The organism is Streptosporangium sp. NPDC002524 (assembly GCF_040295985.1).
In the GTDB taxonomy this organism is placed as follows: Bacteria; Actinomycetota; Actinomycetes; order Streptosporangiales; family Streptosporangiaceae; genus Streptosporangium.
In genome coordinates this window covers 57,672-114,498 of the sequence record NZ_JBEOWK010000024.1, presented here as the reverse complement: position 1 = coordinate 114,498, position 56,827 = coordinate 57,672, and the positions used below count along the sequence as shown (strand labels likewise).

Here is a 56,827-nt window from a genome sequence, read left to right as displayed (position 1 = left end):
CGGGGAGATTCAGGGGAGTCGCGAAGGGAGTTTCGGGGTGAGTTCCGGGGGCTTCCGGGAGAGGCCCGGGGTTGCGAGGAGCGTTCCGGAGGCTTCCGGGTCAGGTGCGGGGGAGTTCCGGAGGGCTTCCCGGGGGGCGGGGGTGTTCCGGGGAGGTGCGGGAGGAGGGGGGCGCCGCCCGCCGGTGGGGGGAGTCCGGAGGGCGGCGACCCCGGGAGGGGAGTTAGCAGCCGATCTTCCCGACACCGGCGCCGGCGGACACTTTCGCCGGAACGGTCGCGGGGTCGTCGACGGTGTACGCGTAGTACGTGCGCGGCTCGACGACGGTGCCGGCCGTCTGGGGGGTGCCGGAGCCGACGTAGCGGTTGTTCCGCTCGACCACCCGGCCGGGACCGCTCTTGTCGTAGCCCACGTAGATCGGGTGGGCGACGTTCTCGAAGTAGTTGCCCTCGACGAGCACCCCGGCGTTCTCGGTGGACGCGACGCCGTACAGCGCGTTGTTCCGGTAGTAGTTGTTGAGGACGTGGACCGGGTCGGCGAAGCGCACCCGGGGGTGGCGCTGGTCGGTGCCGTCGAAGAAGTTGTGGTGGTAGGTGACGCGCAGCTTCCCGATGTCGGCGGTGTAGCCGTCCGAGTGGCCCAGCAGCGCCGACTTGCTGTGGTTGTGGAAGTGGTTCCACGAGACCGTGACGAAGTCCGACTCCCGCTTGATGTCGAGCAGGCCGTCGTAGCCGTCCGAGAGGTCGTTGTGGTCGATCCACACGTGGTGCGCCTTGTTCGTGACGCTGATGGAGTCGTCCTCGGCGCCGGTGAACCGGATGTTCCTGATGATCACGTTGTTGCCCGGCCGGGTCGTCGAGCCGAGCTGGAGCCCGCCGCCGGTGATCTCGGCGGTCGTGCCCACGCCCAGGATGCTCTTGTTCGCGACCACGGTGAGCATGCCGGACACCTGGATGCGGCCGGACACCTGGATCACGTACGGCCCGGCCCGGCCGACGTAGTCCTTCAGGGCCGCGGCCGTGGTCACGGTGACGACGGGGCCTCCGGCGCCGCCGGTGGTGCCGTTCTGGCCGAGGGCGTTGACGGTGGCGAAGCCGACCGGCGTGCCGGTGCAGGCCGCGGCGAGCTTCCCCGCGGTGGCCGTACCCGGCAGGGGGGCCGTACCCGAGGCGGCGCCGGCTGCGCCGCCCGCGCCTGCGAGCGCGGCGACCAGGAGCATCGCGGTGACGGCCGAGCGGTGGCGGGGGCGGGGGGCGGTGTTCATCGTCGTCTCCATCAGATCTTCCCGACGCCCGCACCGGCGGGCACGATGGTCGGCACCGCGGAGGCCGGGTCCGCGCTGTAGGAGTAGTAGGTGCGCGGCTCGGTCACGGTGCCCCGCGTCTCGATGGCGTGGTTGCAGTCGACCAGGATGTTGCCGCGCTCGACCAGGCGCCCGAGGTCCCCGCTGAACTCCACCCGTCCGGGGTTGTTGACGCTGTAGAAGTAGTTGTTCTCGACCAGCACCCCGGCGTCGTACGTGGACGCGATGCCGTAGCTGTTGTCCCGGTAGTAGTTGTTGTAGACGTGCACGACGTTCGCGAAGCGCACCCGGGGGTGGCGCTGGTCGGAGGCGTCGAAGAAGTTGTGGTGGTAGGTGACGCGCAGCCGGCCGATGTCCTGCGGGCCGGCGTCCTCGTCGTGGGAGAGCAGCAGCGTCTTGTCGTGGTCGTGGAACCTGTTCCAGGAGACGGTCACGTAGTCCGAGCCGCGCTTGATGTCGACCGCGCCGTCGTCCCCGTTGGAGAAGTCGTTGTGGTCGATCCAGACGTGGTGGCTGAACATCTGCACGTTGATCATGTCGTCGGTGGCGCCGGAGAACGCGATGTTGCGGATGATGATGTTGTGCACGGCGTTCGCGGGCGGCGAGGTGACGGAGTCGCTCACCGGCAGGCCGATGTTCAGCCCGCCGCCGACCAGCGCGGCGTTCGCGCCGACCCCGATGATCGTCTTGTCCGACGTGACGTTGTGCATGCCGTCGCTGGAGCCGGTGGGCAGGGTGATCCGGCCGGTGACCTGGATGACGTACGGCCCGGGGCGGGCGATGTAGTCGAGGAACTGCGCGGTCGTGGCCGCGGTGACCGTGGGGCCTCCGGCGCCGCCGGTGGTCCCGTTCTGGCCGAGGGCGTTGACGGTTGAGAAGCCGATCTGGGCGTTGACCGGGTCCGCGTACCGCGCGGTCCCGGTCCCGGCCACGGCCGGGCCGATCAGGGCGGAGATCAGGAGCGTGACGGCCGTGAGAATGAGTGCCGTACGCGGGCCGGTTCCGGGGGCGGAACGCGGCTTCGCGGCCTCCGGGGACTTCGGGGGCTCCGGGGGCTCCGGGAACTTCGAGAGCTCCGGGGGCTCCGGGGGGAGGGGCCGTGGCGGCGGAGGGGGAGTGGATCTGGGGGACACGTGTTCTCTGCTCTCTGCGCGCGGTCGCGGTCGCGGCGGCGTGCGGTCAGGCGGCAGCGTTAGGCCGGGAGAGGAGTACGGGATGTCCGCGGTGCGCGGCTCGTCGGCGCGCCGGCCCGGTCTCCGGTACGGATCTCCAATACGGATTTCCGGCACGGAAACGGTGCGCGGGTCGCGTGGGGAGGTGCTGCGTTCCCACCGCGCGGCGGTCGTCGTCTCGCCGGGCCGGTCCGCCCGTGGGGTGAGGCCGCGCGGCGCGCCGTGGGAGGTGAGGCGGGAGTGGTCACCGCACTCGGGAGAAGGGAGGGCTCGGGTCAGTGCGCGGCTATGGCATCGCCACCTTCCAGCGGGTGGGGCGCTTCCCTGCCGAGGCGCTAGGAAAGCGCTTTCCAGACGGGCCCGAGTTTATGTTTCCAACAAGTTTCTGTCAATGCTCCCGAGGCGGCGCCGGGAGTGTGCGGAGGGACGGGGTGCGTGCTCGGCCGTACGGGGGCTGGAGGCGGGATCGGGCCGGGGTGCGGGGACCTGGGCGGGAAGCCGTGCCGATGGGCTCGCGTGTCGACGGGTCGGTGGGTCGGTGGGTCGGTGGGTCGGTGGGTCGGTGGGTCGGTGGGTCGGTGGGTCGGTGGGCTCGCGTGTCGGGGGGCCGGTGTGCTCGCGTACCGACGGGCTGACGGGCCTATGGGCCGACGGGCTCGCGTGCCGACGGGTCGGTGGGCGGGCGCGGGGACGTTCGCCCCGGGCCTCGTCGTGCGGGTGAGGCCCGGGGGCGCGCCCGGTGGTTCATGATCGGTTCGTGAGGTGCCGGGATCCCCGGAGGGGGTTCTCAGGTGTCGCGATACTCGATGTCGGGCTCGATGTGGACGGCACGCTCCTCGGCGGACAGGTCCCCGTCGTCGGGGCCCACCTCGGAGGCGTACTCCTCGGAGGTCTCGTCGGGGCTCAGCCCCTCGTCCGGCGCCACCAGGCGGGTCCCGTCGCGCGGGACCCGCTCGCGGTCGGGTGCCTCGCGCCGGAGACGCTCGTCGAGGGTGTCCTGGTGCTCGTCGTCGTGTTCGACGATCTCGTGGTTGAGACCGAGGTCGTCGGTCCACTCCTCGACCTCGATCGCCTGCTCGTCGCTCAGACCCTCGCGGTCTGGGGGTGTTTCGGTCATATCGCGGCCCTACCCGTTTTACCGCCTTAAATCCCCAGGTCAGATCTCCGTGGAGCCCGTGACCGGGTTTCTCAGCCGTCGGCGCCGGTGGGGTCGCCCGGCAGGTAGACGGGGCACTGGCTCTCGCGGGCCAGGCGCCCGGCGGCGAGGCGGGGCGCGATGAGCGTGGGAAGGAGGGGAGCCGCGGTGTCCCAGGGCAGGAACGCCACCTCGTCCAGCTCCTCGGCCTGCAGCCGTATGCGGGCGGGATCCTCCACGACACCGCCGTCGAACATGAAGTTGATCAGCCCGCGAGGGCGGTCCTTCGCCGGTGGCGTCCAGTGGACCACGAGCAGCTCGCCCGCCTTGACGGATATGCCGAGTTCTTCGACCACCTCGCGCATCGCGCCGTCGTGGGGTGCCTCGCCCTCCTCGACGATCCCGCCGGGGAAGTTCCAGCCGGGCCGGTAGTTGGGCTTGACCAGCAGGACACGGTCTTCGGCGTCGGTGAGCAGCATGCAGGCCGAGACGAACACGCTGGGCAGGGTGGCGTACCAGGCGACGGGGTCGGGATAGGGATCGCTCATCTCCATCACGCTACCTCCGCGACGGGCCGGTCACGGGCGCACTCGCCGATCCGTCCGCCGCGAGGGAGCGCGAGGGGGTGTGGGGAAGCTCTTTTCGCCGGGTGCGTGAGACGATCCCGGCGAAGGGGAGGAGCGGCTTGGACACGGCTGAGATGTACCGGAGATTCGCGGTCCGGGAGGTACGGGGGCATTCCCCGGCGTACGAGGACCTGGCGTGGGAGATCGCCGCCGACGCGCGGCTGCTGGCCCTGATCGACGGCCTGCCGCCGATCAAGCGGCAGCCGAACCTGCTGCTGGCCTCGGTGAGGTTCCTCGGCGGCCCGCACGCCGACTTCGGCCGGTTCCGGGCGTGGGTCCTGCGGCACTGGGCGGAGTTGCGGGAGACGGTGCTCGCTCGCAGGACGCAGACCAACGAGGCCGGGCGGTGCGCGAGCCTGCTGCCGGTGCTCGCGGGCCTCGCCGGGCCGCTGGCCCTGGTCGAGGTGGGGGCCTCGGCGGGGCTGTGCCTCTATCCCGACCGCTACCGGTACCGCTACGACGACCGGCCGCCCTTCGGCCCCGAGGACAGTCCCGTCGTGCTGCCCTGCCGCACGAACGGCCGGGTCCCGGTGCCCGCGCGGGTGCCGGAGGTGGTGTGGCGGGCCGGTCTCGACCTCAACCCGCTGGACGTGCGCGAGGAGGAGACGGCACGCTGGCTGGAGTGCCTGGTCTGGCCCGGCCAGCACGAGCGGCTGGCGCGGCTCCGCGGCGCCGTCCGGATCGTCGGGGAGGACCCGCCGCACCTGGTCAGGGGCGATCTCAACGAGTCCCTCCGCGACCTGGTCGCGTCGGCGCCGCGGGAGGCCACGGTGGTCGTGTTCCACAGCGCGGTCCTGCCGTACCTGGAGGCGGAGGAGCGGGACCGGTTCGTGGCGACCGTACGGGGCCTGCCGGTGCGGTGGATCTCGAACGAGGGCTCGCCCCGGCTGCCCTCGGTGCTCGCCGGGCTCGGGCGCGACCTTCCCGAGGACCGCCTGGCGTTCCTTCCCGCGCTGGACGGCAGGCCGGTCGCCATGGCCGGGCCGCACGGGGAGTGGCTGGACTGGCTCGGCACCTGACCGGCCCCGGCCCTTCCCCGGCCGTTCTCCGTCCGGGGGCCGCCTCTCGCTCAGCCGAGTTTCTTGACCAGGAGTTCCATCTCCAGGTCGTCCCGGTTGGGCATGCCGACGGTCTCGTCGTCGTAGGGGAAGGGGATCATCTCGCCGGTGCGGGTGTAGCCGCGGCGCACGTACCAGGCCAGGAGCTCCTCGCGCGCCGAGATCACCGTCATGCGCATCTCGCCCACGCCCCAGGTGTCGCGGGCGAAGCGCTCGGCCTCGGCGAGGACCGCCCTGCCGAAGCCGCCGCCCTGCAGGGTGGGGCGTACGGCGAACATCCCGAAGTAGGCGTACTCGCCCCGGTGCTCCACCTGGCAGCAGGCGACGATCTCGTCCTCCACCTCCATGACGATCATGTGGCTTTCCCGCTTCTCCAGCTCGGCGGTGACGTTCTCGGCGTTCGTCCGCCGCCCGCTCAGCAGGTCCGCCTCGGTCGTCCACCCGGCGCGGCTCGACTCCCCCCGGTACGCCGAGTCGACCAGGAGGACCAGGGCGGGCACGTCCGCGACGGTGGCCACGCGGAAGTCCGGCCGCGCGGTCCGGGAGGGGCTGTTCATGCGGGTGATCCTCTCAGCAGATGGTGAGACGTACGCGAACCTCGGGTCGCCTGATCTCGCGAATCATACCTACATAGGCTTTTTGCCCTGATTCTTTGTGTCGAGAGGGGGGCGCGGCCGTCAAGGAGGAACGCGTGCTCGCCGGAGCCTCGCGACGGCCCGGTTCGCCGCTCGAACGGCTTGAACGGCCTGAACGGCCCGGGTTCTCCGAGGCTCAGGTCGGCGCGGACGGCTCACCGGGCGGGGCCGGGCGCGGTTCCGGGCGCGGTTCCGTCCGCTCGCCGGGATCCGGGTCGGTGGCCGGGAAGGGGGCGGAAAAGGGTCCGGCCCGCGCGAGACAGGACTCGCGCGGGCCGGACCGCTGGGAGGCCGCGGACCCATGCCCGGGTCCTTGGCGATGATCTAGATCACTCGGCGGCCTGGAAGGCGCGGCCCGCCGGGGTGGCGACGCCGTTGCTCCGGAACAGGCCGCTGTTGGGCTCGGTGTCCGAGGAGGGCAGGCCGAACCAGGCGTAACGCTGGACGTACGGCAGGGAGGCCAGCATCTTGGTGGACTCGGTGACGAAGGCGGCCTGCTGCGCGTCCGTGGGGAAGCGGACGCCGTTCGAGAAGTCGATCAGGGCGTACTCGGTGAGCCAGATCGGCTTGCGGTAGCGCTCGTACACGGCCTGGATGTACGACTTGAGCTGGCCGGTCGCCTGCTCGGCGCGGAAGTCGCCGCCGTACCAGTGCAGCGTGATGAAGTCGACGCGGTAGTTCTTCTCGGCCGCCCCGGTCATGAACCGGTCCAGCCAGCCGCCCGCACGGTCGCCGCCCCAGGCCACGGCCGGGCTGCCGACCTTCAGGCCGGTCGCGGTGAGCCTCGGCCACAGCGACAGCGCCTGCTCCACGCTCATGTTGGACTGGTCGGCGAAGTCAGGCTCGTTGAAACCGAGCAGGTAGGGAGAACCGGCGTTCTTCGCCTGGGTGAGGTTCTGGTCGGTGACGCTGGCGGCTCCCCAGATCATCGGGACGAAGTCCACCCCCTTGGGAGTGGTGACGCCGTTGTGGTTCGTGGACCACGTGTAGTACCAGTCCGCGCCGGAGGCCTCGAGGGCCGCGCTGACGTTGGGCGCCTGCCACACGCCCACGCCCTTCTTGCCGGAGGATGCCGTGGGGGGAACCTCGGGGACCGGCGTGGTCGGGGTCTTGCTGGGAGTGGCGCTCGGGGTGGAGCTCGGCGTGCGGCTCGGGGTGGAGCTCGGCGTCGGCTTGGTCGGGGTGGCGCTGGGGGTGGGGCTCGGCGTGCGGCTCGGGCTCGAACTCGGCGTGGGCCTGGTGGGGGTGGCGCTGGGCACGGGGGTGGTCGAGCCCTTGCCGAAGACCTGGAACTCCCACAGCGAGACGCCGTACTGGCTGGACCGCTTGGTGGCGTGGAGCCGCACGTACCGGCCGGTGGCCGACACGTCGAGGGTCTGCGTGCCGCCCTTGCCCGCGGTCGTGCTGTGGATCGTCGTCCACTGGCCGCCGCCGGAGGACGTCTGGATCCGGAACGCGGTGGCGTAGGCGCGCTCCCAGTTCAGCACGATCTTGTTGATCGCGGTGGTCTTGCCCAGGTCCACCTGGAGCCACTGGGGGTCGCTGAACTTGCTGGACCAGCGGGTGCCGCTGTCACCGTCGACCGCGGCCGCGGCGGACAGGTCGCCTCGCTCGACCGAGGAGGCGACGGCCGCCCGGCCCTGCGACAGGGGGGCGTCGGCCGCGCCCGCGGGGAGGGCGCCGTGCACCGCGGAGGCGCCCATGACGGCCACCATCGCGCTGACGAGCGCGGCGCGGCGTACGCGACGACCAGCCGTGCGACCTGCTGCGATACCACGCGGAACAGTCTCACTCATATGGATGGGGTCCTTCGTACGGAGAGTGGGGATCGGACGTTGTCGGCGTATCGGGAGGCGCGCCAGGTGGGCCGGACCGTGGTTTCCTGTCGGTCGTGTCCGGTGCCGGACGTGCTCGCTCCTGTACAGGAGACCGGCGGGCGAGCCGCGGACAACAGAAATCGGGAAAAGGATTCCGTGTTTTCCCCGATCTCCTCGCGCCCGCCCGCTCGCGCCCGTCCGTGCCTGCCCGCATCCGCTGCGGGGGGTGGTTACGGGTTCATCGTGATGGTGATCTGGTCCGGTGCCGCGTCCAGGAGGATCAGGACTCCCGCTATCCCGACGATCCAGCGCAGCGTCGCGCGGGATCCGGAGGAGATGCCTTCCCGCCACCGTTCGAACCGGCCGCGCGTCCGTTCGCCCAGGACGGCCCAGGCGGCGAGGAGCAGGATGCCGGGGAGCACCATGATGGTCACGTACACGCCGAGGAGAGGTGACCACTGGGCGGCGGTCAGGCCGGCCGAGGTCATGACGCCGATCGCGGCGAAGTAGGGCACGGCGGTGGCGAACTCGAACAGCCAGGTCCCCAGCCCCAGCAGCAGCATCGAGCGCGCGGTGAGGGACCCGGCCCGGATGGACGCGCGTTCGGGGTCCCTGTCGGGGATGAAGTAGCTCCCCACGATGAGCGCCACGCCCAGGACCGCCTGCCCCCAGGCCCACACCGTGTCGTCGACGATCGGCACGACGGCACCCAGGCCGAGCATGAGCAGCACGCCCAGGGCGAAGTACGCGATCGCGACCGATCCGAGATACACGCCGAGCAGCGTGCCCACGCGGTGTGGCCTGGCCGGCAGCAGGTAGAGGGTCACCCCGATCACGGTGGGGCTCAGCGTGTCGAGCAGGGCGAGGCCGAGCACCGCCCCGATCGTCTCGATCGACAAACCCGTCCCCCTCCGGAAGTCAACGGATCGTGTTAATACACCCGTGTCAGTTAAAGTAACACACGCGTGTTAGCATGTGAACGTGCCACGACTCGTTGATCATGAACGGCGACGGGCCGAGCTCGGTGAGGCCGCCATCCGGGTGATCCTGCGCGAAGGACTCGCGGGCGTGACCGTCCGCGGAGTCGCCGCCGAGGCCGGCTGGTCCACCGGGTCCCTGCGGCACTACTTCGGCAACCAGCACGAGCTGCAGGCCTACGTCGTCCAGGCCACCACCGACACCCTTCGCGAACGGGTCCTCCCACGCGTCCAGCGGCCCCGCACCCAGGGTTCGGTGGTCGAACGGATCGCCACGATCGTGGAGGAGATGCTGCCGCTCGACGCCGAGCGGCGCGAGGAGTACGCATTGTGGTCGGCGATCGTGGAGTGGGAACGTCAGCACCCTCCGGAAGGAGGCTCCGTGACGTGGAACGACCAGCGGGCCCTGCACCGCCAGTGCGTCGCCGTCCTGCGCGGGCACGAGTCGACCCGCGAACCTGACCGGGCCGCGCTCCCGCACCCCGACGCCCAGGTCGAGCTCTGGGCGGCGCTCCTGCACACGTTCGTCGACGGGCTCGCCGGCCAGATCATGAACACCCCCGGCGAGGTGTCGGCCGACACGGCCGCGCGGCTGCTGCGTTCACTGCTGGGGGCCGTACCCGGCGCACGGCCGGATCGTTCCGAGCGCCGATCCCGGTCCGCGCGGGTTTGACGGGGTGGACGGGGTGGACGGACCACGGCCGGCGTCGAACGCGCCGGGGTCCGTCGTGAGTGGCGGCGGGACATCCGTCGTCCGCGTCGTCCGGGCTCGCGATGGGGTGGTGACCGATCTGCGATACTCCGGAAGTGCGCCGTTCGTCCCGCAGCCCGCTCCGGTTGGTCGCCGACGTCGCCGTCTCCCTCGTCGTGGGGCTGTATCTGGTCGCCCTGGTGATGGACGAGGTGGTGCAGCGCGCCGGGCCGCTGGTGATCCTCGGGATGGTCGCGGGGGCGGCGCAGGGCGTGGCGCTGTGGTGGCGGCGTTCCCACCCGGTGCGGGTGATGGCGATCGCGCTCGCCGGAGGGGCTTTCGTCCACTTCCTCGCACCGCAGGGCGTCTTCCCGTTCGCGGGCCTCGTCGCGCTCGGCTCGCTCACCGCCGTCCGGCCGCCCCGCGTGTCACTGCCCGCGCTCGCGGCGCTGCTCGGGCTGACCGCGCTGAACTTCCTCACCACCACCAGCGGGGACGCGCAGTTCGCGATGGTGTTCCCGGTCGTTGTCTGGGCGCTCGGCGAGGTCGTGCGCAACCGGCGCGTGGCGATCGACCAGGCGTTGCGCAGGGCGATCAGCGAGGAGCAGGGGCGGATCGCCCGGGAGCTGCACGACGTGATCGCGCACAGCGTCTCGGTCATCGTCGTGCAGGCCGCGGCCGCCGACGACGTCTTCGACGAGCGCCCCGACCAGGCGCGCGCCGCGCTGCGCTCGATCGAGGCGGCGGGACGCGACGCGCTCGGGGAACTGCGCCGGCTGCTGGCCGTGGTACGGCCGGGCGCGGGGGAGGAGCCGCCCCCGCGGCCGGGACTCGACCGGCTCGGGGAGCTCGTGGAACCGTTCCGCGCCGCCGGGCTGGAGGTCGCGGTGCGCAGCGAGGGCCTCGGCACCGGCACCGGTGTCGGCGGTGGGCTGCCGGCCGGGGTCGACCTCTCCGCCTACCGGATCGTCCAGGAGGCGCTCACCAACACGCTGCGCCACGCGGGCGCCGGCCGCGCGGAGGTGACCGTCAGGGCCGTCGCGGGGATGCTCGAACTGGACATTCGCGATGACGGATGCGGGAACGGGAGCGGGAGCGGAGGCAAGGACGGGAACGGGGACGAGGACGGGGATGGAGACGGAGATGGCGCGGGTGGTGAGGGGAGCGGCGACGGCGGGGCCGGTCACGGGATCGCGGGCATGCGCGAGCGCGCCGCGATGCTCGGCGGCACCCTCGACGCGGGCTCGCTACCCGGGGGCGGCTTCCGCGTCCGTGCCCGTTTGCCACTGGGGGCGCCGTGATGACCGGCCGTGACTCTTTCTCGCTTGGGGTGGCGTGATGGGCATCAGGGTGCTGCTCGCCGACGACCAGGCGCTGGTCCGCGGTGGTTTCCGGATGATCCTGGAGGCCAGGGCGGACCTTGAAGTGGTCGGCGAGGCCGGGGACGGCCGGGAGGCCGCGGTCCTGGTCGAGCGGCTGCGGCCGGACGTCGTCCTGATGGACGTGCGGATGCCCGGCGTCGACGGGCTGGAGGCGACCCGGCGGATCGTTGCCTCCGGGAGTCCCGCCCGGGTGATCGTCCTGACCACCTACGACGTCGACGAGTCCGTGTTCGCCGCCCTGCGCGCCGGGGCGAGCGCCTTCCTGCTCAAGGACGTGCGGCCCGCCGAGCTGGTGGAGGCGATCCGCGTGGTGGCGCGCGGCGACGCGCTGCTCGCGCCGTCGGTCACCCGCAGGCTGCTCGACCGCTTCGTCACCGTCCTGCCCGATCCCGGCGGCTCGCCGCCCGACCTCGGCTCGCTGACCGGACGGGAGGTCGAGGTGCTGCGGCTGGTCGCGCTCGCGCTGTCCAACGCCGAGATCGCCGAGCGGCTCGTGCTCACCGAGGCCACGGTCAAGACGCACGTCTCCTCGGTGCTGCGCAAGCTCGGGCTGCGCGACCGGGTCCAGGCCGTCGTGCTCGCCTACGACGTGGGACTCGTGCGCCCGCGCTCCACCTGAACGATCCCGGCGGGCGCGGGTTCAGACGCGCAGGTCGTCGGCGGCCGGGAGCAGCTGGAGCTTCTCGTGGCTCTCGCTGCCCGGTACGGCGGTGAAGACCAGCAGCAGCTGGGACTGGTCGGGATCGACCAGGGTCTGGCAGTGCAGCTCCAGCAGGCCGAGCCGCGGGTGCAGGATGCGCTTCGTCCCGCAGAACGGGCCCAGGACGGGATGCTCGTGCCAGAGCCCGGCGAACTCCGGGCTCACCGCCAGCAGCGCGTCGACCAGCGCGGCGGCGCGCGACCCCCTGCCTCCCCGGGTGTACGCGTCGCGCAGGCCGGCCGTGAAGAGGCGGTCGTGCGTCGGGTGGTCCTCCTCGGGATAGATCAGCCGCGAGGCCGGGTCGGTGAACCAGCGGTAGTGCGTGCTGCGCGCCATCCCGGTGTGGACGCTCTCGTCGCCCATCAGCGCCACCGCGAGCCGGGTCTGCCGGAGCGTCTCGCCGAGATGGCTCATCACCTGCGCGGGAGTGTCCTCCAGCCGGTCGAAGATGCGCATCATCCCGGGGTTGATGTGGTCGCCGCGGAAGACCCGGCGAGGGGTGGCGTGACCCGCGAGGCGGAACAGGTGGTCGCGCTCCTCAAGGGAGAGGTGCAGCCCCCGGGCGATCGCGGCGAGCATCTGCTCGGACGGGTTGGGCCCGCGCCGCTGCTCGATCCGGCTGTAGTAGTCGGCGGACATGCCGCACAGCGCGGCGACCTCCTCGCGCCGCAGCCCGCCGGTGCGTCGTCGCCGCCCGCGGGGCAGCCCGACGTCCTCGGGTTGCAGCGCCTCCCGTCGAGTACGCAGGAACTCGGCCAGCTCGGCCCTGTCCATGTGGTGAATCTCCCCTTTCCGGGAACGGCCGCCGTGAGGACCTCAGGCGGCGGCGAATTCGACCCTGGCGAGCCGCTCGGAGACGTCCCAGAGCCGGGCCGCGGCGGCCTCGTCACGGGCGGGCTTGTAGACGGCCAGCTCGGTCGGGCCCCCGGTGAACTGGCCGAGGCCGTCGGGCCCGTAGAAGCCGCCCCCTCGCGCCCTCGGGTCGGTGGCCGCGTACAGGGCGGGGAGGGCGCCCCTGTCGACGGTCTGCACGAACAGGCCCACCCGGGAGAGCCGCGTCATGATCGCCTCAAGGGGGGAGGGGCGCTCGCGGCCCAGGTTGGGGCCGGACGCGTAGAGGTTCGTCAGGGTCGTGCCGGGGTGCGCGACGTTGCTGACGAGGCCCCAGCCACCGGCCCGGCTGCGCCGGTCGAGTTCGAGGCCGAACATCAGGTTGGCCAGCTTCGACAGCCCGTACGAGCGGATCGGGGAGTACTTCCGCTCGCTCTGCAGGTCGTCCCAGTCGATCCTGGTGGTGCGGGCGGCGCCGCTCGACATGGTGGTGACACGGGCCCGGCCGGCGCGCAGCAGCGGCAGGAGCCCGCCGACCAGCGCCACGTGGCCGATGTGGTTCGTGCCGAACTGCAGCTCCAGGCCGTCGGCCGTGGTGTGCCGGGTGGCCGGTGACATGACGCCCGCGTTGTTGATCAGGATGTCGATCGGCCGGTCCTCGGCGTTCAGCTTCTCCGCGAGCGCCGCCACGGAGTCCAGCGAGGCCAGATCGAGCTCGCGGAGGGAGACCGTCGCTCCGGGGGCCGCCGCGCGGACACGCGCGACGGCCGCCTCGCCCTTGACGGGGTTGCGGACCGGCAGCACGAGCTCGGCGCCCGCCTGGGCGAGGCGTACGGCCAGGCCGAGGCCGACACCGTCACTCGCACCGGTCACCACGGCGAGCTTTCCGGTCAGATCGGGCACGGACACGTCTTTCATGATAACTCCCTGGTCAGACGGCATTTCCGGTCGAAGTAAGCGTCGCAAACGCCACGATGCCGGTCCATGTCGCGCTTATCCACGGATCACTTGTCCCTGGGTAAGCAGGTGAGCAGGTGAGCAGGTAAGCGGCCCGGTGCGTGCCGCGGTCTCCGTCCGGGAGGGTCCGTGTGCCGCCGCCTGCGTCTGGGGAGGGTTTGTGCGTGCCACCGTCCTCGTCGGGAGCCCGGTGCGTGTCGCCGTCTCCGTCCCGGGAGGGAGAGGCGTGGCCGGGCTCCGTCCGGAGGAGGGGGCGAAGGCCGCTCCCGCGTTCGATGTGCGCGGGAACCCTCCGGACCTAGCGTCACGGCCATGACCGGAAACCCTCCCGACGACCGACGCCCCGCGACCCGGGCGCCTCAAATAGACCAAGCGACCCGGGCACCCCGAACACCCCAGGTGACTCAAACGGATCAGGCCGCTCCCGGCAGGCGCTCCGGAACGCTGCGACGCGTCGCGCCCGCCCTCGGGCTGTTCCTCCTCTCCCCGCTGGTCGCCGAGTATCTGCTCGGCAACGTCGCCTCGTCCGAGATAGCGGGCCTGGCGCTCCTCGCGCCGATGTACGGCGGCGGCGCGATCATCGTCCGCGAGGTGGTCCGGCGCACCGGGCGCGGCTGGCCGACGCTCATCCTGCTGGCGTGCGCGTACGGCGTGCTGGAGGCGACCCTGATCGACCAGACCCTCTTCGACCCGGCACCGCTGTTCGAGGAGGACGTCTCCCGGGGCGCCACCCTCATCCCGGCGCTGGGTTTCAGCGCGGGAAACGCCCTGGGGTTCACCGCGGGACACGCCATCTGGAGCATCGGCGTCCCGATCGCCCTCGTCGAGACCCTGGTGCCCCGTCGCGCCACCACCCCCTGGCTGGGCGGGTTCGGGCTCGCCGTCACCTGCGTGGTGTTCGTCCTCGGCTCCCTCGTCCTCTTCAACGGCATACGCGACGAGAGCGGATTCATGGCGTCGCCGCCGCAGCGGATCGGCGCCGTCGTGGTGGTCGTGCTCCTGGTCGTCGCCGCGTTCCTCGCCGGACGGCGTCCCGGCCCGGTGGCGGACGGGCGGCCGCCGAGGCCCTGGGTGGTGGGTACGGCGGGGTTCGTCGCGTCCGCGGCGTTCTTCGTCCGCCCCGAGGACTGGTGGGGGGTCGCCGCGGGCGTCGTGCTGCTCGCCGGGGCGGCGGTCGTGATCGGCGGGTGGTCGCGGCGCGGCGGCTGGGGCGCCGCGCACCGGCTCGCGCTGGCGGGCGGCGCGCTGCTGACCTACGCGTTCGGCGGTTTCGTGCTGCTCGTGCTGCACGGCACCGCGAACACCGCCAACCTGACCGGCCAGGTGATCCTCGTCCTCGGCGCGCTCGCCCTCTTCCTCGTGGCCTGCCGGACCGTACGCGGGGCGTCCGGCGCGCCGGGAACGGCCGGGGCGGGGTGACCCCCGGTGCCCGGCCTGGACGCCGGGCACCGGGAACCGTCAGGGCTGGGCGCGGAAGGGGCCGGTCACCTCGTAGGTGATGCCGCCGCTGCCGGTCGACGATCCCGAGGTGCCGCGCTGGGAGGAGAAGTACAGGCGCGAACCGTCCGGGGAGAAGGCGGGGCCGGTGACCTCCGAGGAGGACTGGCCGAGGATCCGCAGGAACGGCGCCACGACGCCGTCGGAGGTGATGACGTTGATCTCCAGGTTGCCGCCGTCCTCCGCGACGAACAGGTCGCGGCTGTTGGGCGCCCCGGTGATGTTGTCCACGCCGGTCAGCGGGGCAGCGCCCCCGGTCACCAGAGAGTCGTCGTAGGCCAGGTCGAGGGTGGAGGCGGCGGTGTCGTACGCCCAGACCCGGTTGTCGCCCTTGGTGGTGAAGTAGCAGACGCCGCGGTCGTACCAGCAGCCCTCGCCGCCGTCGAAGTGCTTGGCCGCGCCGACCTGGCGCCGCGTCGCGGTCGGGAAGCCGTCGCGGTCGGGGATGTCCTGCCAGGTCACCGGGCCGGTGACCTGGCCGGCCGGGGCGCAGAGCACCTGGAGCCTGCCGGTGCGCAGGTCCCCCCAGGTGTCGGGGATGAAGCGGTAGAAACAGCCGTCGCTCTCGTCCTCGGTGAGGTAGACGGCCTGCCGTACGGGGTCGCAGGCGGCGGCCTCGTGCTTGAAGCGGCCCATCCGGGTGCGCTCCTCGCCGGAGCGCCCGCCCGCGGGCCAGGTCTCGAAGACCCGGCCGAGCGCGATCTCCTCGCACGACAGCCAGGTCCCCCACGGGGTCGCGCCGCCCGCGCAGTTGAGGTTGGTGCCGGACAGGATGCGGTACGCCGAGGTGATGGAGCCGTCGGCGGCGAAGCGGATCGCGGAGGCGCCTCCGGCGAGCGGGATCTCGCAGTTGGACACGTAGATCCAGCCGCTGCCGTCGGGGAAGCACGCCCCGCCGTCCGGCGCCCAGTGCCAGGTGTGCCCGGCGACCCGCTGCCCGGAGCGGGCGATCACCCGGCTGGTGAACCCCTGCGGGAGCTGGATGCCGTTCGCGTCCGCGGCGAGCGGTTCGCCGTACGGGCTGGGGCCCGGCTGGGCGACGGCGCCGAAGGCCTGCCCCCACAGCGCTCCGGAGAACGCCGCCCCTCCGCCTCCGATGACAGCCGCGCGTAGCACGGTTCGACGATCCATCATTGCCTCCGAGTCGGCCGGTACGTGGTCATCAGCCGGAACGTAAAACGCTCAGGCGACCTTGGCCACCCCCCGGAGTGAACACGAGGTGATCATCCGGGGCCCGGCTCGTGCGGAATCGCGATCCGAGCGCCCCGGGCCCCGTGAAGTTATCGTCGATAACGGGACGTGGGGAGGTAGTGGATGCGACACACGCGCGCCACGGTGATGCGGACGGCGCTGCGGCTGCTCGACGAGGTCGGGCTCGACGGGCTGACCACCAGGCGGCTCGCGCAGGAGCTCGACGTGCAGTCACCGGCCCTGTACCGCCACTTCGGCAGCAAGCGGGAACTCCTCGACCACATGGCCGCGGCCATGGTCGAGGACGCGTTCGCGCACCTGGCCCGCCCGGGACCGGGCCAGGACTGGTCCGGCTGGCTCGCCGAGCGGGGGCGGGCGCTGCGCCGGAGCCTGCTGGCCTGCCGCGACGGCGCGCGCCTGCACATCGGCACCCGGCCCGTCGGGAACCAGGTCGCGATCTCCAACTCGGTGATCGAGGTGCTCGGCGAGGCGGGCTTCCCTCCGGCGGACGCCCGGCGGGCCGTCCTGGTCATCAGCCGCTACACCGTCGGATGGGTGGTCGAGGAGCAGGCGAACGCCGACCGCCCGGCACCGGGGGAGTCCCGCGAGGAGGCCGACGCCGACGCCGACGCCGATTTCGAGTACGGGCTGAGCGCGATCCTGGCGGGCCTGCGCGCGAACCTGGCCGATGTTCGCGCGAACCCGGCCGATGTCCGCGCGGGCCCGGACGACGTTCGCGCGAGCCCGGACGGCGAGGCCCGCTGACCATGAAGTCGCCCCGTGTCGCCGGTGAGGGTGACTGTGGCGAAACATCTACACACCGACCGCGGAACCATTCTCGTTCAGGGATACCCCGGCACCGAGCATGGAAATATTCAGGTGCGGCCCCTGCCGGCCGCCTCTTGCCGGGAGCGGATACGCCGTGAGCCTGATCGGGTAGGAGGTGATCAGGCCGTGCACACGAGGGGTCGATGGTGCCGGTTCGTTCACCGGGACAGAGGGGGCCGGCATGCCGGAGCAGGGGGAGATCGAGGACGCGCTGGCGGACGCGGTGAACGACCACGATCTGGAGGCGCTGATCCGGTGTTACAGCCCGCGGGCCGTCACCGTCATGCCGGGAGGCGTGGCGGAGGGGCGCGACCAGATCCGTTCGTACTACGCGCAGTTCCTGGAGGCGTTCCCCGACCTGCGCGTGACGATCTGGTCCAGGCTCGAGAGGAGTGACGACATCTCGCACGAATGGGCGTTCGCCGCCACCCACACGGGCCCCTTCCTGGTGCCCGGCGCCGTTCTCCCGCCGACGGGCCGGGAGATCCGCGTCCGCGCCTGCAGCGTCCGCACCGTGGAGGACGGCCTCATCCTCAGCCATCGCCTCTATTTCGACCAGCTGGAGCTGCTCTCCCAGCTCGGGGTCGGGCTCGACCTCCAGGGACGCTAAGGCCTGTCTGCGGGCTTCGGGGCCCGAGGCCGCCGTGGCGCGGGCGACGTCACGAGTCCCGGCCGGGAGCATCGACTCGGCACCGCCCGATGCGGCATAGTGATGCCGCCCGTGATCGGCGGGCGAACGGCCGGCGTCGGTGTGGAGGTACGGGTGGAGATCCTCGATGGTCCCTCGGTCGAGGTCAGGCCGGACCGGCACTGCGCGGGCATCCGGGTGGTCACGCCGTTCCGCGGCATGTTCGCCGTCCGGGACGAGCTCATGGAGGAGCTGTACGACCGGCTCGGCGAGCGGGGCGTCGACTTCGGCCCCACCTTCTTCCGCCTGCACGTGATCGACATGGCGGGCGCGATGGACGTCGAGGTCGGGGTCGTCACCGAGAAGCCGGTCGAGGGCGACGGCCGGATCTCTCCCGGCGTGCTCCCCGCGGGCCGGTACGCGACACTGACCTACGTCAACCACGGCCGCCGGGCGAACCGCGCCCTGATCGAGTGGGCGCGGGAACAGGGCCTGACGTTCGACTGCGTGGAGGACCCGGCCGGTGACCGGTTCGGCTGCCGGTACGAGGCCTATCTCACCGACCCGCGCTCCGAGCGGATGAAGACCCGCTGGCGCATCGAGCTCGCCATCCGCCTGGCCGACGCGTCTTCCTGAGCCAGGCCTTCCTGAGCCGGGCCTTCCGGGCTTTCCTGGACCGGGCTTTCCTGAGCCGCGCCTTCCTGATCCGCGCTTTCCGGGACGATCGCCGGCCCGGCCTTGAGAAGAACTCCAGAACGCCTCAAGGGAAACTCTAGAATTTCGTAACCTTTTCGGCATCGGCGCGACACCCAATCTTTCTTCCCGGGTGAAACGGGAAATCGCCGAAGCCATTACCGGAAACAACGCCGTCAAGCCGTTGATCGCCTCTTTAAAGTGTGATCGGCTCGGCGTTCAGCCGCCTACGAAGCGAGGTTTCCGGTGCGATTACCAAGACTCCCGACGCTGCTGCTCGTCCTCACGCTCGCGGTCAGCGGTACGACCACCTCGGCGCACGCGCTCACGCTCTCGTCGGACGATCCGCCAAAGCCTGGCGAACAGGTCGAGAAGGAGCCCTTCGGCTACCTCTCGCCCGAGACGAAGAAAAACATGAACGCGCAGGAGCCGCTTCGGCGGGCGGCCAGGCCGGTCATGGACGCCGTGCTTTCCAGTAAGAAAGACCTGGGATTCGCCGGGCTCAAGCTGGAAGACGGCTTCGTTCGGGTCTGGTGGAAGGGGGATGTGCCCGCTCAGGTGGAGCCGGTGCTCGCCCAGGCGCGTCTGAACGCCCCGGTGAAAGTGGATTCCGCCCGGTTCTCGCGGGAGGAACTCAGGGAAACCGCGGAGGCGATCAGGAAAGACCTGGCCGTCAACCCTCGCGGGCCACTTCACGCTGTCGGGATAGAGTCCGACGGCAGCGGGGTCTACGTCGAGGCCGAGACCCCACAGGCCAGGAAGGATCTCGGCAGGACGTACGACTCGATCGGCTCTTCCGTGCCCGTCGAGATCAAGATCGCCGAGCGGGCGATTCCCGCCGGGCGTATGAACGACACCGCGCCGTTCTACGGAGGAATGCGCATCGTCAGTGACGACGGCCCGGTCTGCACCGCGGGATGGCCGGTGGCGGCGACGAGCAATCCCCGCTTTCAATACCTGCTCACCGCGGCTCACTGCACCGGTATGTACACGCACTGGCGAAACGGCGACCGCTCCGTGTACGTCGGCCAGACACTCCTCGAAAGAACCGACCACGACCTGGCGCTGATTCATGTTCCGGACGGCGTGGGAAGACAGATGTGGGACGGCGGGGTGGCGGGAGGGTGGAACACCTCGCCCGAGTTCTCGAAGCGCATCATGGGCTGGGACCACGTGTACGAAGGACAGTGGCTCTGCCAGTCCGGGCAGAGGAGCGGCGCCGTCTGCAACTTCGAGGTCGTGACCAGCGGCGATTACTCCTACTGCGGTACCGACCCGTACGGCAACTACGCGTGTCACTACGACCTGTTCCGCGCCGATCAGATCAGCGGGCAGGGGTCGCTCCCCGGCGACAGCGGAGGGCCGGTTTTCTACCCGAATACGGCCGGGTACGTCCACCCGGTCGGCGTGACATCCGGATCAGCCCCGGGCAGCCTGATATTCCAAGATATATACACCGCGCTGGCGGACTTCCCGATACAGATGCGAACCTACTGATGATTTGAGATCATCGTGACCGGGCGGAATTCTCCCGGCCGCGGTGATCTCACGGCATTTCGATCGGCACGGGGTTACCTTGCTGGTCGACGACGACCCTTCCCTCCAGGGGTCTGTCCATTCGCACGGTTGCGCTCTTCAGTATCGCGAAAGCCGGCTGATCGCAGTCGGGCCGTGCGGTAATCGACTCACCGGTAAGAATAACCACAACGGACTGGAGTTGGCCGGCTTCGACATGGCCGTCACTCGCTGATCCGTCACAGGAATTCGGGTCGACGGTCATCTCAAAGGAAAGCGAGGTTTTCGACGCGTCCAGCGACGCGCTGACGATCGCAGCCGATCGCCTCGTCTGACCCAGGCGCCAAAACGCGTCAGGGGTCACCGCCGGCCAGCTCACCGACCCTCCGTCGTCCGTGTGGAAGCTCCATGAGGGAAGTGACAGCGAGCCCCTGTCCGTCATCCACTCCAATTGGTCCAGGCGCGCCTCGACCACGGTCATGGTCTCGCCGGGTGACTGCCGAAGCCGCTCGGAAAGATGCTCGAAGGCATCCGCCGCCGATATCCGGGAGAGCTTCACCATGCCTCCGGGGAGGAGGACCTCCCGGCTTTCCGGCTGATCGTCGGACAGCTTCTCCCGTAAAAGGAACCGCGTCGCCGGCTTGGCGCTACCCAGCCTTTTGGGGAGATCGTCGACGATGATTATCGGGCGCGGATCGCGTGCGTACGGGAAATCGCGCCACTGATCCGCCGCCACGCGAGAATCGCCCGCTCCCGCCTGCCCGCCACAGGCCGCCACGAACATAATCGCGGAACACAGCAGGACCGTTTTTTTGATGGTGTGAATGTCACCCATGCCCGGAACGCTACTTCATGGTGAGATACCACGCCAGTGGCGAATAAGCGATGACATATATAGCAGAGCATGCGTGGTGTCCTGCGATGAGGAGCCCTTTTCGTCCTGGGTGACGGCCTCTTTCGTCCGGTCGTGTTCGCGTCCGCCGGGGCGGGCGTTCACCGACTGGCGGGATCCGGCGGGCACCGGGATGTGCGCGGGGCATGGTTTGCTTGCCCCATGAACGAGGGGCAGATCACTCACTACCTGGACAGGCTGGGCGTGACCCGGCCCGCGGAGCCGGATGTCCGGAGCCTGCGGGCCCTGCAGCTCGCGCACCTGAGGACGGTGCCGTTCGAGAGCCTGAGCATCCATCTCGGCGAGGAGATCTCGCTCGAACCCGACGCGCTGTTCGACAAGGTCGTCGTCCGTCGTCGCGGAGGCTTCTGTTACGAGTTGAACGGGTTGTTCGCGGAGTTGCTGACCGCGCTCGGCTACCGGGTGACGCTGCTGGCCGCCCGCGTCTTCAACGGCGCCACGCCGGGGCCGCTCTTCGACCACCTGGCGCTGCGCGTCGATCTCGACGACGAGCCGTGGCTGGTCGACGTCGGATTCGGAGACTTCTCCGACGGGCCGCTGCGGCTCGACGGGCGCGCGGAGCAGAGGGACGGCGGGGGCGTGTTCCAGATCGGGCTCGCTCCCGGCGCTCCCGGCGGTCATGGCGACCTCGTTGGTCATGGCGGTTCCGGTGGTCACGGTGGTCACAGCGGTCACGGCGGTCCCGGTTACTTCGGCGACCTTGACATCGCGCACAACGGCGACCCGGCCTACCGGCTGACCGCCCGGCCGTACGAGCTGGCGGACTTCGCCCCGACGTGCTGGTGGCAGGCGACCTCCCCGCGCTCGCACTTCACCAGGGCGCCGGTCTGCTCGATGCGTACGGCCCGGGGCAGGACCACGCTCCGCGACCGCAAGCTGATCCTGACCGTGGACGGCGAGCGCACCGAACGCGTCCTGGACGAGACCGAGCTCCTCCCCGCCTACCTCGACCACTTCGGCATCACGCTCGACCGGATCCCCTCCGCCGGAGCGTGACGCGACCCGGGTCAGGCGGAGGTGAGGGAGCGGTCGCGGTTGACGAGGGCGGCGTAGGGGCCTTCGGCCGCGAGGAGCTCGTCGTGGGTGCCGCGTTCGACGACGCGGCCGTGGTCGAGGACCACGATCTGGTCGGCGTCGCGGATCGTCGACAGGCGGTGGGCGATCGTGATGGTGGTACGGCCGTGCGACAGGGTGTCCAGGGCCTCCTGGACGGCGCGCTCGGTCTGGGTGTCGAGGGAACTGGTGGCCTCGTCGAGGATGAGCACGGGCGGGTCGCGCAGCAGGGTCCTGGCGATGGCCAGGCGTTGCTTCTCGCCGCCGGAGAAGCGGTAGCCGCGCTCGCCGACCACGGTGTCGTACCCGTCGGGCAGTGACGCGATGTGGTCGTGGATCCGGGCGGCCCGCGCGGCCGCGACGATCTCCTCGTCGGTGGCCGACGGCCTGGCGAACCGCAGGTTGTCGGCGATCGAGGAGTGGAACAGGTAGATCTCCTGCGAGACCACGCCGACCGTCTCGGCCAGGGCCTCGAAGGTGAGGTCGCGCACGTCCACCCCGTCGATCGTGACCCGGCCGCTCGTCACGTCGTACAGCCGGGGCAGCAGGTAGCTCAGCGTGGTCTTGCCCGAGCCGGTCTCGCCGACCACGGCCAGGGTGGTGCCCGCGGGGACGGTCAGGTCGACGTCCGAGAGGGTCGGGGCCTCGCCGTAGGAGAAGTCGACGTGCTCGAAGCGGATCTCGCCGCGTACGGTCTCCGGGGTGCGGGTGCCGGGGTGGATGTCCACCGGCAGGTCCAGATACTCGAAGATCCGGCCGAACAGCGCCAGGGAGCTCTGCACGTCGACGCCGAGCCGCAGCAGCGACACGGCGGGCCGGAACAGGTTCATCTGGAGGGTGGTGAAGGCGACGACGGTGCCGATGGAGACGGCCGAGGTGAGCCCGGTGGCCCAGTAGATGACCGCGGGCATGGCCGCCATGATGATCTGGATGGTGGACTGCCGCCAGCGCCCGGCCATGCTGGACCGGACCTCCAGGTCGGCCAGCTCGTCCGACGCGGCCGAGAACCGCCCGGTGAGCTCGGGGCCGCGGCCCATCGTCCGGCCCAGCAGGATGCCGCTGATCGACAGCGACTCCTGGACCATCGACGACATGGCGGCCATCTTCCGCTGCCGCTCGGAGGTGATCTTCCTGCGTTCCCGGCCGACCCTGCGGCTGATCATGACGAAGACCGGGAGCAGCAGCAGCGAAACGATTGTGAGCCGCCAGTCCAGCACCAGCATCGCGACGATCGTCGCGACCACGGTGGTCAGGTTGGAGACCATCGAGGCGGCGGTGGAGGTGACCACCAGCTGCATGCCGCCGATGTCGCTGGCGATGCGCGACTGCACCTCGCCGGTCCGGGTGCGGGTGAAAAAGGCCATGGACATGCGCTGCAGGTGACCGTAGACGCTGGTGCGCAGGTCGTGCATGACGCGCTGGCCGACCCCGGTGGAGATCAGCGTCTGTACGACGTCGAGCACGCTGGTGACGACGGCGACCGCGACCATGCCGAGCGCGAGCAGCGTCAGCAGGCCGGTCCTGCCGTGCGGGATGGCGTCGTCGAGCACCGAGCGGAGCATGAACGGCGAGGCGAGCGAGACGAGCGAGGACAGCCCGATCAGGGCGCCCACGACGGCGAGGCGGCCCCGGTAGGGGCGGAACAGGCCGACGACGCGCCGAAGGGGCGCGCGAGGTTCGTCGTTCATACCGGGTGTTTCGTGCCGTACGGCACTTTCGGTTTGTTTGATCATGGAACTCCTTTACGATGTTTACTCAAACAGAGGTTACCTCACATTCATTCCGCGCGGCACTGGGATAAGTTCGGCGCTGTGGAGACGGAACTGGCCGACCTGGTGCACGGCGTCGGCCATCGACTGCGGCGGGGGTACGGTGAGCGGCTCGGCCCGCTCGGCCTGAGCCCCGGCCAGGCGCGGGCGCTTCGGGTCATCGTCGACTCCGAGCCGCCGTTGAAGATGGTGCAGCTCGCCGAGAGGCTGCGGATCGTGCCGCGCTCGGTGACCCCGGTGATCGACGCCCTGGAGGAGGCCGGGCTGGTCCGCCGCGAGGTCGATCCCGCCAACCGCCGCTCCACCCTGCTCGTGGTCACCGGCGAGGGCCGCGAGAGGTACGAGCGGGTGCGCGAGGCGCGCAGGCGGGTGGCCGAGGAGCTGTTCTCGGTGCTCACCGCCGATCAGCAGGACCGGCTCAGGGAACTGCTGGGCACGGTCGACGCCCAGTCCGCCTGACCGCTCCGGACGTGGCCGTCCGACCGTCCGGTGGACCGATGCCCTGCCGGGCCGCCTCGGGCCGGTGCCGGGGTGTTCACGGTTGGTACGAGTGCCGGGTGTGTGCCACCGGTCCGGTGTTCTCGGTCGTGCGGGCTCTCGGCGTGCCGGTTCTCAGTCGTTCCGGTTGAAACGGGCGACGGCGAGGGCGAGCATGACCAGGCCCGCCGCGCCGACCAGCAGCAGCTCCAGCGCCACCGGGACGGTCCATCCCGACCAGGACACCCCGGGGCCGTACACGGCCATCACCTCGGGCGGGACGGTGAGGTGGGCGAAGACGACCTGGCGCGTCGGGTCGACCGCGTACGTCAGGGGGTTGAGCAGCGTCAGGGTGTTCATCCACCCGGGCAGGTTGGTGAGCGGGAACAGCGCCCCCGAAAGGTACATCAGGGGCATGATCGCCATCTGCGCGATCCCCTGGAACGACTCCATGCTCGTCATCCGCGCGGCGACCAGCACCCCGAAGGCCGACATGGTGAAGCCGGTCAGGAACATCACGCCGACGAGCCCGGCGATGAGGGCCGGGTCGTAGGGTACGCCGACCAGCCCGGCCATGGCCACGATCACCAGGCTCTGGAGCGTCGCGACCAGCGCGCCGCCGAGGACCTTGCCGAACACGATCGCGGTACGGCTCACCGGCGCGACCAGCATCTCCCGCAGGAAGCCGAACTCGCGGTCCCAGACGATCGAGGAGGCGGAGAACATCGCGGTCAGGATCACCGTCATCGAGATGACACCGGGGAACATGAAGGTCTTCAGATCGACGCCGTCGGGGACCCCCGGCATCAGGGCCCCGAACCCGGTGCCGATGATGAAGATCCACATGAAGGCCTGGAAGAGCATGGCCGTGACCCGCTTGCCGTCGGTGGCGAAGCGGATCATCTCCCTGCTGAGCACCACCCGCACCGCGCGCAGGTTGTGGGCCATGCCGCGCAGCGGGACGCGGGCGGGGGACGTCTCAATCGCGGCCACGGACCGTCACCTCTTCAGCTTCGGCGCGGATGTCACCTTCGGCTTCGGCACGGATGTCACCGGAGTCGTCGTCGTCCGCGTCGTCCGTATCGTTCGCTTTGTTCTTGCCGGTCGCGCGGGCCGTGCCGTTCGCGTCGGCTTCGGTGTCCCGAGGGGCATCGCCGCTCGCGCCGTCCGGGTCCTTGTCCCCGTCCCCGTCCCCGGTGCCGGTGCCGTCCTCCGCGTCGCGGATGGTCGAGCCCGTGTAGGAGAGGAAGACGTCGTCCAGGGAGGGCCTGGTCATCTGCACGGATCGGATGGGCACGCCGAGCCCGGAGAACAGGCGCGGCACGAACTCCTCGCCGCTGGGCACGGAGAGGACGAGCCCGCCGTCGCGTGCCGTGACCTCGACCAGGAAGCGTTCCCGCAGTGCCGCCGCGGCGGCCTCGTCGTCGTCGGTGTGGATGCGGATCAGGTCCCTGCCCACCGTGGCCTTCAGCGCCTCCGGGGTGTCCAGCGCCACGACGGAACCGTGATCGATGATCGCGATGCGGTCGCAGTACTCGGCCTCCTCCAGATAGTGCGTCGTCATGAAGACCGTGATCTTCTCCAGCTCGCGCAGCTCGGCGATGTAGCCCCAGATGGCCACCCGGGTCTGCGGGTCGAGCCCGACCGTGGGCTCGTCCAGGAACAGCACGCGCGGGGAGTGCAGCAGGCCCCGCGCGATCTCCAGCCGCCTTCGCATGCCGCCGGAGTAGGTGTGCACGCGGTCGTCGCGGCGCTTCCACAGGCCGACGATGTCCAGGACGCGCCTCATCCGGTCCGCGATGGCGTTCTTGGGCAGGCCGTACAGCTCGGCGTGGAAGCTCAGGTTCTGCGCGCCGGTGAGGTACCCGTCGACGGTCGGTTCCTGGAAGACCAGCCCGATGTCGCGCCGCACCTCGTCGCGCCGCCGCACGATGTCGTGCCCGCCGACGGTCGCGCTGCCGCCGCTGGGCCGGACCAGCGTGCACAGCATGTTGATCGTGGTGCTCTTGCCCGCCCCGTTGGGGCCCAGCAGGCCGAACACCTCGCCGGGCGCCACGTCGAAGTCGACGCCCTTCACGGCCTCGATCCGCCCGTACTCCTTGCGCAGTCCCCTGACGGACACCGCCGCGCCGTCGTCCACCTCACCGCTCCCCGGGGTGCGAGAAGAACGGCAGGAAGGGGGTGCCGGTCCCGGCGGCCTGCGACATGGCGAGCAGGACGCCCGCCCCGCCCGTCGCCAGGTCCATGGAGAGCCGGAAGCCGTTGGTGCCGGGGAAGGCGAGATGCCCCCGGAAGGAGACGGCGTGCCGGCACAGGTCCCGCAGCCGGCGGTCCAGCGCCTCACCCTCGTCGAGACCGCTCCGGGAGCCGTCCGGACGGCCCTCCGGAGGGACGTCCGGCCGGTCCGTGAGCCGGTCCGTGAGCCGGTCCGTGAGCCGGTCCGTGAGCCGGTCCGTGAGCCGGTTCGTGAGCCGGGAGAGCACGGCCACCTGGCCGGCCGTGCCGCGGAAGAGGTCGGACTGCAGCGCGACGCGCGTCCGGCAGGCGCGCAGCAGGCCGGGCAGGCTCGCGCGGAGCCTGTCGTCCTCGCGGTGGGCGAGGAACTCGTCGGCGACCAGGGCGATGCCCGCGCTGCCGACGTCGAGGTAGGGCATCGTGCGCACGCCCGCCTCCTCGGCCACGAGCCCGCCGTCGGCGGTCGTCACGCACCGGTCGAGGTCGAGTCCCACGGCGAGCGCGGCGTGGTCGAGGTGGCCGGGGTCGCCGGTCCGTTCGAAGAGCCGGATGAGGAACAGGGCCACCCCGCACCAGCCCCGCATCAGGCCGGGCTCCACCGGGCGGGTGGGCGCGGGCAGCCCGGGGCCGCGGGCCGTGCCGGGGTCGCCGCGCCGTACGGCGTCCGCCAGCCGGTCGGCGATGGTGAGCGCCGCCGCCAGGGGGTCCCGCCCACCCGGCGCGTACCCTCCTCCCTCCGGCAGGCGGGCCAGCGTCGCCCCGATGCCCGCGAACCCGGAGAACAGCGAGATGTTCGCGCGGTCCGGCACCGGATGCCGGTCGAGCAGCTCGGCCGCCTCGTCCCGGTACCCCAGGTGGTCGAGGACGTGGACGAGACCGGCCGTGCCGTCGTAGAAACCCGGGCGGCGCGGGACGGTGCGCCGTACCGCGTCGACCAGCCAGCGCTCGTGCTCCGGGTGGCGGCCGTGGCCGGTCACCTCCAGCGCCCACAGCACCCCGGCCGCGCCGTGGGCGAAGCCGAGACCGCCGGACAGGAACTGGTGCACGTCGCCGGGGAAGAGGCGGTCCTCCCGCTCGGGGGTCGCGGAGGCGAGGATCCCCTTCGCCAGGGACGCGCGCACCGCCTCCCAGTCCACGACCGGCTCGTCCAGGCCGACGGGGTCCTCGTCCGGCCGCCGCGTTCCGGCGGGCGAGGCCGTGGAGACCGAGGAGCCGGGAGTCAGGTGGGACAGGATCGTCCCGGCCCAGTCCTGAGGGACCGGGAAGTTGTCGCACATCATCCGGACGAACCCGTGGACCTTGTCCGGCTGCAGTGCGGTGATCTTGCTGTACGGCAGGAACATGGCCAGGCGCACCGCGGCCAGCGCGTGCAGGTCGCGGTCGGTCCCGCTCTTGTTACGGCTGCCGAACCCCGTCGCGGAGAGTCCCGGCCGCCAGTCGGCGTCCGTGGCGTCGAACGCCAGCTCGAAGTCGACCAGCGCCACCGACTCGTCCGGCCTGACGATGACGTTGCCCAGGTGGAGGTCGCCGAAGACCACCCCGCGCGCGTGCACGTCGGCGATCAGCGCCTCGATCCCGTCGGCGATGCGCACCGCCCTGCGGGTGTAGGCCGCGATCTCCTCCTCGGTCGGCTCCGCCCTGGTCACCCAGGGGTGGGCGGTCCCGCACCAGACGTTCAGCGGCTGCCCGTCCATGTACTCCTCGACCAGGAAGCGGTGACCGGCCACGTCCAGCTCGTCGTACAGCTCGGGAACGCCCGGGATGCCCCGCAGCGCGGTGAGCGCCCAGCTCTCGCGGGCCATCCTGGTGATCGCGTCCTGGTGGTTGGCGTCCACCGCCGTGTGCGGGCGGGCCTCCTTGAGCACGACCTCCCTGCCGTCGGTGCGCCGGGTGGCCAGGTAGACGCCCCCGGCGTTGGAGAAGTGCAGGGCCCGCCGTACGAGATAGGGGAGCTCGGCGCCCGCGCCGTCGCGGCGGGAGTCCAGGTGCGGCCGGAGGAACTCCGGCAGCTCCACCCACTTCGGCGGGTCGAAGACCGGCCTGCGCCGGTCGGGCAGCAGGGTGCCGTCCGGGTGGCGGATCGCGAAGACGGTCTCGCCGTGCTCGTCCAGGCACGTCATCTCGGTGAAGCCGCCGTAGCGGACGAACAGCGGCCCCTTTCCCCAGCGCAGGTCGCTGAGGATGTACGGGCCCGGCTCGCCCTCCAGCTCGGCCGAGAGGTCCGTCAGCACCGCCCGCAGCTCCTCCTCGTCGCGCGGGTAGACGGTGACGAGCTTTCCGCTGGAGCCGCGCGGCGAGTACTTGGCGTTGAAGACGAGCAGCATGTTGCGGTCGCGCAGGTGCTTGAACGGGATGCCGCGCCCGACGCAGTAGTCCCAGGCGGCCGAGCAGAGCCGGTCGGCGTTGTCCAGCGTCGCCGAGAGGTGGACCTTCCAGCCCTGCTCGGCGGTGGCCTGGCCGGCCGGTCGCAGCGAGACCCAGACACCGCGCTCCTTGCGCACCCAGCCCTCGGGGACGGCCGCGCCCGACACGGCGAGCTCGGCGTCGCCGATGAAGCCGACCCCTCCCGACCAGCGCGTGGGCTCCTCGAAGAAGAGCGGGTCGGCCAGAGTGTAGATCTGCATCATGTCCTGCATGCGTGGTGCTCCCTATCGCGTGCCCGCTGCTGCCGTGCCGGTGCCGGTGCCGGTGCCGGTGCCGTGCCGTTCCGGCTCAGACCGCCTCCGCCTCGGCGGTCCGGGAACTCTCGGCGGTCCGGGAGCCCTCGGCGGTCCGGGAGCCCTCGGCGGTCCGGGGACCCTCGGCCGTCCGCGACCCCTCGGCCGTCCGCGACCCCTCGGCCGTCCGCGACCCCTCGGCCGTCCGCGACCCCTCGGCCGTCCGGGGACCCTCGCCGGACAGGGAGACGCGCAGTTCCTCCAGCATGCCGATGAGCGTCGAGAGCGGCGGCGCCCCCGCCGCGTCGCGCCGTCCGGTGGTCAGGCTCGTCACCGCCTGCACCGGCGAGACCACGACGTTGCGCCGCTCGGCGAGGGTCGCGAGGTGCCGCTGCAGGGTCGGGTTGTCCATCGCGCCCGGCGGCAGCGAGGGGGCGACCGCGATGGGGGCCGGGGTGCACTGCAGGGCGAGCAGCGCGGGGGTGTCGGCCAGCCCGAGGGCGAGCCTGGAGATGAAGTTCACGCACGCCGGGTAGACGACGACGCTGTCGCTCCACTCGGTCAGCCGCACGTGCAGCGCGTCCGGCCGCGTCTCCTCGGGCCACCGGTCCATCACGACCTCCCGGCGCAGGAGCACGCTCAACGCCTGCGCGCTCACGAAGCGTCCCGCGCTGGAGGTGAGGACGACCTGCACCTCAAGGCTCTTGTACGCCGTGATCAGCCAGTTGAGCCAGAACGGCAGGTACATCGCGGCGATGGCGCCGGTGCCGATCACGAGCAGCCGCTCGCCGCCGAACTCGGGGGGCCTGCGGCCGGGCGGGGTGTCCGTCAACGCGCGTACTCCTTGGGCCTCGTGACGAGCTTCCTGAGGTGGCGGACGAGCGCGCGCAGGCCCCTCGGCCGGTCGGCGTCCGGCCCCTCGACCAGCCGGGTGAGGACGTCGGCGCCCTGCTTCTCCCACATCTGCCGGTAGATGGCGTAGAAATGCACGTCCCACAGGCATCCCCGGAAGAACATGTGCTCGGGAAGGGTCGCCTCCTTGGGAATGAGGCCCCCGACCCAGCCGAGCCGGTCGATGCTGGCGTCCGTGGTGACGAAATAAACCTTGCGCACGTTCTCCCAGGTGGCGAACGCGTAATTGACGAGAAGCATCATCGCCTCGCCGCCGAGACCGTATCGCGCCTTGTCCGTGTCGGTGAATATGCCGACCTGGATGTGCCCGGCGGGGTCCATCTCGTGCAGGGTCCCGAACCCCACGGTCTCTCCGCTGTGCCGCAGCTTGATCGCAAAAAGCGCGGAAATATCCTGCTTTTTCATCTGCTCAACGAAGACCTTGAGTGGAGGCATGCTGTGCAGTCCCAGGCCGAGGAGGAGCTCGTAGAGGGCGACCCCGTCCGACAGGTCCGCGATCGCGAGCGTCGTCCGCTGAGTCTCGACATGGGGAATGAGCACGATTCTGTCACCTTGAATTCTCTCGGCGGCGATGGTCCCGGGGCGCAATGATCCCGTTGATCGAACCGTCGGATCTCGCTGACGGTTGGACATTAGGTTTGGGGTTCCTGGATAGTCAACGTTGTTATCCACGGTCACGGGAAAGCGGTAGGCGGCCGGAAACAGGCCCGCCTTCCGGCCCGGTGTCCGGCGTTGTCTCGCCGGCGGGACGACGCAGCCAGCCGAGCTCCTGGGCCCGCAGTGCCAGCTGGAACCTGCTGGTCGCGCCCGCCGACTGCATCAGCCCGTTGACCTCCCGCCTGACGGTTCGTTCCGCGATGCCGAGCCGGGCCGCGACGGCGTTGTCGGTCAGCCCCTCCGCCAGGAGTTCGAGCACGGCCCGGCACCGGGACCTGCCCCCCGGGCCCCCCGGGGAGGCGCCTCCCGGGGACGGCGCCGCGGACGCGGTGCTCCACAGGTGGTCGAAGACGGCCAGCAGGGTGGAGACGTGGCCGGGCCGCGTCACCAGGAGGATCGGGCCGGCCGCCTCGCCGGGCGGGGGCCGCAGGCTCAGCAGGGCCGTCCGCCGGTCGGTGATCAGCGCGGAGAGCGGCACCGAGGGCAGCGTCCGGATCCGGGAGCCGTCCGCGAGGGCCCCCTGCTCCTCACCGCCCGCCTCGGCGCGCGCGGGGGACGCGGGGGACGCGGGGGACACCGCGCGGTTCTCACCGGTGCGTACGAGGGAGGCCGCACGGTTCTCGTCGGCACGCGTGGAGGACGACGCCGCGCGGTTCTCGCCGGCGCGTACGACGGACACCGAGCGGTTCTCGTCGGCGCGGAGCTCGCCCGCGCGCTCGGACAGGAACCGGCCCAGCGGGTCCTCGGAGAGCACCGTGAGGACCTCGCGGAAGCGGCTCTCCGCCATCTGGTGAAACACTTCGCGCAGTTCCTGGAGCGTGATTATCCGGTCCCCGCTCACATTCGGCTCGGCGTGGTGCATGAAAAATATAATGTCACGTCTAAAGCCTCGGGCCCGTCGTCGTTTCCGACTTATGGAAACACCGGCCGGATGGCCGTTTTAGGACAGGCCGTTGCGCATTCCGGGGATCCATAACTATGTTTCGTCAGCGGAGCGGCCGGGATTGAAGCTTCGGTGGCACTTTCGTTTCGTCATCGCTTTTCGGTGGAGGTGTCACGGTGCAGACTCCGTGAAATTCGTGAATGCGAGCGTTCACCTTCCGAAACCGGCGAGGACGACGGCGCGCCACAGGAGAGAAAATCCGGCCGGCCCGGACCGCCACACGGCGGGTCTGATGTTCGAGCCCGCGAAGGAGGTGTCTTAATGGATCTGTCCAACATTCTCGAGCTGCAGGAGATCGACGTAGCGCCCGAGTACGCCGAGCTGCCCAGCAGCACGATCAGCAGCAGCACCTGCTGATTCCTCCGCGTTCGCGGGGGGAGACCCGGTGTCTTCCCCCGCGTTCGCGGTCCCCTCGCACCCGACGGGCGGCCGGGGCCGCCCCGGGCGATCGCGTCTCGCGGCTTTTTTCGCAAGAGTCCTCAAGGGTCCCCAAGAGCGGGCATCCCGTGCGGCGGCAAACGCCGCAGGCTATTCGGGGACGGAGCGCAAGGCCGTCGCGGTCCTTCTCCGATTATCTTGTGCGGGGAGAAGGGGACGTGTTGAATCTGTCCGTATGAGCGACATCATTCTGGTGTGCGAAGGACTCCGTAAACGTTATGGCCAGATAGTCGCCGTCGACGGTATCGGTTTTTCCATCGCCGAAGGCGAAGTCTACGGCCTGCTCGGGCCGAATGGCGCGGGAAAGAGCACGACGATTTCCATGATTGTCGGGGTCGTCGAGCGCGACGAGGGCACCGTCGTCATCGACGGGCAGCCGCACGACGCGCGGAACACGAAGACCAAGGCGCTGATCGGCTACGTACCCCAGGAGCTCGCGCTCTACCAGGACCTCACGGCACGTCAGAACCTGTGGTTCTTCGCGCAGCTCTACGGGCTGCGGGGGCGGCAGGGCAGGAGCAAGGTGGGCGAGGTGCTGGAGACGATCGGGCTGGCCGACCGCGCCGACGAGGCGGTGTCGAGCTACTCCGGGGGCATGGCCCGCCGCCTGAACATCGGCGTGGGGCTGCTGAACCGGCCGCGCCTGCTGATCCTGGACGAACCCACGGCCGGCGTCGACCCGCAGAGCCGCAACTCCATCCTGGAGAGCGTGCAGCGCCTCGCCGCCGACGGGGTGGCCGTGCTCTACACCACCCACTACATGGAGGAGGCCGAGCGCCTCTGCGACCGGGTCGGCATCGTCGACCTGGGCGAGATGAAGGCCGAGGGCACCCGCCGCGAGCTGGTGGACCTGGTGGGCGAGAACGACCAGGTGCTCCTGCAGGTGGACGGGGACCTGGACCGCGCGCGGCACGCGCTCGCCGAGCTGCCGCAGGTGCGCCAGGTGAGCGGCGAGGGGTCCGGGGTCGACCTGCTCGTGGACGGGGCCAAGGCGGTGCTGCCGAGACTCTTCGAGGTCGTGGCGGCCTCCGGCGGGGCGATCCGCTCGGCGGAGGTGCGCGAACCCGATCTGGAAGCGGTCTTCCTGCACCTCACCGGCAAGGCGCTCCGTGACTGAGGGAGGCCTCGTGACCGAGGGAAGCCTCGTGAACGAGAGGAACGGAGGCCCGCGGTGCGCGGAATGATCACCATCCTCGTGAAGGACCTGCGGCAGCGGGCGAAGGACAGCACCCTGATCGTCTTCGCGATCGTGCTGCCGCTCGGCATGGCCTTCATCCTCAACGCCGTCCTGGGCGGCGCCGGAGGCGAGTTCAAGGCCCGGTACGCCGTGGCCGACGCCGACCGCGGCGCGGGCAACGCCGGTTTCGCCGGGCAGGTCCTGGAGCCCATGCGCGAGTCGGGCGTCGTGACCCTGCGGCCGGTGGCCACCGCCGAGGAGGGCCGGGCGCTGGCGCAGCGAGGCGAGGTGGAGGCGGTCTTCGTCATCCCCGCGAACTTCTCCGCCGACGCGCGCGCCGGACGCCCCGCCACCCTGGAGATCATCGGCAGCGTCGCGGCCCCGGTCGCGGTCCAGGTCGCCCGCGAGGTCGGGCAGTCGTACGCCGCCGGGCTGCGCTCGGTCCAGCTGGCCGTCGTCGCGGCCTCCCCTACGGGGACGGCGCCCGGCGGCGAGGAGGCCGCGAGGCTGGCCGAGCGGGCCGGCGCGCTCCCGATGCCGCTCTCGCTGCGCGAGGACGCCTCCGCGGTGCGGCGGCAGCTGGACATCACGACCTACTACTCGGCCGGAATGGCGATGTTCTTCCTGTTCTTCGCCGTGGTCTTCAGCATCAGCAGCATCTTCGACGAGCGCAGGGCGGGCACGCTGACCCGGATGCTGGCCGCGCCGATCTCCCGGCCCGCGATCGTGCTGGGCAAGCTGCTCAGCGGCGTCCTGGTGGGCATCGTGAGCATGGCCATCCTCATCGTGGTCAGCACGCTCGTCATCGGCGCCCGCTGGGGCGACCCGCTCGGCGTGGCCGCGCTGGTGGTCGCGGCGGTGCTCGCCGCCACCGGGCTGATGACCGCGCTGGCCACGTTCGCCCGTACCGCCGAGCAGGCGTCGAACTGGCAGTCGGTGGTGGCGATGGTGCTGGGCATCTTCGGCGGGGTGTTCTTCCCCAGCGCGCAGCTCGGCGGGCTCACCGCGCTCGGCTACCTCACCCCGCACAAGTGGTTCATGCAGGGCCTGGCCGACCTGGCCGGCGGGGGGTCGCTGCAGGCCGTGGCGGTCCCGGTCGCGGCGCTGCTCGGCTTCGCCGTACTGGGCGGCGCGCTGGCGCTGGTCCGCGTCGGAAGGATGGTGCACGCGTGAAGGCCCTCGCCATAGCAATGGTCAACCTCCGCAGGGTCTTCAGCGACCGCACCAACATCTTCTTCGTGGTCGTCTCGCCGTTCCTGATGGTCTTCGTGCTCGGGCAGATGTTCGGCGGCAACCAGCAGCTGACGGTGGGCGTGGTGAGCGGCTCCGGGCCGCTGTCGGAGCAGCTGGTCCAGGCGCTGGGCTCGGGCAAGCGCATCGCGGTCGAGCGGATCGCCGACGAGTCCGCGCTGCGGACCGGGGTGGAACGCGGCACGGTGCGGGCCGGAGTGGTCGTCCCCGCCGACTACGACACCCGGGTGCGCGCGGGCGGCGAGGTCGAGGTGCGTTACCTGACCCGCCAGGAGGACCCGGGCGCGGCCGAGATCGGCACCTGGATCCGCTCCGTCGTCCCCCAGCAGGCCGGACTGCTGCGCGCGGCCCGCTTCGGGCAGCAGGAGGGGGCCGGAAGCTTCGACGAGGCCCTGGGCAGGGCCGCGCAGGCGAGCGTCGGGACGGTCCAGGTGCGCGTCACCACCGCGGGCGAGAGCATCTTCCCCGAGGGCTTCAACCCCTTCGGCGCCTCGGCCCCGCCCCTGCTGCTCCTGTTCACCTTCCTCACCTCGCTCACCGCCGCGATCGGGCTCATCGAGACGCGGCTGCTCGGGGTGGCGCGCCGGATGTACGCGACCCCGATCTCGGCGCGCTCCATCGTCGTGGGCGAGGCCCTCGGCCGCCTGGTCATCGCGCTCGCCCAGGCACTGCTGATCATGTTCGGCTCGGCCCTGATCTTCGGGGTCGACTGGGGCGACCCGTTCGCCGCCGGGGCCCTCGTCCTGGTCTTCTCCCTGGTCGGGAGCGGGGCCGCGATGCTCCTGGGGGCGGCGTTCAAGACTCCGGGGGCGGCGATCTCCGTCGCGATGGTCCTCGGGCTGGGGCTCGCCGCGCTCGGCGGCTCCATGGTCGCCCTGGAGTCGTTCAGCGGCACGATGCGGACCATCGCCCATCTGACGCCGCACGCGTGGGCCTACGAGGCCTTCGCCGAACTGGTCAGGCACGACGGCACCATCGCCGACATCCTGCCCCAGTTCGGCATCCTGAGCTGCTACGCCGCCGTCCTGTTCGCCCTCGGCGTCTGGCGCCTGCGTCGTGTCCTCACCCGGTAACGCCAGACCTTTGGAGATGACATGCGTTTCCTGCCCGAGCGGGAGAACATCACGGCCGCGGTCCTCGGCCTGGGGTACGTCGGGTCGTGCGTCGCCGCCGTCCTGGCCGACCGCGGCGTGAACGTGATCGGGGTGGACACCGACCCCGTACTCGTCGAGGAGCTGAACGCCGGGCACTGCCGGTTCAGCGAGACCGGGCTGCCCGAGCTCGTGGCCCGCCACGCGGGCACCGACCGGCTGCGCGTCACCACGAGCTACGAGAGCGTCTCCGAGGCCGACGTCGTCATCGTCGCGGTCGGCACGCCCACCGGCGAGCGCGGGGTGATGAAGGAGAGCCAGCTGCGCGGCGCCTGCGAGGAGCTGGGCAGGCACATCAGGCCGGGCCAGCTCCTGGTCTTCAAGAGCACGGTCCCGCCGGGGGTGACGCGCACGCTGGCCCTCCCGCTGCTCCAGCGGGGCGGCCTGGTCTGCGGCGAGGACTTCGGCGTCGCCTTCTGCCCCGAACGCCTCTCCGAGGGGACCGCGCTGCGCGAGCTGCGCAGCTTCCCCATCATCGTCGGCGGGTGGTGCGCCGACAGCACGCAGGCCGCGGTGGCGTTCTGGCGCCGGGCCGTCGGGGTCGAGGTGATCCCGGTGGCCTCCCTGGAGGCGGCCGAGATGGTCAAGCTCGCCGACAACTGGTGGATCGACCACAACATCGCCCTGGCCAACGAGCTCGCCCGGCTCTGCGCGGCGCTGGAGGTCGACGTCCTCGACATCATCTCCGCGGCCAACTCGATCCCCAAGGGCAACGGCAACGTCAACATCCTGCTGCCGAGCGTGGGGGTGGGCGGCTCCTGCCTCACCAAGGACCCCTGGATGGTCTGGCGCGCCGCCCAGGACCGCGGCATCGACCTGCTCACCATCCCGGCCGCCCGCGAGGTCAACGACTCCATGCCGGGCTACACGAGCGACCTCATCGTGGAGGAGCTGGCCAAGCTCGGCAGGTCGCCGGTGGGCGCGAAGGTGGCCGTCCTCGGGCTCGCCTTCAAGAACAACACCGGCGACCTGCGCGAGACACCGGTCAGGCCGGTCGTGGAGGAGCTGCGCAAGGCGGGCGCGGAGGTCACCCTGTACGACCCGCTGGTCGACGGCGACGAGGCGGAGAAGCTCTTCGGGCTGCCGCAGGCCCCCTCGCTGGAGGAGGCGGTGCGCGGCGCCGACTGCCTGGCGATCCTCGCCTGGCACCGGGAGTTCCAGGACGTCGACTTCGCCGAGCTCCGCGAGCGGGTCGCCCCCTCGTGCGCGGTCGTCGACGGCCGCGCCTACTACCCGCGCGAGACCATAGACCTGCTGCGCGAGACCGGGTTCGCCTACCGCGGGATCGGGAGGTAGGGGCGATGGCGAACGTGGTCGTCACCGGCGGTTTCGGTTTCCTCGGCAGCCACCTCACCGAGGCCCTCGTCCGGCGCGGGGACGAGGTGACGGTCTTCGACGGCGGGCCGCCCCCGCCCGACCTGAACGGCACCTCCCCCCGGCGGCACGTCGGCGGCGACATCAGGGACGCCGGGTCGCTCGCCGGCGCGATCACCGGCGACGTCGACGTCGTGTACCACCTCGCCGCCGTGGTCGGGGTCGACCGCTACATCGACCGGCCGCTCGACGTCATCGACATCAACCTGTCGGGCACGAAGAACGTCCTGGAGCTCGCCGAGAAGGCCGGTGCCCGGGTGGTGCTGGCCAGCACCAGCGAGGTGTTCGGCAAGAACCCGGCCGTCCCGTGGGCCGAGGACGACGACCGCGTCCTCGGCAGCACCGCCACCGACCGGTGGAGCTACTCCTCCAGCAAGGCGCTGGCCGAGCACCTGACGTTCGCCTACATGCGCCAGCGCGGCCTCGACGCCACCATCGTGCGGTACTTCAACGTCTACGGGCCCCGCCAGCGGCCGGGCTTCGTGGTCAGCCGCAGCGTCCACCGCGCCCTGCGCGGCCTGCCTCCGGTCCAGTACGACGACGGCGGGCAGACGCGCTGCTTCACCTACGTCGACGACGCGATCGCCGCCACGATCGAGGCGGGCACCGCCGCCTCCGCCCTGGGGGAGTGCTTCAACATCGGCAGCTCCGTCGAGACGTCCATCGGCGCCGTCATCGAGCTCGTCGTGGAGCTGGCGGGCGGGGGCAGGGCGGTCCCGGTGGACCCGCGCGACGGCTTCGGCGCCGCCTACCAGGACCTGTCGCGGCGCGTTCCCGACACCTCCAAGGCACGCGCGGTGCTCGGCTGGCACACCACCACCGCCCTGCGGGACGGCCTCGCCAGGACGATCGACTGGGCGCGGGCCAACCCCTGGTGGCTGGAACAGCCCGACAGCGGCTCGGTCTGACGGCCGCAGGTCTCACGGTCCGAGACCTGACCGGCCGGGGCTTCGCCGCCCGGCCGGTCAGGCCTTTCCCGCCGACGAGGCCCGGCCGGTCAGATGTCACCGTCGGCCGTCAGGGCCGTCAGGGCCGTCAGGGCCGTCAGGGCCGTCAGGGCCGTCAGAGCCGTCAGAGCCGTCATCAGGGCCGTCATCAGAGCCGTCGTTTTCTGACCGTCGAAGCCGTCGTCCCGGCCGCCGAGAGGCACGGGGCACCGAAAGGGCCGCCGAAGGACAGAGTGGCCGGGACGGTCAGGCGCACGCCTCGCGGGTCGCGGCGACGACCGCGTCCACCGCGCGGGCGTCGAGGTGGGGGCCCATCGGCAGGCTCAGCACCTCGTCGGCGAGCCGCTCGGCCAGCGGCAGCGACCCGGGGGCGTACCCCTCGCCGGCGTAGGCGGGGGAGAGGTGCACCGCGACCGGGTAGTGGACGAGCGTGCCGATCCCGGCGGCGGCGAGCCGCTCCTGGAGCTGCCGCCTGCGCGCGGTGCGTACCACGAACAGGTGCCAGACCGGCTCGGCCCACGGGGCGGGCGCGGGCAGCACCAGGTCGCCCGCGCCCTTCAGCTCGTCCAGGTAGCGCGCGGCCACGGCCCGGCGGCGGTCGTTCCACTCGTCCAGCCGCGCCAGCTTGACCCGCAGCACGGCGGCCTGCATCTCGTCGAGCCGGGAGTTGGCCGCCACGACCTCGTGCCGGTACTTCTCGCGGGCGCCGACGTTGCGCAGCAGCCGCACCCGCGCCGCCAGCTCCGCGTCCCCCGTCACGACGGCGCCGCCGTCGCCGAGGGCGCCGAGGTTCTTGCCGGGGTAGAAGCTGAACGCGGCGGTGGAGCCCGACCCCACCCGCCGGCCGTGCTCGCGGGCGCCGTGGGCCTGTGCCGCGTCCTCCAGGACGCGCAGGCCGTGCCTGGCCGCGATCTCCTCGATGGCGCCCAGGTCGGCGGGGTGGCCGTACAGGTGCACCGGCATGATCACCTTGGTGCGGGGGGTGACGGCCTCCTCGATCCGCGCCGGATCGAGGGTGCTGTGCCCGTCCGGCTCGACCGGGACCGGCCGCGCGCCGGTCCTGGAGACCGCCACCCAGCTCGCGATGAACGTGTGCGACGCGACGATCACCTCGTCACCGGGCCCGACGCCCATCGCGCGCAGCGACAGCTCCAGCGCGTCGCAGCCGCTGCCTACCGCCACGCAGTGCGTGTTGCCGCAGTAGGCGGCGAACTCCGCCTCGAACGCCTCCAGCTCGGGGCCCATGAGATACCAGCCCGAGCTCAGCACCCGCTGGACCGCCGCGTCCAGGCCGGTCCGCAGCTCCTCGTACGGGGCCCGCAGGTCCAGGAAGGGGACCTTCACACCCCGCTCCGCGCGTCGCGCAGGAACTCGTCGTAGTCGCGGTAGTAGTCGGACTCGTCGTAGGGCTCGGAGACCAGCCACAGGCCGACCGTCCCCGGGGTGAAGTCGACCATGTCCCGCCAGACCATCGGGGTCATGTAGAGCCCCAGCCGGGGGTGGTCGAGCACGAACGTGCGCGTGCCGAAACCGTCGTCCACCTTGACCTCGAAGCGGCCGTGCACCGCTATGATCAGCTGCCGCAGGCGGCGGTGGCCGTGCCCGCCGCGCTTGGTGCCCGGCGGCATGCCGAACATGTAGTAGGCCCGCTTGACGTCGAAGTCGATCTCCTTGCCCGACTCGACCACGCACAGGCTGCCCCGGTCGTCGACGATCTCCGGGAGCTCGACGAGGCGGCACGGTTCGATCCTGCCGACCACGACCTCCGCGCCGCCGTTCACAGAAGAACTCATCGAGCCTCCACCCTCCCCCGGACGAGGGGTCGTCCGGCCCCGTTCCGTCTCGCCAGCGGGACAAACGCTATTTTCGGCGAACCCGGCGGTCAAGCGATTCTCGGCGTCTTCGAGCCGCCCGGGAAGAACGAATGCAATGGACTAACGAGATTTATATAATTACTCTCCGGCGAAGGCCGTGCGATCCAAAGACCGGAGGGTCGGAATATGACCAGCCTCCCCCAGATATCACATTCTCTGCGCCGGGAGAATAACGAATTCAGAGCCCGCCTGACGAAATCGGCGATGGCCAGGGACAGCGCCGTCCTCCCGCTCGCCGAGTTCAGGGAGTGGTTCGCCGAACGCCACCGCACGGAGCGCGCCGAGGTCACCCGGATCCCCTTCGCCGACCTGGACGGCTGGAGCTTCGCGCCCGGCAGCGGCAACCTGGTCCACCGCAGCGGGCGGTTCTTCTCGGTGGAGGGGCTGCGGGTCAGCACCCGCTCCGACCCGGGGGCGGGCTGGTCGCAGCCGATCATCAACCAGTCCGAGATCGGCATCCTCGGCATCCTCGCCAAGGAGATCGACGGCGTCGTCCACTTCCTCATGCAGGCCAAGATGGAGCCGGGGAACATCAACTCCGTGCAGCTGTCGCCCACGGTGCAGGCCACGCACAGCAACTACGTCGGCGTCCACCACGGCGCGGGCGTCCCCTACCTGGAGTACTTCACCCGGCCCCGGCCCGGCGGCGTGCTCGTCGACGTGCTCCAGTCCGAGCACGGGGCCTGGTTCTGGTGCAAGCGCAACCGCAACATGGTCGTCGAGGTGACCGAGGACGTCGAGGTCCGCGACGGCTTCTGCTGGCTCACCGTCGGCCAGCTGCAGGAGCTGCTGCGCATCGACAACCTCGTCAACATGGACTCCAGGACGGTGCTGGCGTGCGTCCCGTTCGACGGCGCGACCCTGAACGGCGGTGACGACGAGGGCGGCGACGGCGGCGACTTCCTCGGGGCGCTGCGCCGCTCGGTGGTGAGCGGCGGGGCCGCCCTGCACACCACCTCCGGCCTGCTGAGCTGGTTCACCGCGGCCAGGAGCACCAAGCTGGTCGACCGCTGGTGCGTGGACCTGGAGCAGGTCACCCGCTGGAAGCGGTCCCGCGACGAGATCGCCCACGAGGAGGGCAAGTACTTCACGGTCGCCGCGGTCGCGGTGAGCGGGGCGGGCCGGGAGGTCGGCTCGTGGAGCCAGCCCCTGTTCGTGCCGGTGGGCCAGGGCGTGGTCGCGTTCGTCGTCAAGCGGATCCACGGCGTGCTGCACGTGCTGGTCCACGCCCGGATGGAGGGCGGCCTGCCGGACATGGTGGAGCTCGCCGCCACCCTGCAGTGCGCGCCCGAGACCTACGAGGGGGTGCCCGCCGCCCGCCGCCCGCGCTTCATGGACTACGTGCTGAACGCCGACCCCTCCCGGATCCGCTTCGAGGCGCTGCTGTCGGAGGAGGGCGGGCGCTTCATGGGCGCGGTCATCAGATACCTGGTGGTCGAGGCCGACGAGGACTTCCCGGTCGAGGTGCCCGAGGACTACACCTGGGTCACCGTCGGCCAGCTGTCCGGGCTGCTGCGGCACAGCTACTACCTCAACGTCCAGGCCCGCACGCTCGTCGCCTGCCTGCAGGGACTCTGGGGAGGAGAGCGTTGACGACCTCACCGCTGCGCATGGGCGTGCTCTCGTGCGCGGACATCGCCTGGCGGCGCACGCTCCCCGCGATGACCGCCGCCCCGGCCGTGCTGCCGGTCGCGGTCGCCAGCCGCGACCCGGCCAAGGCCGGGACCTTCGCCCGCCGCTTCGGCTGCGACGCGGTCACCGGGTACGCCGCGCTCCTGGAGCGTCCCGACGTGGAGGCGGTCTACATCCCGCTGCCCACCGGGCTGCGCGCCGAGTGGGTCGGCCGCGCGCTGCGGGCGGGCAAGCACGTGCTGGCCGAGAAACCCCTCGCCACCAGCCGCGCCGAGGCCGAGGCGCTGCTCGCCCTGGCCGAGGAGCGCGACCTGCTCCTCGTCGAGAACCTGGTCTTCCCGCACCACTCCCAGCACGAGGAGGTACGCCGGCTGCTCGACGGCGGCGCGATCGGGCACCTGCGCTCCTTCGCGAGCGACTTCGGCATCCCGCCGCGCGATCCCGGCGACTTCCGCTACCAGCCCCACCTCGGCGGCGGCGCCCTGTTCGAGGTCGGCGTCTACCCGATCCGCGCCGCGCAGCTCTTCCTCGGCGGCGACATCGAGGTCTGCGGGGCGTCCCTGCGCTACGACGCCGTCAGCGGGGTGGACGTCGACGGGAGCGCGCTGCTCTGCTCGGCCAGGGGCGTCACCGCGCAGATCCGCTTCGGGTTCGAACACTCCTACCGCAGCTCGTACGCGCTGTGGGGCTCGGAGGGGTCGATCCTCCTGGACCGCGCCTACACCCCGCCCGACTCGATGCGCCCGGTCGTGCGGATCGAGCGGCAGGACCGGGTCGAGGAGCGGACGCTCGCCGCCGACCGCCAGTTCGTCAACATCCTGGAGTCCTTCGCGCGGTCCGTCAGGGAGGGCGCCGGACAGGCCGAGCACACGAAGCCGGCCCTCGCCCAGGCCGAGCTCGTCGACGCGATCCGCGAGCGGGCCCGGCGGATAACGATATGACCATGAAAAGCGGAGGAAGTGACCGCCGGACCCGCCGGTGTGCGCCGGGAAACGCTCACCGCGCCTTTTCTTTCGCGTGCCCGTAACGGGGGCCGGCGTGATTCACCACTGATTCATCCCGTTCCCCCTGGAATCCCGTGCCCTCAGAATCCCTGTGCCCCCAGAATCCCCGTGCCTCAGAATCCCTGTGCCCCCGGAATCCCCGGGCCCCAGAATCCACGTGCCCCCAGAATCTCCGTGCCACCCAGCAACGAGGAGCCAAGTATGTCTGCCCTGTCGCGGTGCCGTGTCTGTTCCGGTCCCCTCGCCGAATTCTTCGACTTCGGACGCCAGCCGCTCTCCGACGCGTTCGTCCGCCCCGAGGATTTCGCGGACGAGTTCTTCGTGCGGCTCGCCGTCGGGATATGCGAGTCGTGCACGATGGTGCAGCTCATGGAGGAGATCCCCCGCGACCGCATGTTCCACGAGGACTACCCGTACGTGTCGTCGGGCTCGGCCGTCATGCGCGCGCACTTCGAGAAGCTGGCCCGCAGGCTGCTCGCCACCGAGCTGACCGGCACCGACCCGTTCGTGGTCGAGCTCGGCTGCAACGACGGGGTGATGCTGAAGGCGATCGCCGAGGCCGGGGTGCGGCATCTGGGCGTGGAGCCGTCCGGCGGGGTGGCGGAGATGGCGCACGCCAAGGGCATCCGGGTCCGCAAGTCCTTCTTCGAGGAGGAGACCGCGAGGGACATCCTCGCCACCGACGGCCGGGCGGACGTCATCTACGCCGCCAACACCCTCTGCCACATCCCCTACATCGAGTCCATCCTGCGCGGGGTGACCGCGCTGCTCGCCCCGACCGGGGTCTTCGTGTTCGAGGACCCCTACTTCTCCGAGATCGTCGAGCGCACCTCCTTCGACCAGATCTACGACGAGCACTTCTACTTCTTCACCGTCCGCGCGGTCCAGGCCATGGCCGCCCGCTTCGACCTGGAGCTCGTCGACGTCGAGAGGCTCCCGGTGCACGGCGGCGAGGTCCGCTACACGCTGGCCCACACCGGCGCCAGGACGCCGACGGAGGCGGTGGCCGAGCTGCTGGCGGACGAGAACAAGCGCAACCTCGCGGCGATGCCCACGCTGACGGGCTTCGCGAGCAGCGTCGAGAAGATCCGCGACGACCTCACCGCCCTGCTGCGCGAGCTGCGCGACGACGGCAAGCGGGTCGTGGGCTACGGGGCGACCGCGAAGAGCGCCACGGTGACCAACTACTGCGGCATCGGCCCGGAGCTGGTCCCGTTCATCTGCGACACCACCGTCGCCAAGCAGGGCAGGCTCACCCCCGGGTCGCACATCCCGGTCCGCGAGCCGTCGGCGTTCGCCGAGCCGTACCCCGACTACGCGCTGCTGTTCGCCTGGAACCACGCCGAGGAGATCATGGCCAAGGAGCGCGCCTTCCGCGAGGCGGGCGGCAAGTGGATCCTGTACGTGCCCGAGGTGCACGTCGTCTGATCCCACGGGGTCCCGGGGCCGGTCTCCGGCCCCGGCCCTTCGCTACCCGCGGTGTTGGGCGGTGAGTTTTTCGAGGTGGGGGACGAGTTGGTTGGGGCCGGGGGTGGCGAGGGTTTCTTGGCGGAGTTGGTGGGCGGCGTGGGTGAAGGAGGGTTCGCGCAGGAGGCGTAGGAGGTGTTCGCGTACGTGGGGGCCGGTGGCTTTGCTGCTGTGCAGGGTGAGTCCGGCGCCTTGGCGGGTGAGGAGTTCGCCTTTGAGGGGGGCGTCGAACATGTCGGCGAGGATGAGCTGGGGGACGGCGTTGACGAGGCTGGTGGAGAAGGAGCCGCCTCCGCCGTGGTGGATCATCGCCGAGCAGGTGGGGGTGAGGGCGTGTAAGGGGACGAAGGAGACCAGGCGGGTGTTGTCGGGGATGTGGTGGAGTTCGGCCTGTTGTTTTTCGGGGAGGGTGGCGACGACTTCGATGTCGAGGTCGGCGAGGTGGGTGAGGATGTCCTGGACGTCGACGGAGTAGCCGTCGAGGCGTTCGGTGGCGGAGGTGCCCAGGGTGAGGCACACCCGTGGTTTGTCCGGTGGGGTGTGGAGCCAGGGGGGGATGACGGCGGTGCCGTTGTAGGGGATGTAGCGCAGCGGCAGGTAGGTGTGGGGCAGGTCCAGCCGCAGTGAGGTGGGGGTGTAGTCGATCGTGAAGTGCCCGGTCGTCAGATCCTCCGAGAAGGTGGTGCCGGCCTTGGCGGCCCACTCCCCGAGCCACTCGGCGAGCACGTCCTGCCGGTCGCCGGGCGGACGCTGCTCCTTGACGCGCAGATAGTGGCCGCGCATCCGGGCGAACAGGTCCAGCCCCCACATGAAGCGGGCGTGCGCCGCCCCGCACGCCTTCGCCGCCACCCCTCCCGCGTAGGTGAGCGGCTCCCAGATCACCAGGTCCGGTTCCCACTCCCGGCAGAACGCGGTCAGCTCCGCCGTCATCGGGTCGTTCACCACCCGCCACCACCACGGCACCACCCCGCCGTACCCCCAGGTGAGGTGCTCCCAGGTGAGCACCTCGGGGCGGTCCTCGGCCATGTCGAAGGCCGGGGCGCCGGGCGCCACCCGTTCCAGGAGCTTGGAGAAGCGGCGCAGCCGGTGGTCCCGGCCGACGGGGACGGCGGTGAGTCCGGCCCCGGTGACGACGTCGGTCAGCTCCGGCTGGCTGGCCACCCGTACCTCGTGGCCCGCGTTGCGCAGCGCCCACGCCAGCGGGACCATCCCCAGGAAATGACTCTTCTCGGCGTGGGTGGCGAACAGGACGCGCATCTTCTTCCCTCCGCTACCCGCGGTGTTGGGCGGTGAGTTTTTCCAGGTGGGGGACGAGTTGGTTGGGGCCGGGGGTGGCGAGGGTCTCTTGGCGGAGTTGGTGGGCGGCGTGGGTGAAGGAGGGTTCGCGCAGCAGGCGCAGGAGGTGTTCGCGTACGTGGGGGCCGGTGGCTTTGCTGCTGTGCAGGGTGAGTCCGGCGCCTTGGCGGGTGAGGAGTTCGCCTTTGAGGGGGGCGTCGAACATGTCGGCGAGGATGAGCTGGGGGACGGCGTTGACGAGGCTGGTGGAGAAGGAGCCGCCTCCGCCGTGGTGGATCATCGCCGAGCAGGTGGGGGTGAGGGCGTGCAGGGGGACGAAGGAGACCAGGCGGGTGTTGTCGGGGATGTGGTGGAGTTCGGCCTGTTGCTTCTCCGGCAGGGTCGCGACGACTTCGATGTCGAGGTCGGCGAGGTGGGTGAGGATGTCCTGGACGTCGACGGAGTAGCCGTCGAGGCGTTCGGTGGCGGAGGTGCCCAACGTCAGGCACACCCGTGGTTTGTCCGGCGGGGTGTGGAGCCAGGGGGGGATGACGGCGGTGCCGTTGTAGGGGATGTAGCGCAGCGGCAGGTAGGTGTGGGGCAGGTCCAGCCGCAGTGAGGTGGGGGTGTAGTCGATCGTGAAGTGCCCGGTCGTCAGATCCTCCGAGAACGGGACCCCCATGCGCCTGGCGTGCAGCCCCAGCCACTGCCCGAGCGCGTCGGTGCTCACCCCCGCCTCCTGCCTGGCCCGCAGATAGTGGCCGCGCATCCGGGCGAACAGGTCCAGCCCCCACATGAAACGGGCGTGCGCCGCCCCGCACGCCTTCGCCGCGACCCCTCCCGCGTAGGTGAGCGGCTCCCAGATCACCAGATCCGGTTTCCAGTCCCGGCAGAACGCGGTCAGCTCCGCCATCATCGGGTCGTTCACCACCCGGCACCACCACAGGACGTGCCCCTGGTAGCCGGACTTGATCTGCTCCCAGGTGAGCATCTCGGGGCGGTTCTCCGCCATGTCGAAATCCTTCTCCTGGCCGGTGTCCTTGGCGAGCTGGAGCAGCCTGCCGAGTCCGTGGTTCGTGCCGAGCGGTACGGCGGTGAGCCCGGCGCCGGTGATGACGTCGGTCAGCTCGGGCTGGCTCGCCACCCGTACCTCGTGGCCGGCGTTGCGCAGCGCCCACGCCAGCGGAACCATCCCCAGAAAATGGCTCTTCTCGGCGTACGACGTGAACAGGACGCGCATGGTCTTTCCTTCCTGGGGCCTCGCCGTCAGCCCGCGGTGGTGCCGCGGTGTTCTGCGGTGAGCCTTTCCAGCTGGGGGACGAGCTCGTTGGGGGTGGGCATGGCCTCGATCTCGGCGCGCAGGTCCGCCGCGGCCCGGGTGAAGGAGGGTTCGCCCAGCAGGCGCAGCAGGTGCTCGCGCACCCGGGGGCCGGTGGCGTCTCGGCTGTGCATGACCAGCCCGGCCCCCCGGCCCGCGAGCCGCTCGGCGAGCAGCGGCTCGTCGAACAGCTTCGGGACCATGAGCTGCGGCACGCCCCGGGAGGCCACCGTGAACACCGTGCCCGGTCCGCCGTGGTCGATCACGACGGAGCAGGTGGACGCGAGGGCGTACAGCGGGACGAAGGAGACCAGGCGGGTGTTGTCGGGGACGTGGTGGAGTTCGGCCTGTTGTTTCTCGGGGAGGGTGGCGACGATCTCGATGTCGAGGTCGGCGAGGCTGGTGAGGATGTCCTGGACGCTGACCGAGTAGCCGTCGAGGCGTTCGGTGGCGGAGGTTCCCAGGGTGAGGCACACCCGTGGCTTAACGGGTGGGGTGTGGAGCCAGGAGGGGATGACGGCGGTGCCGTTGTAGGGGATGTAGCGCAGCGGCAGGTAGGTGTGGGGCAGGTCCAGCCGCAGTGATCCCGGGGTGGGGTCGATGGTGAAGTGGCCGGTGGTCATCTCCTCGGAGAAGGTGGTTCCGGCCTTGGCGGCGCGGGCTCCGAGCCATTCGGCCATCGCGTCGCGCTCGTGGGGGGCCTGTTCCTGTCGGACGCGCTGGTAGTGGCCGCGCATCCGGGCGAACAGGTCCAGGCTCCACAGCAGCCGGGCGTGCGCCGCCCCGCATGCCTTGGCCGCGATCGCCCCGGCGTAGGTGACCGGCTCCCAGATCACCAGGTCCGGCTTCCAGTCCCGGCAGAACGCGGTCAGCTCCCCGATCATCGGGTCGTTCACCACCCGCCACCACCACGGCACCAGCTCCTCGTGGTAACCCCGGCGCAGATACTCCCAGGTGAGCTTCTCCGGCCGGTCCTCCGCCATGTCGAACGGCGGCGGCCCGTCCGGGTCGAAGCTCGCCCCGTGCGTGAGCAGCTGCTGCAGCATGTGGTCCCTGCCGACCGGCACGGCCGTGAGACCCGCGCCGGTGATGACGCCGGTCAGCTCCGGCTGGCTCGCCACCCGCACGTCGTGACCGGCGTTGCGCAGCGCCCACGCCAGCGGGACCATCCCCAGGAAATGGGTCCTCTCCGCGTGGGTGACGAACAGCACGCGCATCGGCCGGTCCCCGCCCTCCGCCGTCACAGGGCGGCCAGCACCTTGAGCAGCGACTCGACGACCATCGCCTGGTCGTTCTTCGTCAGCGAGGGATACATCGGCAGCGAGAAGATCTCCTTGGCCGCCGCCTCCGTGACGGGCAGGCTCCCGATCTCGTACCCCAGCTTCGCGAACCCCGACATCGTGTGCACCGGCCACGGGTAGCTGATGTTGAGCGACACGCCGTAGGCCTTGAGCCCCTCGATGATGTCGTCCCGCCGGGGGTGGCGGACCACGTACACGTAGTACGAGTGCTCGTTGCCGGGGGCGACCGCGGGCAGCACGACGTCGGTTCCGGCGAGCGCCTCGGCGTACCCGGCCGCGACGGCCCTGCGGGCCTCGACGTACCCGTCCAGCCTGGTCAGCTTGCGGCGCAGGATCTCCGCGTGCACCTCGTCGAGCCTGCTGTTGTGGCCGGGAGTCCGCTCGACGTAGTAACGCTCCCGCATCCCGTAGTAGCGCAGCTGCCGCAGCGCCGCGTCCACCTCCGGGTCGGAGGTGATCGTCGCCCCGCCGTCGCCGTACGCCCCGAGCACCTTGGTCGGGTAGAAGGAGAACGCGGCGGCCTCGCCCATCGAGCCCGCGATCCGGCCGTGGTGGCGGGCCGCGTGCGCCTGCGCGCAGTCCTCGAAGACCACCAGGTCGTGCCGGTCGGCGATCTCCCGCAGCGGCGCCATGTCGACGCACTGGCCGTACAGGTGCACCGGGAGCAGGCAGCGGGTCCGTCCGGTGACCGCCGCCTCCACCTGGCCGACGTCCATGAGGTACGTGTCCTCGTGCACGTCGACGAAGACCGGGGTGGCGCCGACGGCGTCGATGGCCACGACCGTGGGCGCCGCCGTGTTGGACACGGTGATCACCTCGTCGCCCGGCCCGACGCCCAACGCCTGGAGCCCCAGCACGATCGCGTTCGTCCCGTTGTCGACGCCCACGCAGTGGGAGACGCCGTGGTAGGCGGCGAAGGCCGCCTCGAAGTCCCGCACGCCTCGGCCGAGCACGAGCTGGCCCGAGCGGAACACGGTGTCCACCGCGTCGAGGATGTCCTCCCGCTCGTTCTCGTACTCCTGCAGATAGTCCCAGACGTAAAGGGGCCTGGTCATACATCACCTCCGGAAGGGGAGCCACTTCGGCTCAGCGGTCGAACTCCCCGCGGAGGTACTGCTCCCGGCAGGCACCACGGCGGATCTTTCCACTGGTCGTCCGCGGCAGGGTGCCGCGCCGTACGAGGACGAGGTCGTGCGCGGTCAGACCGTGGTTGCGGGTGATCTCCTGGCGCAGGTCGCGCAGGGTCGCCTCCACCTCCGGTCCTCCCGCCGCCAGGAGCGCGGGTTCGGCCTCGACGAGGACGACGAGCCGCTCCTCGCCGTCGATCTCGGCGGAGAACGCGGCGGCCGCCCCCTCGGCGGCGGCACCCCCGGCACCCCCGGCACCCCCGGTGCCCCCGGCGTCCCGGGCGGCCCGCGCGGTCTGCACGGTCGCCTCGATGTCGTCCGGGTAGTGGTTCCGGCCACGCACGATGATCATGTCCTTCGCCCTGCCGACCACGTGCACCCGGCCCTCCAGCAGGAAGCCGAGGTCGCCCGTGCGCAGCCAGGGGCCGGGAAGCAGGTCGCCGTCCGGCTCGGCGAGGTGTTTCTCGAAGACGTCGGCCGACCGCTCGGGCCGGTTCCAGTAGCCGTCCGCCACGTTGGGCCCGCTCACCCAGATCTCGCCGACCCGGCCGTCCGGCAGCGGGCCGCGGTCCTCCCGGTGCCGGATCCGCACCGACACCCCCAGGCTCGGCGTCCCGCACGACACGATGCGCACGGTGTTCGGGCTGCCGGGCGGGAGCTCGCGGGCGACGCCGGCGGCGAGGGCTTCGCGGTCGAAGGACCGGTCGGTCATGCCCTCGCCGACCGGCGGGGCGCTGACCGGGAGGGTCGCCTCGGCCAGGCCGTAACAGGGGGAGGGGGCGGTGGCGGACAGCCCGCCGGCGGCGAACGCCGAGGTGAACGCCTCGGTGGACTCGGCGTACACCGGCTCGGCGGCGATCGTGAGCAGCCGCAGCGAGCTCAGGTCGAGCTCGCTCCTGCGCTCCCCGGTCACCCGGCGCACGCACTGGACCAGGCTGGAGCTCGGCGTGATGCTCCAGTCGGCCCGGTAGTCGGAGATCATGCGCAGCCAGCGGTAGGGGTCCTGCACGAAGGCCATCGGACTGAGGTTCACCGAGTGCGCGCCCGCGCCCAGCGGGTTGGTGATCCCGCAGACGAGGCCGAAGTCGTGGAAGAACGGCACCCACGACGCGATGACCGACGACGGCCAGTGCGCCCTGATCTGGTAGTTGGTGACGGCGAGGTTCAGGTGCGTGACGCGGACGCCCGCCGGGGTGCCGGTGGAGCCGGAGGTGTACTGCAGGTACGCCACGTCGTCCGGCCGCATCGGCGGCCTGCGCCAGTCCCCGGCCCCGTCCGAGGGGATCTCGTCGACGCAGACCAGGTGGGCGGGCGGGTCGTCCATCCCGTCCAGCAGGCGCTGGACGGACGGGCGTACGGCGGAGACGGTGAGCACGCACCTCGGCGCGCAGTCGCCCATCACCGAGAGCAGGCGCTCGTTGCTGCGCAGCGCCTCGGGCGCGTACAGCGGCACCGCGACGAGCCCCGCGTACAGGCAGGCGAGGAAGGCCACGACGTAGCCGGGCTCGTGCGGGCAGAGGACCGCCACCCGGTCGCCGGGCTCGCACCGCCCCTGAAGGTCCGCCGCGACCGCGCGGGCCCGCTCGTCCAGCTCGGCGTAGCCGATCGTCCGCGCGCTCTTCTCCCGGCGGCCGGTGTCCCGGCGCATCCCGTACTCGACGAAGGTGACCGCGGGGGAGGAGCCGGCCGTCCGGGCGAACAGGCCGACGCTGTCGGGCAGGTAGCGGAGGCGGAGGTGTCGCGATCCCCGGGCGGTGGTGACGGCGGTCTCGATGACCTCCTCGGGAAACTCGCCGGAATCGGGGCTCAAGCTGTCTTCTCCGTCCGGTGGGTGAGGTCCTGCGACCTCGGGGGTCAGGCGGACTGGGGGAGCGCGTCCGACCGGGCGGCGGTCTCCCTGGCCTCCAGGGCCGCCAGCGCCGCCCGGTCCAGGTTGGAGACCATCCAGACGAGCAGGTCCTGCTCGGTGCTCTCCGCGGCCTCCTGCCAGCGCTTCTTCTGCTCGGCGATGACGTTCATCTGGATGTGGGTGACCTCGTCGGCGACCCCGCCGTTGCGCTCCGCCTTGATGCGCCGCCGCAGCTCGTTGCGGGACCAGGCGCCCTTCTCGGCGCGGTTGAGCCAGATCTCCTGCTCCGGCTCGGGCAGGCTGGCCACCTCCGCGTGGTGCTGGAAGCTCAGCTTCTCCCGGCGCCGGGGCAGGCTGAACTGCCGGGCCACCCAGGCGTAGTTGCGAAGGGTCTGGTAGTCGAGGGAGGTCTCGGCGATCGCCCGCTTGTAGCGGTCGGGGTACTGGGCCTGGCCGTAGATCAGCCAATCTCCCAGCCACCAGGCGGACGAGTCGGAGATGATGAAGATCTGCCGGCCCAGGCGGCTCCAGGCGGTCAGCGACATGCCCGGGGGGAGGGAGAGGGCCGTTCTCCTGGTCATGCCAGGTGCGTCCATGGCCATCCGCGCGTTGTGGGCGGGCCTGGTCTGTCCGTGATGCGTGGTCTGTCCGTGATGCGTGGTCGCAAGACTCGGGTAGCCGTTCACGTCTGTCGTCACGTCTGTCACACCCTTTCGCCTCGACGGATCCGTCGATGGCTGAGAGTTTGCCCTAGGTGCCACGGGAGAGTTCTAGACGACATCTAGACGCCCTGACGGGAGCGTGTGGGGAGCCTGGCCGATGCCGTTCTCCCCGCTCACCGGTGTCGTACGGCGCGTCGCAGGCTGTCACTGGCCGCCGGTGCCGGGGGGAAGACGTTCGATAACGAAGTCCGCCAGATCGTCGAAGTTCCGGCCGCCGAAGCCGGCCATGTCGTCCAGGAGCGGGACGCCATAGGCGTCCTCCAGGGCGAGGATCAGGAGGATGATGGAGAAAGAGTCGAGGTTGCCCAGATCGCTGGGCTCGCTGATCTCCCCCAGGTCGGTCAGCTCGGGGATGGCGAGCTCGTTGGAGCTGAACAGCACGATCTTCAGCGCCTCACGCTCGATCCGCTCGCGTACGCCCTTCTTCTGGTCGGAAACGAACATCTCGGTCAACTGATCTCTCCTGACGACGTTTCAGCGGAATCGGTGGACGCGGCGGACGCCGCGTTCCGGCGTTCGAGCGGGCTCTGCACGAGTTTGTTGAGGAGATCGGCCCCGTGCTCCTCCCAATACTCGCGGTAGACGGCGTAGATATGCACGTCCCGCAGCGCTCCCCGGTCGTAAAGATGCTCGGGAAGAGTCGCCTCTTTGTGGTCGGAGTCGTAGCTCGTATGAAGAATCTTGAAATCCGGCTCGACGGTCCAGAAATATATCTTCCTGACGTTCCACATCGCGAAGGCGTAGTTGATCGTCAGCAGAATGACCTCCGCGCCGACCCCGTTGCCGGCGGTGGCCGGATCGGTGAGGAAGCTCGCCCGCACGTGCCGCCCCGACAGGTCCAGGTGGTGGAACGAGACGTATCCCACGACCTGGTCGGTGTCCTGGCGCTCCACGGTGAACTGGGCGGACACCTCCTTGGCGTACAGCGCGGCGAACACCTCGGCCGAGGGCAGGTCGTTCAGTCCCGCCTTGAGGAGAAGGTCGTGCGCCGTGACGCCCTCCGGGAGGTTGGCGTGGCGCAGCAGCGTCCTTCTGGTCTTGGTGTGGGGAAAGAGCACGTTCTTCCACCTTCAACTCGGCGTCGCGGCTGAATGGGATTACCCGGAGGCTTATTCGGGCTGGCCGGGCGGCCGTCGTCCCCGTATCAAAGAGGCGGGCCCGTCTCGCCAGCGGGACAGATGCTAGTTCCGGGTGATCTATGGGTCAAGTTATTCTCCGGTGGTCTCAATGTCCATGCGAATGGTCTTTTTCGGGGCGCGGGCAATTTCCCGGTTGATTTCTTAGGCCGGTCGCGGAAAGGTCGTTTATGGTGCAGGCGGCGGCAGCGGGCCGACGTACGAACGAGGGGAAGCGGGATGGGCCGATGACAGTGCACACCGAGGACGCCGCGATGCAGGGAGAACTCCTCGAACCGATCACGTCCGAGGGCCGCGACCTGCTCCATCTCATCGAGACGCACCGGCCGGCGATCGCGGAGGCCGCCCCGGACAACGACCGCCGAGGGAGCTTCCCCCACGATGTCTTCGAAGGGCTGCGCAAGGACGGCGTCCTCGGCGCCACGGTGCCCTCCGCGCTCGGCGGGCTGGGAGTCGAGCGGATGCACGACGTCTCCCTGGCGCTGCTGAGGGTCGCCGAGGCCGACGCCTCGACGGCGCTCGCCCTGCACATGCAGCTCAGCCGGGCGCTGACGCTGACCTACGAGTGGAGGACCGGCCCTGCCCACGCGCGGGCGCTGGCGGAGCGGCTGCTGCGCGGCATGGGTTCCGGCGAGGCCGTGGTGTCCACCGGCGTGAAGGACATCCCGCGCGACCGGCGCCCGACCACGCTGACCCCGGCCGACGACGGCGGCTGGCTGCTGTCGGGCGGCAAGACGCTGGTGAGCATGGCGCCCATGGCCACCGACTTCGCCGTGTACGCGCAGACGCGCGTCCCCGGCCAGCGCCCGCAGTCCGGGATGGCGGTGCTCACCCGGGATACCCCGGGCCTCACCGTGATGGACAACTGGGACGGGCTCGGCATGCGGGCCTCGGGCAGCGTGGACATCGTCTTCGAGGACTGCCGCATCGCGCCGGAGGACGTCGTGCTGCGCGGCCCCGCCGGGGAGCAGAACCTCGCCATGCTCGCGGGCCAGACGGTGAGCTCGATCACCATGCTCGGGATCTACACGGGCATCGCCCAGTCGGCGCGCGAGATCGCCGTCTCGACCCTCCTGCGCAGGGGGGCGGCGGGGGCCGCCGCGGCGCGGACGCTGGTGGCCGAGATGGACGCCCGGCTCTTCACGATGAGGTCGACGGTCGCGGCCGCCCTGGCCAGGGCCGACCGGCTCTCCTACGACGACTCGGGCGACCCGCAGGAGCGCGGCCCGGCGATGATGACGCCGTTCCAGTGCGCGAAGATGGTCGTGAACCAGCTGGCGCCCGCGATCGTCTTCGACGCCCAGACCCTGATCGGCGGCGCCTCCTTCTCCGCCGCGCACCCGCTGGCGCGCCTCTACCGCGACGTGCGCGCGGGCGGCTTCATGCAGCCGTACACCTTCGTCGACGCCGTCGACTACCTGAGCGCCCAGGCGCTGGGACCCGTCAGGAACGGTTAGGGGACTCCATGCGCGTTCTCTTCACCGCGTACGCGGAGAAGACCCATTTCCTGGGGATGGTCCCGCTGGCGTGGGCGCTGCGCAACGCCGGTCACGACGTGCGGGTGGCGAGCCAGCCGGAGCTGACCGATGTCATCACCGGCGCGGGTCTGACGGCCGTGCCGGTCGGCAAGGACCACATCCTGCACCGGCTGGTGGGGCGGACGAAGGAGCTGCCGGCGACGGCGCCGCGGGCGCCCTCCTACGACCTGGCCGAGGACCGCCCCGAGGTGCTCACCTGGGAGTACCTGAAGAACGGGTACGGCGGGCAGTTCGTGCCGTGGTGGGCCCGGGTGGTGAACGACCCGATGATCGGGGAGCTGACCGCGTTCTGCCGGGACTGGAGGCCCGACCTGGTGATCTGGGAGCCGGTCACCTACGCCGGGGCGATCGCGGCCAAGGCGTGCGGAGCCGCGCACGCCCGGCTGCTGTGGAGTCTGGACCTGTTCGCCCGGATGCGCGGCCACTATCAGCGCGTCCGACAGGAACAGGCTCCGGACGAGCGCGACGCGATGGCCGAATGGCTCGGAGCCCGCGCCGCCAAGGCCGGAACCACCTTCTCCGAGGAGATGACCACCGGCCACTTCACCATCGACCCCACCCCGGGATCGTTACGGCTGGACCTGCCGCACACCTACCTGCCGTTGCGCTACATCCCCTACAACGGCACCGCCGTCATCCCCTCCTGGCTGCACACCCCACCCGTTAAGCCCCGGGTGTGCCTAACACTGGGAACCTCCGCCACCGAACGCCTCGACGGCTACTCGGTCAGCGTCCAGGACATCCTCACCAGCCTCGCCGACCTCGACATCGAGATCGTCGCCACCCTCCCCGAGAAACAACAGGCCGAACTCCACCACGTCCCCGACAACACCCGCCTGGTCTCCTTCGTCCCGTTGCAGGCCCTCGCCCCCACCTGCTCCGCCGTGATCAGTCACGGGGGGAGCGGCACGTTCCTCACCATGGCGGGGCAGGGGGTGCCGCAGCTGATCGAGCCGTTCATGTTCGACGACGAGCTCCGGGCCGAGCGGCTCGCGGCCCAGGGGGGCGGGCTGGTCATGCACGGCCGCGACGCCAGCGGCCCCCGGGTGCGCGAGCACCTGCTGCGCCTGCTGGGCGAACCCTCCTTCGCCGAGGCCGCCGGAAGGCTGCGCGCCGAGATGGAGGCCATGCCCACCCCCAACGCGCTCGTCCCCCAGCTGGAAAGGCTCACCGCCGAACACCGCGGCACCACCGCGAGCTGACGGCGAGGCCCGCCCGGGGGTCCCCGGCGCCACGGGTCCCCGGCGCCACGGGTTCCCGACGTCAGGGGTTCCCGGCTCGCGGCCGGGGACCCCTGACCGGGAGTCAGCCCTGGGCCGCGTACGGGCTCAGCGCGGCGGTGAGGCCGCGGACGCTCTTGAAGGCCCGGGGGTCGATCGTCTCGAACGCCACGTCGATCCCCATCTCGTCGCGGATGTGGCTGACCAGGAGCGCGGTGTTGAGCGAGTTGAGGATCCCCCACTCCAGCAGCGGCGAGTCCTCGCCGAGCTCCCCGCCGGGGTCGCCCGACAGGAACCGCTCCCGGATGAAGGCGAGCAGCCGATCCGATATCTCCCGCTCGGACAGGTCGGTGGTGGTCACGATGGTCGTCTCCTTCACAGCTGGATTCACGGCGTGGTCCCGGAGCTCAGCGCGGCCCGGTCGATCTTCCCGTTGCGGGTCCTGGGCAGCTCGTCCACGAAACGGATCTCGTCGGCGATCATGTAGGGCGGCAGCCGTTCCGCGCTGTGCCGCTTGAGTCCCAGCACGCCCGGCGCGGTGCCGGGCGCGGGCAGCACGAACGCGCGCAGCCGCGCGTCGGCGCCCTCGCCGCTGACGACCACGGCGACGCCGGCCACCTGGGGGTGGCTGCCGAGGACGGCCTCGACCTCGCCGAGCTCCACCCGGTAGCCGCGCACCTTCACCATGTGGTCGCGACGGCCCAGGTAGTCAAGCGACCCGTCGGGGAGCACCCGCACGATGTCCCCGGTGCGGTACGGGCCCTCCTGGGGCTCGCGTCCCCAGTAGCCGAGCATCACGGTGGGCCCCTCCACGACCAGCTCGCCCTCCTCGCCGGCCCCGGCCTCCCGGCCGTCCGGCCGGACGACCCGTACCGTGTCGCCGCAGGCCGCGCGGCCGATCGGCACGGAGCGGTCGCGCGCCAGGTCGGCGGGGACGACCTCGTGGAAGGTGCAGACGTTGGTCTCGGTCGGGCCGTAGAGGTTGAGCAGGCGCGCGCCGGTCCAGGCCGCGAGGTCGCGCACCCCCGCGATCGGGAAGGGCTCGCCCGCGAAGAGCAGCGCCCGCAGCGAGGGGGGCGCGGGCGCGTCGAGCAGGCCGCCGTCGCGCATCATCAGGGTGAGCGCGGACGGCACGGAGTACCAGACGCTGACGCGCTCGCGGCGCAGGAAGTCCACCATCCGGGCGGGCGCGTAGGCCAGCTCGGCCGGGACGGGGCAGACCGTCGCCCCGGCCGAGAACGCCGCGTACAGGTCCAGCACCGACAGGTCGAAGGTGAACGGCGCGTGGTTGGCGAAGCGGTCGTCCGGCCGGGCGTCCAGCTCGGCCGCGGCCCAGTCCACGAAGGCGCGGGCGGCGCGGTGGGTGACGCTCACCCCCTTGGGGGCGCCGGTCGAGCCCGAGGTGTAGAGCACGTACGCCAGGTCGCCGTCCTCGACCGGGTGGTCGACCGGGACGGGCCGCGCGCCGGACGGGGGGTCCCGGTGCGCGTCGAGGTCCACCGCGCGCACGTCCGTTCCCAGGTCCGCGGCGATCGACTCCAGCCGGTCGCCGGTGGCGCACACGGCGCGGGGGCGGCAGTCGCGGACCAGGGCGGCCACCCGGGCCGCGGGCGCGGTCTCACCGGCCGGTACGTAGGCGGCGCCCAGGCGCAGCACGGCCTGCATCGCCACCACGGTGAGCGGCGACTTCCCCGCCCAGATCACCACGCGGTCGCCGGGGCGCACGCCCTCGCCGGACAGCGCGTGCGCGAGGGCGTCGGCGCGCCGGTCGAGC

The 56,827-nt window shown here is 71.1% G+C and carries 52 protein-coding genes (1 of these 52 running past the window's edge); 22 read left to right on the top strand and 30 right to left on the bottom strand.

The annotated features are described in order from the left end of the window. Nucleotides 1–223: 223 nt before the first annotated feature. The 4 genes from ABT053_RS33210 to ABT053_RS33195 form a co-directional block, all read right to left on the bottom strand. Nucleotides 224–1,264, bottom strand: a complete 1,041-nt coding sequence (locus ABT053_RS33210) for a pectate lyase family protein (protein ID WP_350974490.1) — start codon at nt 1,262–1,264, stop codon at nt 224–226. A gap of 11 nt (nt 1,265–1,275) precedes the next feature. Next, nucleotides 1,276–2,436: a pectate lyase family protein gene (locus tag ABT053_RS33205; protein WP_350974488.1), complete on the bottom strand. Its 1,161-nt coding sequence runs from the start codon at nt 2,434–2,436 to the stop codon at nt 1,276–1,278. Between the two features lie 826 nt (nt 2,437–3,262). Further along, nucleotides 3,263–3,592 carry a DUF5709 domain-containing protein gene (locus ABT053_RS33200; protein ID WP_350974486.1) on the bottom strand — a complete coding sequence of 110 codons (330 nt, stop codon included), beginning with the start codon at nt 3,590–3,592 and terminating at the stop codon, nt 3,263–3,265. 71 nt (nt 3,593–3,663) lie between these two features. Further along, nucleotides 3,664–4,158 (bottom strand): NUDIX domain-containing protein, encoded by a 495-nt coding sequence (locus tag ABT053_RS33195; RefSeq protein WP_350974484.1) that lies wholly within the window; start codon nt 4,156–4,158, stop codon nt 3,664–3,666. A 137-nt stretch (nt 4,159–4,295) separates the two neighbouring features. Between ABT053_RS33195 and ABT053_RS33190 the strand changes: the two genes are divergently transcribed. Continuing rightward, complete coding sequence (locus ABT053_RS33190; RefSeq protein ID WP_350974483.1) at nt 4,296–5,255, top strand: DUF2332 domain-containing protein; 960 nt, start codon at nt 4,296–4,298, stop codon at nt 5,253–5,255. A gap of 50 nt (nt 5,256–5,305) precedes the next feature. On the opposite strand, the gene ABT053_RS33185 is transcribed toward ABT053_RS33190, so the two are convergent. The 3 genes from ABT053_RS33185 to ABT053_RS33175 all read right to left on the bottom strand — a co-directional run bounded on the left by ABT053_RS33185 (nt 5,306) and on the right by ABT053_RS33175 (nt 8,645). After that, nucleotides 5,306–5,851, bottom strand: a complete 546-nt coding sequence (locus ABT053_RS33185; RefSeq protein ID WP_350974482.1) for a GNAT family N-acetyltransferase — start codon at nt 5,849–5,851, stop codon at nt 5,306–5,308. A 407-nt stretch (nt 5,852–6,258) separates the two neighbouring features. Next, on the bottom strand, nt 6,259–7,725 hold the full coding sequence (locus ABT053_RS33180; protein ID WP_350974480.1) for a glycosyl hydrolase: 1,467 nt from the start codon (nt 7,723–7,725) through the stop codon (nt 6,259–6,261). Between the two features lie 251 nt (nt 7,726–7,976). Then, entirely contained in the window at nt 7,977–8,645 is a 669-nt protein-coding gene (locus tag ABT053_RS33175; protein WP_350974478.1) for a GAP family protein, read from the bottom strand. 82 nt (nt 8,646–8,727) lie between these two features. Here ABT053_RS33175 and ABT053_RS33170 point away from each other — a divergent pair, with 82 nt between their 5' ends. The 3 genes from ABT053_RS33170 to ABT053_RS33160 all read left to right on the top strand — a co-directional run bounded on the left by ABT053_RS33170 (nt 8,728) and on the right by ABT053_RS33160 (nt 11,415). After that, nucleotides 8,728–9,396: a TetR/AcrR family transcriptional regulator gene (locus ABT053_RS33170; RefSeq protein ID WP_350974476.1), complete on the top strand. Its 669-nt coding sequence runs from the start codon at nt 8,728–8,730 to the stop codon at nt 9,394–9,396. 134 nt (nt 9,397–9,530) lie between these two features. Further along, entirely contained in the window at nt 9,531–10,715 is a 1,185-nt protein-coding gene (locus tag ABT053_RS33165; protein WP_350974475.1) for a sensor histidine kinase, read from the top strand. A gap of 37 nt (nt 10,716–10,752) precedes the next feature. Then, a complete protein-coding gene (locus ABT053_RS33160; RefSeq protein ID WP_350974473.1) occupies nt 10,753–11,415 on the top strand; it encodes a response regulator in 663 nt (220 codons plus the stop codon). Between the two features lie 21 nt (nt 11,416–11,436). Here the strand turns inward: ABT053_RS33160 and ABT053_RS33155 are convergent, their stop codons facing one another. Together ABT053_RS33155 and ABT053_RS33150 are read right to left on the bottom strand one after the other, a co-directional pair. Beyond that, the gene (locus ABT053_RS33155) at nt 11,437–12,270 is read right to left on the bottom strand and encodes a helix-turn-helix transcriptional regulator (protein ID WP_350974470.1); all 834 of its coding nucleotides are present in this window, start codon (nt 12,268–12,270) and stop codon (nt 11,437–11,439) included. Nucleotides 12,271–12,312: 42 nt separating this feature from the next. Further along, nucleotides 12,313–13,245, bottom strand: coding sequence for an SDR family oxidoreductase (locus ABT053_RS33150; protein ID WP_350974468.1), 933 nt, complete (start codon nt 13,243–13,245; stop codon nt 12,313–12,315). Between the two features lie 438 nt (nt 13,246–13,683). On the opposite strand from ABT053_RS33150, the gene ABT053_RS33145 reads away from it, so the two are divergent. Continuing rightward, nucleotides 13,684–14,703: an AF_0692 family protein gene (locus tag ABT053_RS33145; protein WP_350974467.1), complete on the top strand. Its 1,020-nt coding sequence runs from the start codon at nt 13,684–13,686 to the stop codon at nt 14,701–14,703. 39 nt (nt 14,704–14,742) lie between these two features. On the opposite strand, the gene ABT053_RS33140 is transcribed toward ABT053_RS33145, so the two are convergent. Continuing rightward, nucleotides 14,743–15,897 carry an alkaline phosphatase PhoX gene (locus ABT053_RS33140; RefSeq protein ID WP_350974465.1) on the bottom strand — a complete coding sequence of 385 codons (1,155 nt, stop codon included), beginning with the start codon at nt 15,895–15,897 and terminating at the stop codon, nt 14,743–14,745. 198 nt (nt 15,898–16,095) lie between these two features. Between ABT053_RS33140 and ABT053_RS33135 the strand changes: the two genes are divergently transcribed. The 4 genes from ABT053_RS33135 (at nt 16,096) to ABT053_RS33120 (ending at nt 19,618) form a co-directional block, all read left to right on the top strand. Continuing rightward, nucleotides 16,096–16,737, top strand: coding sequence for a TetR/AcrR family transcriptional regulator C-terminal domain-containing protein (locus ABT053_RS33135; RefSeq protein WP_350974464.1), 642 nt, complete (start codon nt 16,096–16,098; stop codon nt 16,735–16,737). A 244-nt stretch (nt 16,738–16,981) separates the two neighbouring features. Next, nucleotides 16,982–17,410, top strand: a complete 429-nt coding sequence (locus tag ABT053_RS33130; protein ID WP_350974462.1) for an ester cyclase — start codon at nt 16,982–16,984, stop codon at nt 17,408–17,410. Between the two features lie 153 nt (nt 17,411–17,563). Further along, nucleotides 17,564–18,064, top strand: coding sequence for a GyrI-like domain-containing protein (locus tag ABT053_RS33125; RefSeq protein ID WP_350974460.1), 501 nt, complete (start codon nt 17,564–17,566; stop codon nt 18,062–18,064). 471 nt (nt 18,065–18,535) lie between these two features. Continuing rightward, on the top strand, nt 18,536–19,618 hold the full coding sequence (locus tag ABT053_RS33120) for a S1 family peptidase (RefSeq protein WP_350974458.1): 1,083 nt from the start codon (nt 18,536–18,538) through the stop codon (nt 19,616–19,618). Nucleotides 19,619–19,667: 49 nt separating this feature from the next. On the opposite strand, the gene ABT053_RS33115 is transcribed toward ABT053_RS33120, so the two are convergent. Beyond that, on the bottom strand, nt 19,668–20,471 hold the full coding sequence (locus ABT053_RS33115; RefSeq protein WP_350974456.1) for a hypothetical protein: 804 nt from the start codon (nt 20,469–20,471) through the stop codon (nt 19,668–19,670). A 219-nt stretch (nt 20,472–20,690) separates the two neighbouring features. On the opposite strand from ABT053_RS33115, the gene ABT053_RS33110 reads away from it, so the two are divergent. Then, complete coding sequence (locus tag ABT053_RS33110; protein WP_350974454.1) at nt 20,691–21,545, top strand: arylamine N-acetyltransferase family protein; 855 nt, start codon at nt 20,691–20,693, stop codon at nt 21,543–21,545. A gap of 11 nt (nt 21,546–21,556) precedes the next feature. On the opposite strand, the gene ABT053_RS33105 is transcribed toward ABT053_RS33110, so the two are convergent. Next, nucleotides 21,557–23,290, bottom strand: a complete 1,734-nt coding sequence (locus ABT053_RS33105) for an ABC transporter ATP-binding protein (RefSeq protein WP_350974453.1) — start codon at nt 23,288–23,290, stop codon at nt 21,557–21,559. Between the two features lie 123 nt (nt 23,291–23,413). On the opposite strand from ABT053_RS33105, the gene ABT053_RS33100 reads away from it, so the two are divergent. Beyond that, on the top strand, nt 23,414–23,830 hold the full coding sequence (locus ABT053_RS33100) for a MarR family winged helix-turn-helix transcriptional regulator (RefSeq protein WP_350974451.1): 417 nt from the start codon (nt 23,414–23,416) through the stop codon (nt 23,828–23,830). Nucleotides 23,831–23,983: 153 nt separating this feature from the next. On the opposite strand, the gene ABT053_RS33095 is transcribed toward ABT053_RS33100, so the two are convergent. The 6 genes from ABT053_RS33095 to ABT053_RS33070 form a co-directional block, all read right to left on the bottom strand. Beyond that, nucleotides 23,984–24,841 carry an ABC transporter permease gene (locus ABT053_RS33095; protein WP_350974449.1) on the bottom strand — a complete coding sequence of 286 codons (858 nt, stop codon included), beginning with the start codon at nt 24,839–24,841 and terminating at the stop codon, nt 23,984–23,986. Then, on the bottom strand, nt 24,828–25,988 hold the full coding sequence (locus ABT053_RS33090) for an ATP-binding cassette domain-containing protein (protein WP_350974447.1): 1,161 nt from the start codon (nt 25,986–25,988) through the stop codon (nt 24,828–24,830). Before ABT053_RS33090 ends, ABT053_RS33095 begins: the two co-directional genes overlap by 14 nt. A gap of 1 nt (nt 25,989) precedes the next feature. Beyond that, nucleotides 25,990–28,719, bottom strand: a complete 2,730-nt coding sequence (lanKC, locus tag ABT053_RS33085; protein ID WP_350974446.1) for a class III lanthionine synthetase LanKC — start codon at nt 28,717–28,719, stop codon at nt 25,990–25,992. 76 nt (nt 28,720–28,795) lie between these two features. Beyond that, nucleotides 28,796–29,572, bottom strand: coding sequence for a flavoprotein (locus ABT053_RS33080; RefSeq protein ID WP_350974445.1), 777 nt, complete (start codon nt 29,570–29,572; stop codon nt 28,796–28,798). After that, nucleotides 29,569–30,192 (bottom strand): GNAT family N-acetyltransferase, encoded by a 624-nt coding sequence (locus ABT053_RS33075; RefSeq protein ID WP_350974443.1) that lies wholly within the window; start codon nt 30,190–30,192, stop codon nt 29,569–29,571. The genes ABT053_RS33080 and ABT053_RS33075 overlap by 4 nt, the downstream gene beginning before the upstream one ends. Before the next feature lie 124 nt (nt 30,193–30,316). Beyond that, nucleotides 30,317–31,171: a helix-turn-helix transcriptional regulator gene (locus ABT053_RS33070; protein ID WP_350974441.1), complete on the bottom strand. Its 855-nt coding sequence runs from the start codon at nt 31,169–31,171 to the stop codon at nt 30,317–30,319. A 342-nt stretch (nt 31,172–31,513) separates the two neighbouring features. Here ABT053_RS33070 and ABT053_RS33065 point away from each other — a divergent pair, with 342 nt between their 5' ends. The 6 genes from ABT053_RS33065 to ABT053_RS33040 all read left to right on the top strand — a co-directional run bounded on the left by ABT053_RS33065 (nt 31,514) and on the right by ABT053_RS33040 (nt 37,551). Next, the gene (locus ABT053_RS33065) at nt 31,514–31,609 is read left to right on the top strand and encodes a class III lanthipeptide (RefSeq protein WP_350974439.1); all 96 of its coding nucleotides are present in this window, start codon (nt 31,514–31,516) and stop codon (nt 31,607–31,609) included. A gap of 256 nt (nt 31,610–31,865) precedes the next feature. After that, the gene (locus ABT053_RS33060; RefSeq protein ID WP_350974437.1) at nt 31,866–32,807 is read left to right on the top strand and encodes an ABC transporter ATP-binding protein; all 942 of its coding nucleotides are present in this window, start codon (nt 31,866–31,868) and stop codon (nt 32,805–32,807) included. Between the two features lie 63 nt (nt 32,808–32,870). After that, nucleotides 32,871–34,040 (top strand): ABC transporter permease, encoded by a 1,170-nt coding sequence (locus ABT053_RS33055; protein WP_350974435.1) that lies wholly within the window; start codon nt 32,871–32,873, stop codon nt 34,038–34,040. Beyond that, nucleotides 34,037–35,191, top strand: coding sequence for an ABC transporter permease (locus ABT053_RS33050; RefSeq protein WP_350974433.1), 1,155 nt, complete (start codon nt 34,037–34,039; stop codon nt 35,189–35,191). Before ABT053_RS33055 ends, ABT053_RS33050 begins: the two co-directional genes overlap by 4 nt. 21 nt (nt 35,192–35,212) lie before the next feature. After that, nucleotides 35,213–36,565: a nucleotide sugar dehydrogenase gene (locus tag ABT053_RS33045; protein ID WP_350974431.1), complete on the top strand. Its 1,353-nt coding sequence runs from the start codon at nt 35,213–35,215 to the stop codon at nt 36,563–36,565. A gap of 5 nt (nt 36,566–36,570) precedes the next feature. Beyond that, on the top strand, nt 36,571–37,551 hold the full coding sequence (locus ABT053_RS33040; RefSeq protein ID WP_350974430.1) for an NAD-dependent epimerase/dehydratase family protein: 981 nt from the start codon (nt 36,571–36,573) through the stop codon (nt 37,549–37,551). Between the two features lie 285 nt (nt 37,552–37,836). Here ABT053_RS33040 and ABT053_RS33035 read toward each other — a convergent pair whose 3' ends face one another. Both ABT053_RS33035 and ABT053_RS33030 read right to left on the bottom strand, forming a co-directional pair. Next, on the bottom strand, nt 37,837–38,934 hold the full coding sequence (locus ABT053_RS33035) for a DegT/DnrJ/EryC1/StrS family aminotransferase (RefSeq protein WP_350974428.1): 1,098 nt from the start codon (nt 38,932–38,934) through the stop codon (nt 37,837–37,839). Beyond that, nucleotides 38,931–39,383, bottom strand: coding sequence for a sugar 3,4-ketoisomerase (locus ABT053_RS33030; RefSeq protein WP_350974427.1), 453 nt, complete (start codon nt 39,381–39,383; stop codon nt 38,931–38,933). The genes ABT053_RS33035 and ABT053_RS33030 overlap by 4 nt, the downstream gene beginning before the upstream one ends. A gap of 285 nt (nt 39,384–39,668) precedes the next feature. Between ABT053_RS33030 and ABT053_RS33025 the strand changes: the two genes are divergently transcribed. From ABT053_RS33025 to ABT053_RS33015, 3 genes are all read left to right on the top strand, one after another. Continuing rightward, complete coding sequence (locus ABT053_RS33025) at nt 39,669–41,057, top strand: NDP-hexose 2,3-dehydratase family protein (protein ID WP_350974426.1); 1,389 nt, start codon at nt 39,669–39,671, stop codon at nt 41,055–41,057. Further along, nucleotides 41,054–42,037, top strand: coding sequence for a Gfo/Idh/MocA family protein (locus tag ABT053_RS33020; protein WP_350974425.1), 984 nt, complete (start codon nt 41,054–41,056; stop codon nt 42,035–42,037). Before ABT053_RS33025 ends, ABT053_RS33020 begins: the two co-directional genes overlap by 4 nt. A 264-nt stretch (nt 42,038–42,301) precedes the next feature. Beyond that, nucleotides 42,302–43,528: a methyltransferase domain-containing protein gene (locus tag ABT053_RS33015; protein WP_350974424.1), complete on the top strand. Its 1,227-nt coding sequence runs from the start codon at nt 42,302–42,304 to the stop codon at nt 43,526–43,528. A 42-nt stretch (nt 43,529–43,570) separates the two neighbouring features. On the opposite strand, the gene ABT053_RS33010 is transcribed toward ABT053_RS33015, so the two are convergent. The 8 genes from ABT053_RS33010 to ABT053_RS32975 all read right to left on the bottom strand — a co-directional run bounded on the left by ABT053_RS33010 (nt 43,571) and on the right by ABT053_RS32975 (nt 52,217). Then, a complete protein-coding gene (locus ABT053_RS33010) occupies nt 43,571–44,824 on the bottom strand; it encodes an activator-dependent family glycosyltransferase (RefSeq protein WP_350974423.1) in 1,254 nt (417 codons plus the stop codon). Nucleotides 44,825–44,837: 13 nt separating this feature from the next. Then, entirely contained in the window at nt 44,838–46,082 is a 1,245-nt protein-coding gene (locus ABT053_RS33005) for an activator-dependent family glycosyltransferase (RefSeq protein ID WP_350974421.1), read from the bottom strand. A 26-nt stretch (nt 46,083–46,108) separates the two neighbouring features. Continuing rightward, the gene (locus ABT053_RS33000; RefSeq protein ID WP_350974420.1) at nt 46,109–47,377 is read right to left on the bottom strand and encodes an activator-dependent family glycosyltransferase; all 1,269 of its coding nucleotides are present in this window, start codon (nt 47,375–47,377) and stop codon (nt 46,109–46,111) included. A gap of 23 nt (nt 47,378–47,400) precedes the next feature. Beyond that, a complete protein-coding gene (locus tag ABT053_RS32995; protein ID WP_350974418.1) occupies nt 47,401–48,516 on the bottom strand; it encodes a DegT/DnrJ/EryC1/StrS family aminotransferase in 1,116 nt (371 codons plus the stop codon). Between the two features lie 31 nt (nt 48,517–48,547). Beyond that, the gene (locus tag ABT053_RS32990; protein ID WP_350974417.1) at nt 48,548–50,398 is read right to left on the bottom strand and encodes a fatty acyl-AMP ligase; all 1,851 of its coding nucleotides are present in this window, start codon (nt 50,396–50,398) and stop codon (nt 48,548–48,550) included. Between the two features lie 44 nt (nt 50,399–50,442). Further along, nucleotides 50,443–51,135, bottom strand: a complete 693-nt coding sequence (locus ABT053_RS32985) for an LmbU family transcriptional regulator (RefSeq protein ID WP_350974416.1) — start codon at nt 51,133–51,135, stop codon at nt 50,443–50,445. A 168-nt stretch (nt 51,136–51,303) separates the two neighbouring features. Next, complete coding sequence (locus ABT053_RS32980) at nt 51,304–51,612, bottom strand: hypothetical protein (RefSeq protein WP_350974414.1); 309 nt, start codon at nt 51,610–51,612, stop codon at nt 51,304–51,306. Beyond that, nucleotides 51,609–52,217, bottom strand: a complete 609-nt coding sequence (locus tag ABT053_RS32975; protein ID WP_350974413.1) for a GNAT family N-acetyltransferase — start codon at nt 52,215–52,217, stop codon at nt 51,609–51,611. Before ABT053_RS32975 ends, ABT053_RS32980 begins: the two co-directional genes overlap by 4 nt. A gap of 305 nt (nt 52,218–52,522) precedes the next feature. Here ABT053_RS32975 and ABT053_RS32970 point away from each other — a divergent pair, with 305 nt between their 5' ends. Both ABT053_RS32970 and ABT053_RS32965 read left to right on the top strand, forming a co-directional pair. Then, nucleotides 52,523–53,752 carry an acyl-CoA dehydrogenase family protein gene (locus ABT053_RS32970; protein WP_350974412.1) on the top strand — a complete coding sequence of 410 codons (1,230 nt, stop codon included), beginning with the start codon at nt 52,523–52,525 and terminating at the stop codon, nt 53,750–53,752. 8 nt (nt 53,753–53,760) lie between these two features. Then, nucleotides 53,761–55,035, top strand: coding sequence for an activator-dependent family glycosyltransferase (locus ABT053_RS32965; RefSeq protein ID WP_350974411.1), 1,275 nt, complete (start codon nt 53,761–53,763; stop codon nt 55,033–55,035). Between the two features lie 103 nt (nt 55,036–55,138). On the opposite strand, the gene ABT053_RS32960 is transcribed toward ABT053_RS32965, so the two are convergent. Together ABT053_RS32960 and ABT053_RS32955 are read right to left on the bottom strand one after the other, a co-directional pair. Beyond that, nucleotides 55,139–55,414: a phosphopantetheine-binding protein gene (locus ABT053_RS32960; RefSeq protein WP_350974408.1), complete on the bottom strand. Its 276-nt coding sequence runs from the start codon at nt 55,412–55,414 to the stop codon at nt 55,139–55,141. Nucleotides 55,415–55,440: 26 nt separating this feature from the next. Further along, a protein-coding gene (locus tag ABT053_RS32955) for an amino acid adenylation domain-containing protein (RefSeq protein WP_350974406.1) crosses the window boundary here: on the bottom strand, nt 55,441–56,827 show its 3' portion. The gene runs 92 nt beyond the window's last position; the window shows 1,387 of its 1,479 coding nt (coding positions 93–1,479); the start codon falls outside the window, past its right edge; it ends in the stop codon at nt 55,441–55,443.

Coding starts and splice junctions, on each gene's coding strand:
- ABT053_RS33210 (WP_350974490.1), bottom strand. CDS start 1,264: ATGAACACCGCCCCCCGCCCCCGCCACCGCTCGGCCGTCACCGCGATG.
- ABT053_RS33200 (WP_350974486.1), bottom strand. CDS start 3,592: ATGACCGAAACACCCCCAGACCGCGAGGGTCTGAGCGACGAGCAGGCG.
- ABT053_RS33195 (WP_350974484.1), bottom strand. CDS start 4,158: ATGAGCGATCCCTATCCCGACCCCGTCGCCTGGTACGCCACCCTGCCC.
- ABT053_RS33185 (WP_350974482.1), bottom strand. CDS start 5,851: ATGAACAGCCCCTCCCGGACCGCGCGGCCGGACTTCCGCGTGGCCACC.
- ABT053_RS33180 (WP_350974480.1), bottom strand. CDS start 7,725: ATGAGTGAGACTGTTCCGCGTGGTATCGCAGCAGGTCGCACGGCTGGT.
- ABT053_RS33160 (WP_350974473.1), top strand. CDS start 10,753: ATGGGCATCAGGGTGCTGCTCGCCGACGACCAGGCGCTGGTCCGCGGT.
- ABT053_RS33155 (WP_350974470.1), bottom strand. CDS start 12,270: ATGGACAGGGCCGAGCTGGCCGAGTTCCTGCGTACTCGACGGGAGGCG.
- ABT053_RS33150 (WP_350974468.1), bottom strand. CDS start 13,245: ATGAAAGACGTGTCCGTGCCCGATCTGACCGGAAAGCTCGCCGTGGTG.
- ABT053_RS33135 (WP_350974464.1), top strand. CDS start 16,096: ATGCGACACACGCGCGCCACGGTGATGCGGACGGCGCTGCGGCTGCTC.
- ABT053_RS33130 (WP_350974462.1), top strand. CDS start 16,982: ATGCCGGAGCAGGGGGAGATCGAGGACGCGCTGGCGGACGCGGTGAAC.
- ABT053_RS33120 (WP_350974458.1), top strand. CDS start 18,536: ATGAACGCGCAGGAGCCGCTTCGGCGGGCGGCCAGGCCGGTCATGGAC.
- ABT053_RS33115 (WP_350974456.1), bottom strand. CDS start 20,471: ATGGGTGACATTCACACCATCAAAAAAACGGTCCTGCTGTGTTCCGCG.
- ABT053_RS33110 (WP_350974454.1), top strand. CDS start 20,691: ATGAACGAGGGGCAGATCACTCACTACCTGGACAGGCTGGGCGTGACC.
- ABT053_RS33105 (WP_350974453.1), bottom strand. CDS start 23,290: ATGAACGACGAACCTCGCGCGCCCCTTCGGCGCGTCGTCGGCCTGTTC.
- lanKC (WP_350974446.1), bottom strand. CDS start 28,719: ATGCAGGACATGATGCAGATCTACACTCTGGCCGACCCGCTCTTCTTC.
- ABT053_RS33070 (WP_350974441.1), bottom strand. CDS start 31,171: ATGCACCACGCCGAGCCGAATGTGAGCGGGGACCGGATAATCACGCTC.
- ABT053_RS33065 (WP_350974439.1), top strand. CDS start 31,514: ATGGATCTGTCCAACATTCTCGAGCTGCAGGAGATCGACGTAGCGCCC.
- ABT053_RS33060 (WP_350974437.1), top strand. CDS start 31,866: ATGAGCGACATCATTCTGGTGTGCGAAGGACTCCGTAAACGTTATGGC.
- ABT053_RS33055 (WP_350974435.1), top strand. CDS start 32,871: ATGATCACCATCCTCGTGAAGGACCTGCGGCAGCGGGCGAAGGACAGC.
- ABT053_RS33045 (WP_350974431.1), top strand. CDS start 35,213: ATGCGTTTCCTGCCCGAGCGGGAGAACATCACGGCCGCGGTCCTCGGC.
- ABT053_RS33040 (WP_350974430.1), top strand. CDS start 36,571: ATGGCGAACGTGGTCGTCACCGGCGGTTTCGGTTTCCTCGGCAGCCAC.
- ABT053_RS33030 (WP_350974427.1), bottom strand. CDS start 39,383: ATGAGTTCTTCTGTGAACGGCGGCGCGGAGGTCGTGGTCGGCAGGATC.
- ABT053_RS33025 (WP_350974426.1), top strand. CDS start 39,669: ATGGCCAGGGACAGCGCCGTCCTCCCGCTCGCCGAGTTCAGGGAGTGG.
- ABT053_RS33015 (WP_350974424.1), top strand. CDS start 42,302: ATGTCTGCCCTGTCGCGGTGCCGTGTCTGTTCCGGTCCCCTCGCCGAA.
- ABT053_RS33010 (WP_350974423.1), bottom strand. CDS start 44,824: ATGCGCGTCCTGTTCGCCACCCACGCCGAGAAGAGTCATTTCCTGGGG.
- ABT053_RS33005 (WP_350974421.1), bottom strand. CDS start 46,082: ATGCGCGTCCTGTTCACGTCGTACGCCGAGAAGAGCCATTTTCTGGGG.
- ABT053_RS33000 (WP_350974420.1), bottom strand. CDS start 47,377: ATGCGCGTGCTGTTCGTCACCCACGCGGAGAGGACCCATTTCCTGGGG.
- ABT053_RS32995 (WP_350974418.1), bottom strand. CDS start 48,516: ATGACCAGGCCCCTTTACGTCTGGGACTATCTGCAGGAGTACGAGAAC.
- ABT053_RS32970 (WP_350974412.1), top strand. CDS start 52,523: ATGACAGTGCACACCGAGGACGCCGCGATGCAGGGAGAACTCCTCGAA.
- ABT053_RS32965 (WP_350974411.1), top strand. CDS start 53,761: ATGCGCGTTCTCTTCACCGCGTACGCGGAGAAGACCCATTTCCTGGGG.